The following is a 56,610-nucleotide window of genomic DNA, read 5'->3' on the forward strand; positions in this document are numbered from 1 at the left end:
GCGATAAAACGCAAAGCCGCAATTGGGCCAAGTTTCATATTTCGCTGTTTGAGTTGTTGCGCCAAGGATGACCAAGCCGATTTGGCGACATGATCAGGCAAGCTACGCATCTGCTCGTATTGAGCAAGGAACACGGATGATTCCACCCCGTCATCAAGTGATACCTCATCCAACAAGACGTTACTCAGCCGATGCAACAGTACTGTCGAGTTAAGAAGAAACCTTTCCATACCCAATCCTTAAACAATTGCCAGCATTATTCATCTGCCACTGGATTAGCTGGGGGATTCTCACTGTCATTCTTTTTCTTTGATTCATATGGCGCAGCAGCAATACCTGAAACATTCAGAAACCTAAATCCCAATACAGGATTTGAAGAATTTAAAGCCTCTACAGCACTAAACTCAACCTTATCATTAAATCCATCGCCAATAATTTCATCCAACAGAGTAAGAAGGTTTTTTTCCTGTTGAGAGAGCAAATGGTCTGCCGAATTAATGCTACCCAAAGGGAAAATAAATGGATGCACTAATGGACACTTCAGAATAGAGTAGAATATCGGATGAGTGTTACTTATATCCGAGAGATCCCCCATCGATTTCAACTTGATCACTAACTGACCAACTGATGTAATCGGGTTCTGCTTAAAATTCACAGAAATACGCGAAACAGTACTATCGCAAACTCTATGAGATGCATCCTCTTCCACTAAAACAGCATGGAGAAAAGCCAATACATTGAAGCGCATAATTTTTGCAGCATTAGTGTACTTTGCATATTTACCCTCAAACGCCAAGGGATCACTACCCAGCAAAGACTTATGTTTTTCTGCAACGCTTGATAGATTGAAGAATAGCCGAGTCCAAATCTTACCTATGAGCATGGATGATGGTTTTATCTTGGAGGATATTCGTCTAACAAGGCGATTCCATTTTATTAGCTGCACTATGGATTCATTGACATCCTGTTCATCAACAACATCCAGCTCCTCAACCTCTTCGCCAGCTCCTTTTTCAGCATATTTAGACCACAACGGAGCAACACAAGTCGGTTTTGCAAGAACCTTTATAACGGCCTTTCTAAATTGTTCATTTTCAAAAATTATTTTTTTATATATATCAGAGAGCTTTGAAACATCTTCCTCAGCTATTTCAATTTCAGAAACACCTGTGTCGACATCTGCAAGGTCAGCAATTGCACCAATGAGATTAAAGACGGACAGAAAATCAGTCGGAGACGGTGTCAAGGCGGAACTCAAAGATGCTGCAAGTGCAATCTTTGCAAGCCCACTCTCTGCATTAATATCAAGCGCACGGTAGTCTGCTTTTTTTTTCTTACTCATGTGAATCATACCAAGATACACACCGGGAGACGTATTCGGACTTCCATCATCAGAAATAACAGCGCAACTTCTATTAGCCCAATTTGTTACGCTTTCACGCCGCCCAATGGACATATATGATTTGAATTCAATATCCGGAGGTTGTCGATAGCGCCCCCCTTGATTTCCAACTGATTTTTGAACACTATCAAAAAGACTGACACTACCACAACCGACCAACATTAACTGAAGAAGCTGGGAAAGCCCCCCATCACATAGAGCACTCACTTGGGATGCTAGATATACAGAGCAATTTCTAAGAGCTTCATTACTCGATTGAGGGCGAAGATAAAATCCAGTATTAACCTCCTGATCTTGGAGAGAATATCTAAAAACATCATCACATAACGAATCCATCCCAATACGATGCTGCTCATAGTTCAACCCTGCTCGATATATACTACTAAGCATGGCACCATACAACGAATCCCGCAGGAGCATACTTTTAGAAAGCGTTGAAGCTTGCAGCCGAGAATAGTAATCCTGCATAACTTGCATCAACAATCTGACAGGCTGCTTCAAAAGCTCATCAACATACATATCAAGATCGGAGCCAATTCGTATGTTTAGACCATTCGAGACAATATTCTCCAAAGCACTCCGAACCGAATTAACCTTTACCCCATCCTCGTCTTTGCCGTATACAACGCTAATGTTTTCGCAGCCTTTCTCTCGCCCTTTTTCACCAACCAGTTGCAACATAGTTTTGAGCTGTATTCGTTTCTGCACAGGAAAAAGCTTCAACAAATACTGCTGTTCAAGATGCTCCACCATATATCCCCGCTCGGCTAGGCGGGCACTCTCTTTTTCCTGATCGAGCAAGGTTTTACTGTAATTTTCGTATTGCTTACCGCGGATCAACTGGGAATAAAGACGCAAATCGCCAGTCGCCACCACCACCAGCTTCTGACTATTAAAAAACCTGCGAATGGATTCAAGCACATCCCAACCCGAATCAAACTGGGTATCGATATCATCGAACGAGATCAAAATGGCCTTGCAGCCGAGAATCTTACACGCGCATTCAACAAGCCTGTCAAAAATCTCGGCTAAATCCTGACCACCGATGGAGTAGTCAAGCTGGGCATCCAGCTTTAAAGCATCACTGAAATATTCTGGCTTGTATTCCTTGTCGGTCAGCAAATGCAAGCCGCGTTTCAGTTGCCCCAGATAATTCTGCCAACGCTCTTTATGCTCTTTATGGTCATTAGATGACCAACTCTCTTTTAACTTGTCGGATACCATCTTATTCAAGCGGGCTGTCACTGTGACCAGAATGGGCTCATGACGCGGCAGCTTGGTTGGGTCGATGGTCGGCAGACACTTGATACTCACGCTGGCACCACTTGTGTCACCATTTAGGGATTTGACCACGCTATTGATAAAGGTGGTTTTACCTGCACCACGAGTCCCATCCACAAAGAACACATTACGGCCAGACTCATCAATAACCCGTGTTACATCAGTAGGCTTATCAGCATCTGCCGGGGTAACCGAATCTCGAATGCTCTCAACCAACTGATCACGCAACGCTTTCTGAATCAGATCTCCGTCTTTGGTACTGCCAGGAAGATTGGAGGCGAACAAGTCGATGATGATGTCATTATTTTTTTGCTTTTCACTCTGCTTGCTATCAGTCATATCGGTATCGATCCAGTCATTTTGTTTTTTTGGCCAGTCTGTACATCAGAAATGGCGCTTTAAATTTAAACAGCATTGATTTCTGCAATGCTCAAGATGGAAAAATGGGGCACCCACCTTGCTGAGCACCTCGTAGCAACCAACAGACCAGCAACCTGTCACCCCAGTCACAGTCGGGCACGGTATTGGTTCCCCCTGTAAGTCGCCGAGGCGGGTTGAGCTGGTCAGTAGTAATTAACATGGACATCCATCGTTGTTCGGCAATCAAATCGGGAGAGTTACATTTTGATGGGATGTAATGGGCATTAATCGCTTATCAATTCAATTTGATCTGCGTGACAGCCTCCAGCCTGCTGCTTTTAACCTGCGATGTGGCGCTGGCCTGGCTCATGTTGCCAAACGGCTATGTTAGCGAGCAAAGCGGTGGAGGGAAGAGGGAGATGATGGTTTACTGAGCAAGATCAATAAATTAATCGGCTAGGGGAGTACCGGAGTAGAGCAGCAATACCGAAGGGGAAAAATGAAAAATGGGACACCCACCTTTCCGCGTGCTGCATCGCGGCCAATAGAGTGGCAATCACGCAGGGAGTGTACTCCTCGCCACAGGCACGGAGCTTGGCCGAGCGCCGCACAGAATCTAAGTCCCTCCCCTTGTCGCTGACCATAAAAAAATCCGAACCCCGGTAACAGGGTTCGGATTTTTTTCATCTCAAGCGCCGCAGGCTTTTGCAGTGATAACCCGGACTCTGGCGAAGATACCCGGGAGCCATCAGCCCTTTACGACCTCAGCCTCAGCCCGGGTCGCCGGACCCAAGCCATGGCCGAGGGCTTACCCCTTGGCCTTGTCGCGAGCTTTTTTGCTCGGTCGTCTGTTGCTGGGTTTGGCACGGCCGCCCTTGTCGGATTTGCCGTGATCCTTGCCCTCTTTACGTTTTTCGTGACGCTGTGCGCTCTTGGCCTTCTCTTTCTTGATCTCTGCCTGCTTGCGCGCCATCTCTTTGGCGTTCTTGCCGGTGGCCTTGAGGGGCTCTTCGACCATCACGAAGTCGATCTTGCGATCATCCAGATTCACGCCCATTACCTTGACCCGTACCTTGTCACCCAGACGGTAGCGGCGGCGGAAGTTCTCGCCGATCAGCTGCTGGTGCAACGGGTCGAACTGGTAGTAGTCGTTGGTGAGGGTGCTGACGTGCACCAGACCATCGATGTGGATCTCCGCCAGACGCACGAAGAAGCCAAAGCCGGTAACGCTGGCGATGACGCCGTCAAACTCGTCACCCACGTGATCCAGCATGTACTCGCACTTGAGCCAGTCGGCCACGTCGCGAGTGGCGTCATCGGCACGGCGCTCGGTCATGGAGCAGTGCTCGCCCATCGGGTCCACTTCTTCCAGCTGGTAGTGGTAGCCACCGCTCGGAGTCCACTTGTGGCGGAGGTTGGCCTGCTGCTCCTTGGCGGTCTGATACTTGATCGCGCGGTGCAGGATGAGGTCGGGGTAGCGACGGATCGGCGAGGTGAAGTGCGCGTAAGACTTCAAGGCCAGACCGAAGTGACCGATGTTGTCGGCCTGATAGATAGCCTGACGCATGGAGCGCAGCAGCATGGTGGAGAGCAGCTCCGCATCCGGGCGCCCTTCGAACTTGGCGGCCAGGTCGGCGAAATCCTTCGGCTCGGGCTCGAGGCCCCCCTTGAGCTCCAGGCCCAGCTCGGCCAGGAAGTCACGAAAACCGGTCAGACGCTCTTCGCCCGGGCGGTCGTGCACCCGGAACAGGGCCGCGGCCTCGTTCTTCTCGATGTAGCGGGCAGCGGCCACGTTCGCCTGGATCATGCACTCTTCGATGATCTTGTGGGCGTCGTTGCGCACCAGCGGCACGATGCGGTCGATCTTGCGCTGGGCGTTGAAGATGAAGCGGGTCTCTTCGCTCTCGAATTCCACCGCACCGCGCTGATGGCGGGCATGCTTGAGCGCTTTGTAGAGGTTGTTGAGCTCCTCGATGTGACCCACCAGGGGCTCGTACTGCTGACGCAGCTTGGGATCCCCCTCCAGGATCGCCGCCACCTTGGTGTAGGTCATACGGGCATGGGAGTTCATCACCGCTTCGTAGAACTTGTAGCCGGACATGCGGCCGGCGGCGGAGATGGTCATCTCGCACACCATGCAGAGGCGGTCAACCTGCGGGTTGAGCGAGCAGAGGCCGTTGGAGAGCACCTCTGGCAGCATGGGCACCACGAACTCGGGGAAGTAGACCGAGTTGCCGCGCTGATAGGCTTCGGTGTCGAGGGCGGTGCCCGGCTTCACGTAGGCGGAGACGTCGGCAATGGCGACCCACAGACGCCAGCCGCCGCCGCGCTTGGCTTCACAGAAGACGGCGTCATCGAAGTCACGGGCATCTTCCCCGTCGATGGTCACCAGCGGCAGGGCGCGCAGGTCGATACGACCCTCTTTGGCCTTCTCCGGCACCTGCTCGCCCAGACCGGCAACCTCCTTGGTCACCTCTTCAGGCCAGGTGTGCGGAATGCCGTGGGTACGCAGGGCGATTTCAATCTCCATGCCAGGCGCCATGTTTTCGCCCAGCACTTCCAGCACGGTACCGACCGCATTGAAGCGGGCGGTGGCGCGCTGATTGATGCGCACGACTACGACCTGGCTCTGGCGAGCTCCCTTGTTCTCCCCTTCCGGGATGATGATGTCCTGGCCGATGCGGCTGTCATCCGGCACCACGAAGCCGACGCCGTTCTCGACGAAGTAGCGGCCAACGATGTCTGCCTCACGGGATTTGAGCAGACGTACCAGACGCGCCTCCTGGCGCCCCTTGCGGTCGATCTCGGTAGGCTGCACCAGGGCGTAGTCGCCGTGCATCAGGCGCTGCATCTCGCGGTTGTTCAGGAACAGATCCGGGCCACCACCCTCGGGGCGCAGAAAACCGAAGCCATCTTTGTGGCCGAGCACGTAGCCTTTCACCAGATTCAGGCGATCCGGCAGGGCGTAACACTGGTTGCGAGTGAATACCAGCTGACCATCACGCTCCATGGCGCGCAGACGACGGCGCAGGGCTTCCAGCGGCTCTTCTTCGGTCAGCTTGAGGACCTTTGCCAGCTCTTCACGAGACATGGGCTTTTCATGGCCCTTGATGAGGTCGAGGATCATCTCGCGACTGGCGATGGGGTTCTCGTATTTTTCGGCCTCGCGTTCGAGGAAAGGATCTTTTTGAGACATAAGCAGGCCTTAGGGTAGGTGGTAACGGTGCCATTATATCGGAGGGGGGGGCGAATGGCATCCATCGACTGCCTTTTGGCCAATCTCTCTGTCATACTATGCACAGTTTGCAGGCATGATGAGACATGGAACTCATGAGCAAGGACTCGTTCGCCCAATCCGCCGCCTATCTCAAGCAGGCGGTTCCCCTGATGATCAAGTATCAAATCCCCACCACGCCGGATAATTACACCCTTTGGTATAACTACGTGGCGGCCAGCATGCCCGAGCTCAATCAGGCCATCGATCAGGCCATCAAGCTGCAGGGAACCTGTTCTCTCACCACCTGCGAGCGCCTCTATCACCAGCACCTCGCCGCTCAGGATGAGCAGCAGATGGAAACCATGAAACTCAACCTGGCCGCCATGGCCAACGAGCTTGGTCACACCATGCAGGATGCCCTCTCCGACACCGGTATGTTTCAGGACATGCTCGACAAGAGCTTCGACCGACTGAGCCTCATCGACGACGAAGGGCTGAGCCTGGAAGACACCATGGGGATCCTGCGGGATCTGGTGCGCGAGTCACGGGACGTACGCATGTCCACCATGCACTTTCGCAACCAGCTCAGCAGCGCCGAGAAGGAGATCAAGGAGCTGCGCGAGGCGCTCAACGAGACTCGCAAACTGGCCAACGAGGATGCCCTCACCAGCCTGCTCAACCGGCGTGCCTTCGATCTGGAGATAGAGAGCCTGATCCGCAGCAAGCAGCCCTTCTCCCTGATCCTGTCGGACATAGACCGCTTCAAGAGCTTCAACGACGAATATGGCCATCTGCTTGGGGATCAAGTGCTGCGCGCCTTCAGCAAGCGGCTGCGGGAAACCTGCAAGGAGGGCGTCACAGCCTACCGCCTTGGCGGCGAGGAGTTTGCTCTGCTGGTCCCCATGCGCAGTCTGGCGCTGAGCCGTCAGATGGCGGAGAGCCTGCGCCGGGCCATCGAAAAGATGTCGATCCTGGATCGCAAGTCGGGCAGGCGTATCGACCACATCACCGCCTCGTTCGGGGTGGGTGAATACAATGGCCAGGAGACGGGCGACAGCCTGGTCGAACGCACCGACAAGCTGCTCTACAAAGCCAAGGAGCTGGGCCGCAACCGGGTGATGCCGCTGCCATCCTGATTTCGTCAGCACACAAAAAGGCCGGTCAATGACCGGCCTTTTTCATGTTTACTACCCTAGGAATCAGAGGCTTTTCAGCTTCTCTTCCGGCAGGGCCAGCTCGTCATTGCGGTTGACGCCGATGCCGCGCTCCAGCACGTGGCGAGCGATGGCATGGGCCTCTTCCAGCGAGTGCATGCTGTAGGTACCACACTGATACTCGTTCAGCTCGGGGATCTTGCCCTGCTCCTGCACGGTCAGCACGTCGCTCATGGCGGCCTGCCAGGCGGCGCCAACCCGGGCTTCGTCCGGCGCACCGATCAGGCTCATGTAGAAGCCGGTCCGGCAGCCCATGGGGGAGATGTCGATGATCTCCACCCCGTTGCCGTTCAGGTGATCACGCATGAAGCCGGCAAACAGGTGCTCGAGGGTGTGGATGCCGCGCTCGGAGAGGATCTCCTGGTTCGGCACGCAGAAACGCAGGTCGAACACTGTGATGGTGTCCTTGTTCGGGGTCTGCATGGTCTTGGCCACACGCACCGCCGGCGCAGCCATGCGGGTGTGGTCAACGGTAAAACTGTCCAATAACGGCATTTCTGACTCCTGATTTGGTTACCAGAACCAGCCCCCGCTGGAGAGCTGATCCTTGCATTGTCGATACTGGGCGCCGTAGCGCTGGGCACGGGCCTCCACCTTGCGGGATGTCTTCATCAGCCATCCCTTGCTGCGGTAGCTGCCACGCCGATAGCCACCCCACCCTTCGTGATAGTTGAGATACTGGCCATACGCATCCCACTTGGAGGTGCCGTTCAGCCGCTGGGCCTTGTGAGTGTACCAGCCCATGAAGTCGATGGCGTCGGCAAAGTCGTCGCGATCGCTCCAGCCGTTGCCGGTTTCCCGCTGGTAGTCGGCCCAGGTTTCATCTTTGACCTGGGCATAGCCGTAGGCAGAGCTGGCCCGCCCGGTCGGAATGAAGAGGAAATACTGCATCGGCGGCTGGGCATCGTGCACGAAGGAGGACTCCTGATACATCATGGCCATCACCACCTGGATCGGGGTTCCCCACTTCTCGTTCATCTTGAGCGCCGCCTTGTGCCAGTCCGGTTTTTCGCGAAAGATCTGGCACAGGTTTTCCGGCTGGGCTGGCGGCCGGGTACTACAGGCGGTCAGACCGGCCAGCAGGCCGGCCACCGCAACGAGGCGCATCCAGGACATCAGCGGGATCGAGTCTCCATTCGTTGGCTCATCACGAGGCTCTGCCATCTCATCAGATGGCGTCTTCGTTCTCTTCGCCGGTACGGATACGAATGACGCGCTCCACCTCGCAGACGAAGATTTTGCCGTCACCAATCTTGCCGGTGCGGGCGGTGTTCTGGATCGCTTCCAGGCAGGCATCGAGATCCTCGTCCTGCACCACCAGTTCCACCTTCACCTTGGGCAGGAAATCGACCATGTACTCGGCACCGCGATAGAGCTCGGTGTGGCCCTTCTGACGGCCGAAGCCCTTGACCTCGGACACTGTCATGCCGTTGATGCCGATCTCGGCCAGGGCCTCGCGCACATCGTCCAGCTTGAACGGTTTGATGATGGCTTCAATCTTCTTCATGGTGACTCCTTACCAGTTCTGTTTGCCAAACCCGGACGTGATGGGGTAACGGCGATCCTTACCAAAGTTGCGGGCCGTGATGCGGGGCCCGACCGCCGCCTGACGGCGCTTGTATTCGTTGAGATCCACGAGGCGGATCACCTTGCGCACCACCGCCTCCTCGAAGCCTTCCGCCACCATGTCAGCCACGGAGGCATCTTCTTCCACATAGCGCTTGAGGATGGCATCGAGGATGTCGTACGGCGGTAGACTGTCCTGATCCACCTGATCCGGCGCCAATTCTGCCGAAGGGGGACGATCGATGACCCGCTGCGGGATCACATAATCGACGGAATTGCGGTATTCGCACAGCTTGAAGACCAGCGTCTTGGGGACGTCCTTGAGCACGTCGAAACCGCCGGCCATGTCACCGTACAGGGTGGCATAGCCCACCGCCATCTCGCTCTTGTTGCCGGTGGTCAGCACGATGCGGCGACGCTTGTTGGAGAGCGCCATCAACAGCACGCCACGGCAGCGGGCCTGCAGGTTCTCTTCGGTGGTGTCGCGGGCTGTGCCCTCAAACAGCGGCGCCAGCTGGGCCATAAAGCCTTCGAACATAGGTTCAATGGAAATGATGTTGAACTCCACCCCCATCCGCTCGGCCTGCTCCTTGGCATCCTCCACACTCATCTGGGCGGTGTAGCGGAACGGCATCATCACCGCCTGCACCTTGTCGGCGCCGATGGCATCAGCCGCGATGGCCAGGGTCAGTGCCGAGTCGATGCCGCCGGAGAGGCCCAGCACGGCGCCGTGGAACCCGTTCTTGGTGACGTAGTCGCGCACCGCCAGCACCAGCGCCTGATAGGTCTCGGCCAAGGGTTCCAGCGGCGCTGCGGGTTCCCGCTCCTTCACCGGCTGACCATCGGCAAAGCGCACCAGCGCCAGCTCTTCGGCAAAGGGGGCCAGCTTGTGGGTCAGCTCGCCCTGGCTGTTGAACACCTTGGAGCAGCCGTCGAAGATCAGCTCGTCCTGACCACATACCTGATTGAGGTACACCAGCGGCAGACCCGTCTGATCGCAGCGCTCGGCCATCAGCTCGCGGCGGATCCAGGGTTTCTCCTGATCATAGGGTGAGGCATTGATGGTGAGCAGCAGCTCGGCTCCCGCCGCCTTGGCGGCCAGCGCAGGGCCCGGCTGCCAGAGGTCTTCGCAGATGAGCAGCCCCAGCTGATGACCACGGAAGGGGACCACGCAGGTCTCGGTTGCCGCGGTGAAGTAGCGCTTCTCGTCGAATACCCCGTAGTTGGGCAAATCCTGCTTGAAGTAGCGTGCGACCAGCTTGCCTTGCTCGTAGAGGGAGGCGGCGTTGTAGAGTGCCTCCCCGTCACGCCAGGGGTGACCCACCAGAATGGCGCAAGCCCCCTGCCATGCCGCGATGCGGGCCAGCGCGGCCTCCACCCGGATCATCAGGTCGGCGCGCAGCAGCAGATCTTCCGGCGGATAGCCGGTCAGGGCCAGTTCGGAGCAGACCAGCAGATCGGCACCTTGCCGATCGGCCTCGGCGACTGCCGCCAGCACCTTGTCACAGTTATCTTCGATGGCGCCTACCGTCAGATTCAACTGGGCAAGCATCAGAGAGAGGGCTTTTGCCATGGCGATGCATCTTGAATTCGAAAATGATGGGGAATGATAAAGAAAAGGCGCTGGCTGTGCCAGCGCCCAAGGCTCAAGGGGTGCAAGTCAGGCTGGTCGCGTTGGTCACTCCGTTGTCCACCAGCAGGGCACAGGGCCCGGTGATCACTTGACCGCTGGCGGGTGGTGTCATGGCAATGCTGAGAGTGGCAGGCTTCAACAAGTAAGTTTTATTGCCCTGAGCTTTATAGGATAAATTCACAACTAAATTACTGTTTTGTGCTGCAGAACAAACGTATGTAGCAGGCTGGTTATTGGTTTTTGGCGCATCGATACGACAGATAGCTCCCGTAGTTGTCGTATTGACTGCCAGCCCACTAAACGTATTCGCCTTACAGGACACTGGGGTGGCATTTTGTCCATTACCCTGTTCAAGACACTCAATTCGTCCCGATACAGTCAGGGTCGGTACGGTTTGGGTGCTGGTGTCGATGGCCACCGGCATGCTGGCGCTCTTGGCTTCACTCAGATCCACTGGAGAGATGAGAGAGGCGGTGATCCCCGAGTTGCCTTGATAGGCGGTCACCTTGACCGACACGCTCTGCAATACGTTGGAGACATCCTTGGTGCTCTTCTTGGCAGATAGGTAGCCGCGACTGTAGCTGCCGAAGTAGTAGTTGCTGAGATCGACCACCGTCTTGACCGTCTCGTTGGTCACTCCCACATAGTCGGAGACACTGCCAGTAAGCTGGCCACTCAAGGGCACCAGACTCCACTCTGCCAGCATGGTCAGGTTAATATCCTGGAATGGCACCCTGGCCAGCAGCTCCTGCGAGGTCAGGTCGAGTGCGGCCAGATAGGTGGGCGAGAGCACATCCACATAGATACCGCGCGCGATCAGCTGGGCCGTGCCTGTGCTCATGGTGACTTTGGTCGTAGTGTCCCCCCCCGCCACCGCATTGGCAGACAACCAGTCGGCAAACTCGGTGATGGTCGGTGGCGTAGCGGTGGGATTCGCGGCCCAGTTGAGGGTGTTCTTCTGCCAGGTGATGTAGGTGGTGACCACGTACTTGATGTAATTTTGGTAGCTGGTCTGATTGGCCGTCTTGGCGAGGAAGTCGGCGCTAGTAACCACTACCTTGATCAGGTTCCACTCCGGCAGAGGCCGATAATAGCCATCGAGCCGGACGAAACGGCAGGCATCCACATAGTCGCCGCTGTTGACCGAGGTGAGTGAGCTGTTATAGCGCTGCCTGTTGGTATGCAGCGGGGAGTAGTACTGATCAAAGCTGCTGCCACTACCATCGAAGTGGTTTTTGCAGCAACTGGTACAGAGGGTGGGTTGATCCTTGACGCTGGTGTTGAGAATACCGGTCTGCTTGGTGACCTGGGAGCCCACGCTCCAATAGAGCAGATTGCTGTCGGTCAGGATCGCCTGGCCCGGCAGGTAGGCATTGACGCTCGAGCCGTAACTGCAAGAGCAGGAGACCGAGGCCAAATCCTGCAAGACCTGCTGGATGTTGCCGCCGTTGTCGGGCTTGTAGGTGACCGTCTCGAACTGCACCAGCTTGCCGACGGCGCCATCCTTGGAGGTCACAGTCGGCAGCGGTTTGCTGGTCTCCTGCTTGCGCCCTTCCTGATCTATCTGGATGGAGATGACGTCCGGTGCCACCCCCGGGGTATAGACCACCTGGGGTGGCTCGCGACTGGTATCGAGTCCGCCATTTAACTGGTTCTGGGCCAGTGACTCTGCCGGTGACACTGCACCAGACAATAACAATGAGATCGGATTCCCGTCATTGTCGCTCCAGCCGACGGTCACGTTGACGACCTTGCGACCCGGGTAGGACTGCAGGTATCCCGCCGGGGCCGTGGTCTGCCAGGCCGTACCATTCCAGTACTGGTTGTTGACGGTCCAGCTCAGGGTATAGGTCCCGCCGCCGTCGGCGGGGGTGACCGTACTGGTGCCCGCCGCAATGCTGTTATAGGCCGTGAGCGGAGAGACGGCACTCACCACGCCGTTGAAGGTACGAAAATCATCGAGTTTCGACTCGGCCAGCCGCATCGCCACCTCATAGCGCCGCCCGTCCTGGGAGGCCCCGAGGATCCCGCGCGACATGGCCACCAGTCCGGCAACCCCCACCCCAAGCAGAACCAGGGTGATCAAGATCTCCAACAGCCCGAATCCCTTGTGCTGCTTCATGTTTGCTCCTACCAGTCCCGCCAGCTACCGGGCACTAGGTTAATGATCTGAAATGCGGTACCGTTTTCGATATTGCTCAGCACCGCCTGATCGTACTTGGCATCGAAGGTTCCGTTGGCGGTCTTGCCCAATTGGTAGTTGGCGACCACTGCCCCATTGACGATAGCCCCCCCCTTCAAGCTGATATCGGTGGTAGCGGTAGCGGGTGTGGAGGAGTAGGCGAACACCAGCCCATACAGGGTGGAGCTCCCGTTGACCATCAGATCCCCGTTGCGCACGATTAACACCACAGGTGCGGCAACCGAACCGACCGAACCGCCCGGTTTGCAATCCCCATCGACAATGATGAGCCCTCGCGATGCCGTCGACAGCGAATCACAATTGGTCAGCATCTGCACTGCCCGCGACTCCAGATTAGCCCATCCTGTTGCATCGTCATTCTCATTGAACAGATACCAGACCAGATCGCTTGGGAAGTCGGTATCGTTGTCCTTGATATCCGACTGCTTGTCGCCCTTCTGACTTATGTAGGCACTGCACCCACCACTGTAATCCCCTTGATGGCAGGTCTGACCGGAACCATTGGTCAGATCCACATTACCGTTAGTCCAGATGGAAAGCGGTACGCCAGACCCGCCTCCGTTGGGATTGGCCACCACGGTAAAGTTGCCGGAAACGGCCATGCCACCGGCGACCGTCAGAGGGGCGGCCGGGGTGCCTGCCAATACGCTGACCTTGATGGTTTTGATCTCCACATCGGCATTGGCAGTACTATCAACCAAGATAGCCTGGGCCCGTACCCTGACAGGCGTCACGCTCACCCCGCCCACGGTCACGGCTGTTTCATCCAGAGCAAACAGGGTATAGGTACCGGCTGACACATTGACCGATACCCCACTGCTGGCGCTCCGCCAACCCGGGTCTTGCGCCAATCGTCCAACCCCGTCGGATAAACCCAGTTCGGCCAGGGCCAGGGCCTGCCTATACTGCACTTCGTTGAGGCTGACACGGCGGTCTGACACCATCAGCTTGCCCACCAACAGCGAGATGCTCAGCAACATCACAGTAAGCAGTAAGGTAACGGTGAAGGTGGTAAAACCAAGATGACGTTGCATGACATCAGTACCCATCGTTGCGCAGCTTGATATCACGCTGCAGGGTGAGTTTGAGCGCGGTGTTAGCCTTGTACTGGCCCGATATGTTCAGCCGCACCGTCCGTGCCCCTGACGAGACGCTGCCACTCAACAGCGAGAAGGTGAGATCCGTAATCTCGATGGTATTGTCGGTACTCAGCAGGCTGCCGGAACTGCAGCTGGTGCCAAGCTGCACCCCTTTGTCGGCACTGTCGTAGCTGTAGATATAGGTTTCATCAGCCCCAAGAGAGCCGTTGTTATCATCATCGTATTTCAGCCGGATACAGCGATAAATCTTGGAGCCAGTGACTGGCTCATTCATCAGATCGCTGCTGGTATCAAAATAGAAAGGGGATCTGGCTCCCGATGCAGCGCCGAGAAAGGCTGTCGCCCCCTGATCATAACCGGTGCGCTGCACGTCACGGGCAATCATGTCGGTGACGCTCTGCATCTCCTGATTGAGGCGGCTCACCTGCATGGAGGTTTGATTGACCCTGAGGATGGTGGCGAACAAGGATGTCACCGCAGCGACCAGCAGCAGGCCTGCGACCATTGCAACCATCAACTCCACCACGTTGAATCCCCTTGGCGCTCTCAACATGCAGGCACCCCACTGACATTGCTGACACCGCAGGTACGCACACGCCCGACATTATTGGTCTTGACCTGCATGGAGTAGGTACCGGATGAGATGACAATATTCCCCGCCGTCAAGGAGGACCTTCTGGGAGAGATACTCAGGGGCCTGATGTTGCTTGACGATTCACTGTAGCTGGCAACCAGGCTGATACCGGGATATTCACTGGCATCGCCCCCCTTGCGCCCCTCAATACTGGAACAGTGATCGCTGCAACTGTTGCAGCTGCCATCAATAAAAATACGGTAACACCAATTGCTGGTGCCGCTGTTGAAGATGATGAATTGCAGGGTGCGGTTACGCTTAATCGCCTCGGACTTCAGCAACATCACATCCGTGTACACCGCCTGGGTGGCGGCTTTGACCATCTGCTCCTGACGCAGGGATTGATAACTGGGGATGGCCACGGTCAGCAACAGGGCGACCAAGGACAGGGCAACCATCAGCTCTATCAGGGTAAAACCGGCGGATCTGCCCTTTCTGCCTTCCATCAGCTCAAGACTCCTTTCTTTTTGCACGTGCCAGTAGGGTCTACTGTCAGTACTATCCTATAGTATCAACCTGTTTCACGAAGCATGCCGCCCTATGAGAATCAAACAGTCCGGAATCACCTTGCTTGAACTGATCGTCGTGGTCGCCATCGTCGCCATCATAGCGTCTGTCGCCTATCCCAGCTTTACCGATGGTTTGCGCAAATCCCGCCGGGCCGAAGCGCTCAAGGGCTTGCTCAGCATGCAGCTGAAACAGGAAGAGTTCCGGGTTTCCAATACCAGTTACAGCGCCACCCCATCCCAAGTGGGCAACCCCATCAGCAGCTACTATGACTTCTCCATTTCAGGTGCCACCACAACCAGCTATACCCTGATCGCCACCAGCAAGGGAGCACAGGTAGGCGACAAGAGCGGCAGCACCATCTGCAATACCCTGACCCTCAACAAGGCCGATACCAAGACTCCCGCTGCCTGCTGGTGACAAACTACCAGCACTCGGCTGCCGTCATGCTGGCCATCGACACCCCCTGCTGTCCGCCCTGATCAAGGGTCAGCAGGCCGCAAGGATCGCCGTTCATCACCCCGGACGGGATCGCCGTCAGGGTATAGCTGGCGCCGCTGGCGTTGAGCGCCAGATTGTAATAGGCAGTCCCGCCATCCCTGGGCAAGGTAGCCAGCCCGGCGGAGGCCAGGTTGCCACCATCATAGTTGCCGTCGGCGGTAAACTGTCGCTCCATGTATTGCGCCGCCTCCAGCAAGGCGGCCTTGGCTTCGGCCCGCTTGGCAGAGGCCATGTAGCTGTTGTAACTGGGATAGGCGATCACGGTCAGAATGGCCATCACGGCTACCGCAATCATCAGCTCCATCAGGGAAAATCCACGCACCATCTCCACCTCTACTCCAGTTGCAACCAGGACTGGCGACCACCCAGATCACCCGCCCCCTCTTCCAGCGTGACCGAAATGTTGCCGCTGGAGCCACTGATGTACTTGCGCTCCATGTCGGCATCTTCCACCACACTCGGCGTCGTGGTGAGCTCGTCAAACTGCTTGCCGCTGACCGGCACCTTGATGTCGTTGCCACCACTGTCCTTGATCCCCACATAGTCGTCATCGTTGACCGCGCCATCGCCATTGACGTCGAACACCGAGTAGGTCAAACGCGCCCCCGAAACGGGATCCAGCTCCATCAACCAGGAGCGCCCACCGAAGTCACAGGCGTCCGCCGAGGGGATCAGGGTGTTGAAGATCAGCCGCTTGTTGCGATAAAGCATCTCTGACACGGCTCGCTCCCCCACCCCCTTGCTCAACGCAGGGGATTTGAGCACTAGATACCACCCTTTCTGGCTGGTGTAGTTGACCGCCGTGTTGGACACCACCCTCACGTTGAACTTGATGCTGGTGCCATTGGCGGAGTACTCGTGGGTAATGCTCTGCTGCAACAGCTGGCTGCTGAGCACGCTAGCCCCCGTATCCCAGATGCCATAGACGGCTTCCAGCCTGGGGGTCGCCGGCAGCAACTTGTCGTCATTGGTGAAATAGCTGCCCGTCCCCATCAGCACCATGATGCCCCCCTTGGGATGACGGATGGCCAGCGGGCGCATGGTAACGGGTTGGCGCGTGCTGGCGGAGCAGGTTCCGTTACACGCCTGAAACAGCGGTTTTGGCTTGTTGCCGGTCTTGAAGGCACTCCCCCACTGGGCGCTGTTGTTGTCGGTCAGATCGAATTTCCACAGATTGCCCTGCAGATCGCCGGCATAGACATAGTCCGCCACCCGGTCGCCATCCTCGTCTACCGGCAAGGGGGATGAGAGACCATTGGGCTCACTGGCCGAGCCCACCTGGGTATCTATCTCCTTGATCACCGCGCCGGTCGCTAAATCCAGCACGAACAGGCGCGCCGTTTGGCTGGTGCTGTTGTAGCCGTTAGCCACCAGCGCCACCCATTTATTGCCGGACTTGACCCGAACCAGGGTCGGCGCCGCCAGCGCCACTCCCATCTCGGTATTGGTAAACTCCCACAGCATCTTGTCAGCGGTGAAGTGGTCCGGCGCCGTCACGTCGATGGCAAACACGGCCTTGCCGCCGGCACCGGTCGATCCCAGCAGCACGGTTTTCCAGCTGCTGCCAAGATAGGCATCGCCTACCTTGGCCGTGCCATCGACATAGTAACGATGGCTGTAGTCCGGCTTGGTCAGCAAACTCAGATCCCCCAACAGGCTGGCAGGAATGTAGGCCAGGGTCTCCACCCCGTTGGCGACCCTGAAACCATGCAGCATGCCGTCATTGGCCCCCACGTAGAGCATGGGTGTACGGCTGCGAATAGCCGTCGAACCGAGGAAACTCAGATAACCGTCGCGCTCCGCCTGGGTCAGGCCGGTGGCGCTGCCGTAGCCGTAATCCCGGCTGCCGACATAGACGGGATCCGAGTTGATGATGTCCCCCAGCAGATCGCTGCGACTGCGAAACAGACCGCCATTGCTCTGCTCGCGACTGCGATCACCGCGCAAATAGGCAACCCGGTTTTCCCCCTGGCTGTCGCCGGCGAGGTTGAACAGGGCACGGTTGGTGGCATTGAGAGCGGCCCAGGTGAAGGGAATGCCGACCCCGTTTTGTCGAGTAAAGATGCTGCGGGAGGTGTGAGCCGGGATCAGGGTGGCAGCATCCCAGGCCATGTTGCCCAGCGACCCATCGCTGTTGAGGGGAATGGAGATGAGTTGCCCCGACCAGTCGCCGCTGTTGTAGCGGGCCTGGTAGATGTGGGTATTGCTGTCCAGCCGGGTTGCGTTGGCGGTCACCGAGCTGGCGGAGCTGTTGCGAGCCGCGATCTGGGCCAGGGTGCTGCTCAGGGCTGCGGCAAAGATGTCGGGGTCGCCCGCACTGAAAAAGCTGCCCTTGCTGTTGAGTGCCGCGTGCCACAGGTCATCGATCTTGTACTCCGGAATGTAGGTCGCGTTCTTGTACTCCTTGTCATCCGGATCATGGGGATTGGGCCAGCTGTTCGGGATGCCGTTGGCCGGATTGAGCGACCCGTTGACCCCGAGTCCAACGGTAAAATTGACCAGATGCTGCCAGTTGGCGGGATCTGCCGTGCTGGTCGGCACCTTGTCGGCCAGATCGGCACGCAGGTCGGTTTTCCAGTATTTGTAGGCCACGTCGGCCAGGGTATTGCTGTAGCCATCCTTGTCCAGATCCCCTACCGAGGGGGTATCCCCGTTCCAATAGCCATCGGTCATCAGGATGTTGTAGCTCTGCCGGCAGGTGAGGTGGGGCAAGGTGCTACCGGCACTGGCCGCCCAGGGGCCGTTGTTGTCGGTGCGGGAGAAGTACTCCCCCACATCCTTAAGGCTGGTGCGCAGCGGCGTGCCGGCAGCCGGAATATCGCGGCTGTAGAGGTCGCTGAAAAAAGCGCTGCGATCGGTGCCGGAAAAAGGCGCGACGCCACGGATCACGCTGCCGCTGGCGTTGATGGTGGCAAACCCCACCCGCAGGGCCTGCCCCTGGCTTGCAAAAGCACGGCCGACCCCGGCACGAGCAGCCAGGATCCGGGAGCGGTAGTAGGTGTACCAGTTGGCGAAGTTCTGGATCTCCTCGTCATAGGTACAAACGGGGGCGCTCTTGCAATCACTGCGATTGGGGCGCCCGCCATAGGTACTGCCGGACTTTATCTCCACCCGGGTATAGCTACCCGCCTTCTTCACGTCGCCACTGCCCTTGTAGGCAAAGTAGACGGCAGGCCAGAAGGTTTCATCGTCGTTGTAGTCAGTGGAAGAGAACCCGGTGTAGTAACGCAGGGACTTGGAGCGGTTGTTCTTGGTCAGATCACGACAGCCGGCGGCAGTATTGAAGGGGTTATGCGGTGCGCAGCTGATGCTGGCATTCGCCATCAGGGTGCCGTCCGCCTTGGCCCAGGGCCGATAGCTCTGCTGCGGGTTGTAGTAGAGTTTGTTGTTGTTGCTTGAGCGGGTATAGGCGTTGCGGTCGTTGCTGCTGGTGAAGGTCACGGTCCGGTTGTCATAATCCTCGCTGCCATAGACATTGTCGGCTCTGGGATAGACGTAGCGGGCACTGTTCTCGATCAACCCCTCCGGCATCAACTCGAAGTGCATCGAACCTGAGTCATCGAGACTGAACATGATGTTGGGTTCGGCCCGGGTACCCAGATAGAGGGGAACCTGGGCGATGTCGAGGGCTGCCTGCACCTGGGAGCAGAGCAGCAGGGCCGAGAGTCCGTAGCCAGATGCACGCATGGGTTGTTCTCCTAGCGGCTGTAGGTCGATTGCAACAGCACCCGGCTCTCGTCCGAGAGTCCGAATCCCCTTGCCGTGATGCGATAGAGGCGGCGCTCGCTGATGGGCTCGTCAACCGCCAGACTCTCGTTGCTGCCCTGGGTATAGGGCAACCGCTCGATGAAATATTCGGGGGCCCGTCCGGTCAGGCCGCTATTGGCATAGGTGCGCCAGGCCGTGGAAGGAGAGGCGGGATCCACCGCCACGCTGACGAACTCATAGAGGCCGGCACTGTTGTCGTAGGGACCTGAACTGCCCGCCTCCAGATAGCGCTCGGCAGCACGCAGCGCCGCCTCCGCCGCCTGCAGCGCCTGCTGTGACTCCTTCTGGTTGCCCGCCATCTTCTCCTGCAGCAGGGCGCTCTGCATGCTGGCCATCGCCAGCAGGCTCACCACCGCAAGAAAAATCAGGCTGATCACCAACGCCATTCCCTCTTGTCGAGCCATCATGCCTCCCTCCTCATGGCAGCCGGTTACGCAAGGCGACCGTGGTTTCGGCCACCCAGTACCAGTGACTGTCGACTGCCTGGAAGGTGGCGCCGGCAAAGCTGATGGCCTGCGGGTCCGATACCACATTGCCCTGACCGCTGCGCATCAGCAGTTGAACACCGATCCCCAGCACGTTGTCCCAGTTCGGGTTGCTGGCGGCGCTCACATAGCGATCTGCCGCCCGATCCCGGTTCTGATCCTCGCCGAAGGTCAGCTGAACATCGGTGACCCCGTCCACCAGCAGCATGCCCGCAGCCAGACCGCTCTTGCGATACAGGGCATAGGGCGCGTTGGCAGAGGGGCGGGCGACGTAATAGATCCGAGTCTCCATCCGGCTCAATACCGAGCCGGCACCGAACCGCTCCTCGACCGGGCTGCTGGCGCCACCCCAGGAGCTGACGGCATTGCCAGGGGTGTATTTGTTGTCGTTGGAGTGGCCGATATTGACCTCGCTGCCGCCACCCACCACCTGGGTCTGGGTGATCTGGAAGATCCGCGCCTTCTGACAGTCGGACACCATGACGATGTCCCCCTCGCACAAGTCGCTGTAGCCCTGCTTGCCGGTACCGCAGTAGTTGGCCTTGCTGGAGAGTTGCTGCACGAACAGCTGGGCGGCGCTGTTGTTGCGAGTGACCGGCACCCCGGCGCCGGTCGGCCCCTGCACCAGCAGCACGTCGGTTCCCGGTTTGGGTTTGGGCTCGGCAGCGGTAAACAGGGCAGACAACGCCGTGGGCAGCGTCGCAGTGACATTGTCATAGCCGCGCAGATAGACGGTGAAGTTGTAGGGTAGCGCCGTACCACCGTTAAGGGTGTTGGTGATGTTCACGCCCTGCTTGCTGAGGCAACCCTGATAGCCCACCATCCGCAGCTCCTGCTGCAGCAGGTTGACGGCAAACCGGCTGTCCTCCTGAACCCGGGCGATGGCCTCGCCGGTCAGATAGGTTTTGTGGTTGCCAAGCAGCACCTGAATGATGACCCCGACCGTCAGCAGTGACAGCAGCAGGGCGATCATCACCTCCACCAGACCGACACCGGCCTGACGCAACAAGGTGCGCCGCCCGCTCACAGATCCGTCCTCAGGGTCATGCTGCGCAGCGCAGGCTCGGTGGCCAGCCGGCTGGCATTCCACTGGATGGTGATGGTCGCCTGCCCGGCGCTGACGGCAATGGCCCCGTCACCGCCCGGCAGGCCGGTCAGCGCCTGCTTCCAGTACTGCACGTCCTGTATTGCCATCGAACTGCCGGAGACGGCCTCTCCCAGCCCGACATTGTATTGGCCGAGCAGGGCCGCGCTGCGATTGGCTCGCATCATGTCGGTGATCATGTAGGCAAACTGGGTCGCTTCTGTGCGGGTGAGCGCTGATTGATTGCTCTTGAGCGCCTGCAACTGCAGGGTCGCCATGCCGAGAATGCCGATCGACAGCACCAGCACGGCGATCATGATCTCAAGCAGAGATACCCCCTGATGTCGTTTCATATGCAGCTGGTCTCCACGATGGATGGGCGCCCGGCCGGGGTGATCGTGATGTCGCGCGAGGCCTCTTGGGCACACTCCGGCGGCTGCAGAGAGAACACCAGCGCCACCTGCTGACGCCCGTCGAGAAAGCCATTGCCACTGAAGCGTACCAGCGACGTATTGCTGACCAGGGTGCCGGCACCCATGTCGGGAAAGAGCCGCAGCAATTCGCCGTTGTCGAGGGTGCCATTGCCGTTGCGGTCGACCCAGATCTGCCAGCCCGATTCCCAGTGGTTCTGGGTCAGGTTGCTGGCGGTTGCGGAGAGCGTGACCGCGGTATTGCGGCGAATGGCTTCGGAGCGGGCGAGGTTGATGGCGGCCACAAAGTTGTTGGCCTGGCTGGTCAGCGTCATGTTGCGCAATATCGCGCTAAAGGAGGGAACTCCCAACGTCAGCAGGATAGAGATGAGCGCAACGGTGACCATCAGCTCGATGAGGCTAAAACCTGAACGCAAAAACATCCTGTTTCGCTCTGATTTTGTCGGGGAGGCTCGTTCGCATATCCATGTGCCATCAAGCCAGATGAGAAGATCATCAGCAGTCTAGACAGCAGACCTTCGCTTGCAATTCAATCTACTCAGATCTTGGACATACATCATCAAATTTCGCTGCAATCTCGCCACAAACCGGACAACAAGAGTCATAAGAATCGCCCATGAAAAAGCCACCTCACAGGAGGTGGCTCAGGCACTCGTGGCACTATCCCGCACGGGATGGCTGACTCAAAGGATGCGCAGCTCCGGCGGCACCTCAAACACCACGTTCTCTTCACGACCGGGATGCTCGGCCACCACCTTGCCGCCCAGCTCGCGCAAGCGCGTGATGACCGACTGCACCAGCACCTCGGGGGCGGAAGCGCCGGCGGTGACACCGATCGCCTCTACTCCCGCCAGCCAGTCGGGCTCGATCATGGAGGCATCGTCGATGAGATAGGCTTTGGCACCCACCTTCTCGGCCAGCTCCCGCAAGCGGTTGGAGTTGGAGGAGTTGCGCGACCCCACCACCAGCATGGCGTCCACCAGCCCCGCCATCTCCCGCACCGCATCCTGGCGGTTCTGGGTGGCGTAGCAGATGTCGTCCTTGCGCGGCCCCTGGATCTTGGGGAAGTGGACACGCAAGGCATCGATGACGTCCGAGGTCTCGTCCACGCTGAGGGTGGTCTGGGTGACGAAGCAGAGGTCATCCGGGTTCTTCACCTTGAGCTTGGCCACGTCTTCCGGCGTCTCCACCAGATACATGCCCCCCTCGCGATTCTCATACTGACCCATGGTGCCGATCACCTCGGGGTGACCGGCATGGCCGATGAGCACAGCCTCGGAGCCCTTGCGACTGGCGCGATGGACCTCCATGTGCACCTTGGTCACCAGCGGGCAAGTGGCATCGAACACCTTGAGGGCACGGGACTTGGCCATCTCGCGCACCGCTTTGGAGACGCCGTGGGCGGAGAAGATGACGATGCTGTCGTCCGGCACCTCATCCAGCTCTTCGACGAAGACGGCGCCCGCCTCCTTGAGCTTGTTCACCACGTAGCGGTTGTGCACCACCTCGTGACGGACATAGATGGGGGCGCCGAACTTCTCCAGCGCGCTCTCGACGATGCTGATCGCCCGATCGACACCGGCACAGAAACCACGGGGATTGGCCAGAAGAATATTCATCAGTGAACCGCTTCCTCGTCATCAACCCCCAGGATCTCCACCTCGAACGTGACGGTGTGACCGGCCAGGGGATGGTTGAAATCGACCGTCACCGACATCCCTGCCACCGCCCGGATGATACCCGGCAGCTCGCTGCCGTTGGGCTGGTCAAACAGGATGATGGTGCCGACCTTGGGCTCTACATCGGCACCGAACTTGGCGCGGTCCAGATGGTAGATGTTGTCGGGATTGGAGAGGCCGAAGGCCTCTTCCGGTGCCAGCGTAAAGCTCTTGCTCTCCCCTTCGCGCAGCCCCAGCAGGCACTGCTCGAAACTGGAGGTCAGGCTGCCATCGCCCATCCGCAGGCGGGCAGGCTTGCCTTGCAACGCAGTGCTGTCGGCCACCGAGCCATCCTCCAGCTTGATGGCGAAATGAAACAGCACGCTGCTGTCTGCCGCAATCGGCTGGCTCATGGCGTCACGTCCTTCTTCTTCTCACTGCGAAAACCGTCCAGCACTATCATGGCGGCGCCGATGAAGATGAAGCTGTCGGCCAGGTTGAACGCCGGCCAGTGGGCGCGCTGCCAGTAGAAATCGAGGAAGTCGACCACGTGACCCAGCACCAGCCGGTCAAACACGTTGCCGAGCGCCCCGCCGATGATCAGCGAGTAGGCGATGCCGCTCCAGCGCTGAGCGACGGACTGCTTGCGCAGCCAGTGGATCAGCAAGCCACAGATGGCAAACGCCAGCACCGCGAAGAACCAGCGCTGCCAGCCGCCCTGATCGGCCAGGAAGCTGAAAGCAGCCCCCTTGTTGTAGACATGGACCAGGTTGAAGAAGGGGGTGATCTCCACCCCCGGGTAGCCAAATGGCAGCAGCTTGACCACGGCGAGCTTGCTCGCCTGGTCCAGTACAAAGGCCAGCACTGCCAGCCACAGCCAACGCAGGCCGCTTTTATGGTGAGTCATGTTCATCAGGCAAATTGACGTGTTTCGCCGTCACCCTCGACGTTGGTGACGCAGCGGCCACAGATCTCTTCGTGACCCGCGATGGTGCCCACGTCTTCCACATGGTGCCAGCAGCGGTCGCACTTGGCGGCGGTAGACTGGGCCACACTCAGCCACAGGTCATCGCGCTCGGTCGCCACGGCGTCTGCCGGGGCGGCATCGACGCTGACAACCTTGGCCTTGGAGGTGAGCAGCACGAAGCGCAGCTCATCGGCCAGGGCGTTCAGACGCGCAGCCAGTGCCGGCTTGGCGAACAGGGTCAGCTCGGCCTGCAGGGAGCCACCGATGCGTTTCTCGCCACGAGCCACTTCCAGCGCCTTGTTCACTTCACCGCGCACGGTGAGGATCTCGGCCCAGAAATCGTCGTTGAGGGCTTCACCCGCTTCCAGCCCGAACAGGCCGTCGTACCACTCCTCGGTAAAGACGAACTCACCGCGCTCACCCGGCAGCAGCGCCCAGATCTCGTCAGCGGTGAAGCTCATGATCGGCGCCATCCAGCGCACCATAGCCTCGGCGATGTGATAGAGGGCGGTTTGGCAGGAGCGACGGGCCAGGCTGTCAGCCTTGGCGGTGTACTGACGGTCCTTGATGACGTCCAGGTAGAAGGAGCCCATCTCGATGGAGCAGAACTGCATCAGCTTCTGGGTCACACCGTGGAAGTTGTACTCGTCGAACGCCGCCATGATCTCGGCCTGTACCGCTTTGGCACGACCCACGGCCCAGCGATCCACCACCACCATGTCGGCAGGCGCCACCATGTCGGTCGCCGGATTGAAGCCGTTCAGGTTGGCCAGCAGGAAGCGGGCAGTGTTGCGGATACGGCGATAGGCGTCGGCAGAGCGCTTGAGGATCTCGTCGGAGACGGTCATCTCGCCGGTGTAGTCGGTGCTGGCGACCCACAGACGCAGGATGTCGGCACCCAGCTTGTTCATCACGTCCTGCGGGCTCACCACGTTGCCGATGGACTTGGACATCTTGCGACCCTGGCCATCCACGGTGAAGCCGTGAGTCAGCACCTGGTTGTAGGGAGCCTTGTCTTTCATCGCCACGCCGATCATCAGGGAGGACATGAACCAGCCGCGGTGCTGGTCAGAGCCTTCCAGATACATGTCGGCCGGGTTGCCGTTGAACTCGGGACGGGCGTCGACCACGGAGGAGTGGGTCGAACCTGAGTCAAACCAGACGTCCAGGGTATCAGGCACCTTGTCGTACAGGTCGGCATCGCTGCCCAGCAGCTCGGCCTTGTCCAGATCCCACCAGGCCTGGATGCCGGACTGCTCGACCCGCTTGGCCACTTCGTGCATCAGGCGCACGGATTCCGGGTGCAGTTCCTGGGTCTCCTTGTGGACGAACAGGGAGATGGGCACGCCCCAGGTACGCTGACGGGAGATACACCAGTCAGGACGGTTCTCGACCATCGCCTGGATGCGGTTTTTACCCCAGGCCGGCACCCAGCCGCTCTGGCCGTGCTGTTTGATGCCGTCTTGCTCGATGCGCTCGATCTCCTCCAGCGCTCGTTTGCGCAGACCCTTCTGCTCCATGCTGATGAACCACTGCGGGGTGGCACGGAAGATGATCGGGGTCTTGTGACGCCAGCAGTGCGGGTAGGAGTGGTTGAACACCTTGTGGTGCAGCAGGGCGCCGCGCTCGGTCAGCACCTCGACCACGGAGGCGTTGGCCTTGAACACGTGCTGGCCGGCAAACAGTTCGGTATCCGGCAGGTAAACGCCGTTGCTGCCAACCGGGTTGGCCACTTCCAGACCGTACTTCTGACCGACCACGAAGTCTTCCTGACCGTGGCCAGGAGCGGTGTGCACTGCGCCGGTACCGGCATCCAGGGTAACGTGGTCACCCAGCACCACCGGCACGTCGAAGCTGTAGAAGGGGTGGTTGAAGCGCAGCAGCTCGAGCGCGGCGCCCTTGGCGTAACCCAGGTTGTGGAACTGCTCGATACCGGCGCGGTCCATCACGTCCTTGACCAGCTCGGCAGCCAGGATCAGACGCTCGGGATGCTCCCCTTCCACCTGCACCAGCGCATAGTCCAGATCGGCGTGCATGGCGATGCCGCGGTTGGCGGGCAGGGTCCAGGGGGTGGTGGTCCAGATCACGGCAGAGATCGGGCCCTTGCCGGTGTGGCCTTCGGCGCAGTCAAACTTGGCGGCAACACCGGCCTCGTCGACGGCCTTGAAGCGCACGTCGATGGAGGGGGAGTTCTTGTCGTAGTATTCCACTTCGGCTTCGGCCAGGGCGGAGCCACAGTCGGTACACCAGTGCACCGGCTTGGAACCTTTGTGCAGGTGGCCGTTTTCAACGATCTTGGCCATGGAGCGGATGATGTTGGCTTCGGTGCCAAAATCCATGGTCAGGTAGGGGTGTTCCCAGTCACCCAGCACGCCCAGCCGGATGAAGTCGGTCTTCTGCGCTTCGATCTGGGTCTTGGCGTATTTGCGGCACTCGGCGCGGAACTCGGCGGCGGAGACCTTCTCGCCCGGCTTGCCGACCATGCCTTCTACTTTCAGTTCGATGGGCAGACCGTGGCAATCCCAGCCCGGCACATAGGGGGAATCGAAACCGGAGAGGCCCTTGGACTTGATGATGATGTCTTTGAGGATCTTGTTGACCGAGTGACCGATGTGAATGCTGCCGTTCGCATAGGGGGGGCCATCGTGCAGAATGAACGAAGGTTTGCCCGCTTTGGCGCGGCGAATGGCGCCGTAAAGATCCTGATCGTACCAACGTTTCAGCATGTTGGGTTCGCGCTTGGCCAGATCGCCACGCATCGGAAACTCGGTTTCCGGAAGATTCAGGGTGTGTTTATAGTCGCTCATCAGTCCTGGGTTCCCTTCTTTTCTAAAAGAGTGCTGGGTAAATGGAGTAGTGGCAGCCCGAACCAGGCTCGGGCCGCCAGGGCATCTCGTTCGATCTGCTCTTTCAAGGCGGTGAAAGAGGCAAACTTCTGCTCTTCGCGCAGCTTGTGGCGAAGCAGCACCTTGACCTGTTGACCATATAGGTCGCCAGAAAAATCAAATAGATGTACTTCCAATCTGGCTTGTGTACCGCTCAAGGTCGGCCGTACACCCACATTGGCGACACCGGGGAAGGTCTTGCCGGAACATAACACTTCCACCGCGAACACGCCACCGACCGGGATCACCTGGCGCTTGAGGGCCAGATTGGCGGTGGGAAAACCGATGGTGCGGCCCAGCTTGTCGCCGTGAGCCACCCGGCCGCTGATGGTATAAGGGCGGCCGAGCATCAGCTCCACCTCCGCCATGCGGCCGGCCGCGAGGGCCTCGCGCACCAGCGTGCTGCTGACCCGCTGACGGGACAGCTGGAAGCTCTGGGTGCTTATCACCTCGAAACCAAAGCGCCGGCCGGCCTCTTCCAGCAGGTGGAAGTCCCCTTCCCGCCCCTTGCCGAAACGAAAATCGTCGCCCACCACCAGATAGTGCACGCCGAGTTTCTCCACCAGCAGTTGCTCGATGAAAGTGGTGGCGGACTGCTCGGCGAAGCGATGGTTGAAGCGCACGCAGAGCATGCGATCGATCTGCATCCCCTTGAGCGCTTCATACTTCTCCCGCAGGCGGCTGAGGCGGGCCGGCGCCGCAGCCCCGGCAAACAGCTCCAGCGGCTGCGGTTCAAACAGCATGACGCAGGCCGGCAGGCCCAGTTGGGCAGCTTTTTCCTGCAGGCGAGACAGCACGGCATGATGACCCTGATGAACCCCATCAAAGTTGCCAATGGTCAATACACACCCCCGGTGACGGGGCTTGATATTGTGAATACCGCGGATAAGCTCCATCAATGCCTTGTGCGTCGCTGCTATGAAAATCGCCGGATTATATATCAGGCGGCACTCTGGGTCAGCCCTGTTGCTGACCCGATTTCAGCCATCCCGCTCTGATTGCAGGCTCAGGCGGGACTTCCGCCATGGCGCGCCGACTCAGTCATCCCGCCCTGCTCTCAGATCTTTTGGCCGAATGCCCAGCGCCAGCAGGACACCGGCATAGATGGCGCCCCCCAGCACCAACAGCATGGTCAGCTGCATGCTCGCCTTGCTCATGTGCCAGGCGCCCCATTGGGCCAGATCCGGCGAGAGGTAGAGGAGCACGCCCCCCATCAGCAGACTTGCGGTCAGCAGCTTGAGGCAGAATACCCCGGTGTGGCGGGAGGGCCGGTAGACGTTCTGCTGATGGAGCCCCTTGAACAGCAGGGCCGCGTTCAGCGTGCCCGAGCAGGCAGTCGACAGCGCCAGTCCCACGTAACCGAGCGGATAGATGAAGATGAGGTTGCAGGCCATGTTGGCCGCCATCGACATCATCCCGATCCGTACCGGGGTGCGGGTATCCTGGCGGGCATAGTAGCCAGGGGCCAGCACCTTGATCAGCATCAGCGACAGCAGGCCCGTGGTGGATGCTAGCAGGCTCGCGCTGGACATGCTCACCTCGTGCAAGCCGAACTCACCGCGCATGAACAACACTCGCAGAATGGGCTCGCGCAGCACGGCGATGCCCACCATGGCCGGCAGGCCGAGCAGCATCACCATCCGTACCCCCCAGTCCATGGTGCGGGAGAAGTCGGCCGGATCGGCATCCACGTGTTTTTTGGCCAACGCCGGCAAGATGACGGTACTGATGGCGACACCGAACATGCCGAGCGGGAACTCCAGCAGTCGATCCGAGTAGTAGAGATAGCTGATGGCGCCGGTCGCGAGGAACGAGGCGAGCATGGTGTTGACCAGCAGGTTGATCTGGCTGACCGACACCCCGAACAGCGCCGGGATCATCAGGGTGCGGATCTTCACCACCCCTGGATGGTGCCAACCCCACTTGGGCCACACCAGCATGTTGATCTGGCGCAGGAATGGGAACTGGAACAGGAACTGCACCAGACCGCCGAGGAAGACACCGATGGCCAGCGCCAGCTCAGGGTCGTCCAGCCAGGGCGAGATCCACCAAGCGGCGGCGATCATGGTGATGTTGAGAAAGATCGGCGTGAAGGAGGAGACCCCGAAGCGGCCGAAGGTATTGAGGATGGCCCCCGCCATGGCGGTAAAGGTGATGAACCAGAGATAGGGGAAGGTGATCTTGAGCATCAGGCTCGCCATCTCGAACTTCTCGGCCGCCGGCCCGCCGTGCAACCAGTCCCAGAACCAGCCCCAGCCGAACAGGGCGGTCAGCACCCCGGAGCCCAGCACCCCGAGCAGGGTGACCACGGTGACGATCCCCCCGAGGGTGCCCGCCACTGCGGCCAGCAACTCGCGCACCTCGCTCTCGTCGCCCTTTTTCTTGTACTCCGTCATCACGGGAACAAAGGCCTGATTGAAGGCACCTTCGGCGAACAGACGACGCAGAAAGTTGGGAATGCGGTTGGCAAAGAAGAAGACGTCTGCGGCCACCCCGGCACCGAGCAGATTTGCGATGACCACATCGCGCACCAAGCCCATCACGCGGGACGCCAACGTCATTCCGGACACTATCATGCCGGATTTGATCAATTTCTTACTCAAGACGAGGCCTCTGGAACTGTCGGAAAGAAAAGAATGCTGTTAGAATCGGCCGACAGTTTAACCGTCTCCCATCTGACACACCACCGGGGGGCGGTGTTTATTTGCACAAATCATTTGACAATATGTGGTTGAGAAGGCATATTTCCGGGCCTTTTCAATACACTCGCTAAGACAGTTTTAGGAGTTTTACCTTGGCTAACATCAAATCTGCTAAGAAGCGCGCTCTTCAGTCAGAGAAACGTCGTCAGCACAACGCCAGCCGTCGTTCCATGACCCGTACCTACCTGAAGAAAGTCATCGCTGCCATCGCCTCCGGCGACAAGGCTGCCGCGACTGCCGCTTTCGCTGTTGCTCAGCCGATCATGGATCGTATGGCGACCAAAGGCCTGATCCACAAGAACAAAGCTGCTCGTCACAAGAGCCGCCTGTCTGCCCAGATCAAAGCTATGGCTTAATTCAGCATCCGCTGAACAAAGCTAAAAAAACCGGCCTTCGTGCCGGTTTTTTATTTCTGTTCGCTGCAGTACAACTTGTGCAGCAATCCTATCATCTCGCGCACCTCGTGGCTGCGCAGCGAATAGTAGACCGTCTGGGCCTCCTTGCGCGTCTCCACCAGTTCATCCCGCCGCAACACAGCCAGATGCTGTGACAACGCCGACTGGCTCAAACCCAGCCGCTCGTTTAGCTCGCCCACCGACAGCTCCCGCTCCAGCAGCTGACACAGGATAAACAAGCGCCGCTCGTTGGCCAGCGCCTTGAGCAGAGCGACCGCCCGGCTTGCATTTGCCTCCATCTCTTCCAGTTGCATCTCATTCCCTCTCGTTCGAGGCAAGAATCATACTCTGTGGCCCGTCGATTTAAAATGACAGGGTTGCCGGTTGAATCGTGGTGAAATCCTCCTGACCGGCAAACAGAAAGGAGAAATCGCTCTCGCATACCCGTTTTACCGCCGGATGCTGGATCATCCGTTCGGCGAAGATGACGTAGTACTCCTCCATCAGATCCTGGGTCTCCCCCAGCAGCATCACCTCCTCCCCCTCCAGGATCTCCTCCCGATAGATGGTGGGAGCCATGAAGATGCCCTGGTTGAAGAAGCCGAACGCCTTCATCAGGGCCGCATCATCAAACTCGCCGAGGATGCTGGGCGATACCCCCTGCTGTTCGAACCACTGGGTCAGCTGGCGACCCATGGCGGTGCGCCGGCCCGGGATCAGCAGCTTGCGCTCCTCCAGACAGGCGGGAAAAGGGAGCGATGGCAGTGGCGCCTTGCAGAAGAAGCTGACCCCGCAGCCACCGAGTCGCTTGGAGAGCAGGCCGGCGTGCTGGCTGGAGTCCACCGGGCAGTCGGAGAGGATCATGTCGAGCTTGTGCTCGCTCAGCTGTTCCAGCAGCAGCTCGTGGGTCGATTCGAAGCAACGCAGGTGGATGGAACCGTCGTTGGGGATGACGGAGAGCAGTACCCGGCTGGCAAGGCGTTTGGAGAGCGCATCGGCGATGCCGACGTCGAACAGGATCTGGCTCTCCTTGCGGTAGTTGACGATATCCAGCATCTCGTAGGAGAGGCTGAACATCTTGTCGGCATAGCGAAACACCAGCTGACCCAGCTCGGTCGCCTCGAGGGAACGCCCTTTTCGCATCAACAGTTTGCCGCCCAGACGCTGCTCCAGCAGCTTGATCTGGCCGGTGACGGTTTGCGGGGTCAAGAAGAGGGCTTCCGCCGCTTGCGTGACGGAGCCCTTCTTCTGAGTCATCCAAAAATAGTAGAGATGGTTGTAGTTAAGGTGTGACATCCGATGGGGTTCCCGCGCTGCGCGGACTCCGGTAGCAACTGAGTTCAGCCGCCAGAATGTCATACATGTCGCTGATCGAGTCAACCTTGTTCGCGTCGAACTGTGCCTGCAGATGGGCCTTGAGACGGGCCGGATCCGGCATCCGCTCCCCGCAATAACGCTTGTTGGACTGTTTGACCCGCTCGCCGGCCCGGCTGCTCAGCGCCCGCTCGGCGAAGGTCTCGCCAAACTGGGCCTTGGCCTGCTTGTCCCCCAGCATCAGGGCGCTGTCGACCACCCCGTTGAGGTAGGCCGAGCAGCCGGCCGAGGCCGCATCCTGCTGGCAATCCTGCAGACTGCCGGCCCAGGCCGTCTGGCTCAGCGCCAGCAAGGCCAGCCATCCTAGTCTTTTCATAACCCCTCCGTGCTTTGGTCGGCCTCCCGGTTCGGGAGCGCCATGCGCAGGGCGAGATAACCGACGATCGCCGCCAGGGTCGATCCCACCAGGATCCCGAGGCGCGAATAGCTGCCGTAATCCAATCCGCCGTGCTCGAAGGCCAGCGAGGCGATGAACATCGACATGGTAAAGCCGATGCCGCACAGGATGCTGACCGCGAAGATCTGTTTGAAATTGACCCCGTTGGGCAATTGGGCAATGCCGAGCTTCACCGCCAGCCAGCTGATGGTGAACACCCCGAGCGGCTTGCCGATGAACAGCCCCAGCATGATGCCGAGCGGCACCGGGCTCAGCAGGGCGGAGAGACCGATCCCCTCCAGCGACACCCCGGCATTGGCAAAGGCAAACAGCGGCAGGATCAGGTAGGCACTCCAGGGGTGCAGGGCATGCTCCAGCTGCTTGAGCGGCGATGCATAGCGCTTGCCGTTGAGCGGGATCATGAAGCCCACGATGACCCCGGCCAGGGTCGCATGGACGCCAGATTTCAGCACCGCTACCCAGAGCACCAGCCCGACCAGCATGTAGAGGCTGATCCGATCCTCGCCACGACGGTTCATCCACAGCAGGGTCAGGGTCGCCAGGATGCCGATCGCCAGCGCCGTCAGCGACAGCTGCTGGGTGTAGAACAGCGCGATGATGATGATGACGCCCAGGTCATCCATGATGGCCAACGCCAGCAGGAACACCTTGAGGCTGACCGGCACCCGCTTGCCCAGCAGCGCCATCACCCCGAGGGCGAAGGCGATGTCGGTGGCGGCGGGAATAGCCCAGCCGGCACGCGCCACTTCATCCGAGTAGTTGAAGAAGGCATAGATGAGCGCGGGCGCCAGCATGCCACCCACCGCGGCGATGGCCGGGAAGGTAGCCTGCACCCGGGAAGAGAGGGCCCCTTCCAGCATCTCGCGCTTCACCTCGAGGCCGACCAGCAGGAAGAAGACGGCCATGAAGCCATCGTTGATCCAGAGCAGCAGCGGCTTGTTGATGTCAAGGGCAGCGATACGCACCTGCACCTGGGTATCGAGGAAGGCCTGATAGCTGCCGGCCAGGCCGCTGTTGGCCAGGATCATCGCCAGCATGGCCGCCATGATCAGAATTATTCCGGAGGCAGCCTCCAGCTTGAGGAACTTTTTGATTACGTCGCTCATGGTTAAATTATCCACAGTATTACTTTGTTTTGAGTCTATATCCCATAACAATTAATGGAAAATCGTTTCTTACTGCGAAATACAACGAGAAAACCGAAGGCAAAATCAAACATGTCTGCTATAAGCAGGTTTTCTCTCACCCGGATGTCACTCGAAGCCCAGTCACCAGAGTGAATATCCTGTGGTTTTTATGCATAAAAAAGGCGCCTCATGGGCGCCTTTCACATCAGATGGCGACGGGCGCCTTGATGCCGGGATGGGGGTCGTAACCCTCTATTTCGAAATCCTCGAACTTGTAATCGAAGATGGAGTCCGGCTTGCGTTTGATCACCAGAGTCGGCAGCGGGCGCGGCTCGCGGGAGAGCTGCAGCGCGGTCTGCTCCATGTGGTTGGAGTAGAGGTGCACATCACCACCGGTCCAGACGAAGTCGCCCACTTCCAGGTCACACTGCTGGGCCATCATGTGGGTCAGCAGGGCGTAGCTGGCGATGTTGAACGGCAGGCCGAGGAACACGTCACAGCTGCGCTGGTAGAGCTGGCAGGAGAGCTTGCCGTCGGCCACGTAGAACTGGAAGAAGGCGTGACAGGGAGCCAGCGCCATCTTGTCCAGTTCGCCCACGTTCCAGGCGGAGACGATGATGCGGCGCGAATCCGGATTGTGCTTGATGTCGTCCACCGCCTTCTGGATCTGATCGATGACAGACCCGTCAGCCGCCGGCCAGGAACGCCACTGGGCGCCATACACCGGCCCCAGATCGCCGTTCTCGTCGGCCCACTCGTCCCAGATGCTGACGCCGTGCTCTTTCAGGTAGGCAGTGTTGGTATCGCCATTGAGGAACCACAGCAGCTCGTGAATGATGGAGCGCAGGTGGCACTTCTTGGTGGTGACCAGCGGAAAGCCTTCCGCCAGATTGAAGCGCATCTGATGACCGAACAGGGAGACGGTGCCGGTACCGGTACGGTCGGATTTGACGGTCCCTTCATCGAGGATCTTCTGCATCAGGTCGAGATAGGCTCTCATTGCTTTGCCTCCTTGGCGCTGTTACCGAACAGCTGCGGGCGCTTGTAGGCAACCCAGATCATCAGGGCACCGATGATGATCATCGGGGTGGAGAGGATCTGGCCCATGCTGATCTCCTGGAAGTAGAGACCGAGCTGGCTGTCCGGCTGGCGCACGAACTCCACCAGGAAGCGGAACAGGCCGTAGAACAGCAGGAACATGCCGGAGATGGCGCCACGGGGCGGGTTCTTGCGCCAGAACAGGTTGAGGATGATGAACAGCACCACTCCTTCCAGCGCGAACTGATAGAGCTGGGACGGGTGACGTGGCTCGGGGCCCGCCTCCGGGAAGATGATGGCCCAGGGCACATCGGTGACCCGGCCCCACAGCTCGCCGTTGAGGAAGTTGCCGATGCGACCGACACCGAGGCCGAACGGAATGAGCGGTGCCACAAAGTCAGCCACGGTGAAGAAGTGGCGATTGGTCTTGTGGGCAAACCAGACCATGGCGGTAATGACCCCGATCAGGCCACCGTGGAACGACATGCCACCGGTCCAGATCTTGAACAGGTAAAGAGGATCGGCCAGGAACATGTCGAAGTTGTAGAACAGCACGTAACCGACCCGGCCACCCAGGATCACCCCGAGGAAGCCGTAAAACAGCAGGTCCGAGACCTCGTTGCGGGTCCAGCCACTGTTCGGCGCATCCGCGCGGCGCCCCGCCAGCCACATGGCAAAGGCGAAGCCAAACAGATACATGAGACCATACCAGCGTACCGATAGTGGTCCCAAACTGAATGCTACGGGATCAATCTGCGAGAAAACCCAATATCCATCGTGCTGCATATGCGGCCCCAGTCATAAGAAAAGCCGCATTTTCCGATCATTCGTCAGCAGGGACAAGGCATGATTATCAATCAGTCTGTTTCGTTTTGTGACCGGCGCGCAGCAAACCGCCCAGGCCGTGCTCTTCCAGATAGCGTGCAAACAGGCCGCGCAGCACGTGCGGGTTGTCGTGCTTGAGGCCATCCGTCAGCAGCACCGTCAGTTCGCTCAGAGTGGACTGACGCAGCACGTACTTGATGCGGGCGATGTTGTGGGTGTTCATGCTGAAGCGGCGATAGCCCATGGCCAGCAGCAGCAGCACCCCGACCGGATCACCGGCCAGCTCGCCACACACCGACACCGGCTTCTGGTAACGATGGGAGGCATCGACCAGCAGTTGCAGGGCGCGGATCACCGCCGGATGGAAGGCATCGTAGATGTTGGCGACCCTGGCGTTGTTGCGATCCACCGCCAGCAGGTACTGGGTCAGATCATTGCTGCCCACCGACCAGAAATCGATGAGCGGTGCCATTTCGGGCAGGATGTAGAGGGCGGAAGGCACCTCGATCATCACCCCCAGGCTCGGGTAGCGGATCACCGCCTCCCGGCTGGCCGCCTCTTCCGACACCTCCCGCCACGCCTGATCCAGCAGGCGGCGGGAAGCCTTGATTTCACTGACGCTGCTGATCATCGGCAGCATGATGGCCAGATTATCCAGCCCTTCGCTGGCCCGCAGCATCGCCTTGAGCTGCACCAGGAACAGTTCGGGGTGATCCAGGGTGAGCCGGATCCCCCGCCAGCCAAGGAAGGGATTTTCCTCGACGATGGGGAAATAGGGCAGCTGCTTGTCGCCGCCCACATCCAGAGTCCGCATGCAGACCGGCCGGTTGCGGTAGGTCTCCAGGATGCCGCGATAACGGGCGGTCTGCTCCCACTCGGAGGGGAAGCTGTCCTGCAGCATGAAGGGGATTTCGGTGCGATAGAGGCCGACCCCGTCCGCCAGCTGATTGAGGGATATTTCGGTGTCGGCACTGAGCCCGGCGTTGAGCAGCAGGGAGACAGGCACGCCATCGGCCGTCTCGGAGGGCTGGTTGTCGACGCTGCGCACCAGGGTATCGAGCGCCCGCTCCTCGCTCAGCAGCTGGCGGTACTCGGTCAGGATCACCTGATTGGGCTCGATGAAGAGATCGCCGCTGTAACCATCCACCACCAGCATGCGACCGCCGATGTCGCCGAGCGGCAGATCCACCCCCATGATAGCCGCCACTCCCATGGCGCGAGCCAGAATGGCGGCGTGGGAGTTGGTGCCCCCCTTGAGCGACACTACCCCGGTCAGAAACTCGCGGGGGACTTCAGCCAGGATGGTGGCCGTCACCTCGTCGGCGACCAGCACCACCGGCTCGCCGATGGCGATATGCTCGGGCTCGTTTTGCACCAGCCGGCTGATGAGCCGCTGGGCGATGTCCTTCACATCGGTGGAGCGTTCCTGCAGGTAGGGATCCTTCATCCCCTTGAACTGATCGATCAACCGGTCACTGATGAGCTTGACCGCCGAGACCGCCGTCCAGTGCTCCTTGCTCACCTTGTTGCGAATGGGCTTGATGTAGCCCGGATCGTTCAGCAGATGCAGGTAAATGTCGAAGATGGCGACCGAGTCCTGGCTGTAGCTCTCGCGAAACCGCAGTGCCAGGCTCTCCAGATCATGGCGCACCTCCTCCACCGCCACATTCAGCCGCTCCAGCTGTCTGGCGTGATCCTCATCCTTGCGCGGGGTGATGGAGTTGAGCTCCTTGCGCGGCCGCCACACCCAGGCCTTGGCCATGGCGATGCCGCTGGCACCGGCGATGCCGCGCAGCGGCTTGCTCCAGTCGGTCTTCTGCAGCCAGCCCTTGGCCTGCGCCTGCGCGATCCGGGCCGCCAGCTGGGCCGCCAGGGTCACCATGAAGGACTCTTCCCCCTCATCGAAGAGGCGGCTCTCCTTCTGCTGCACCACCAGAATGCCCACCACCTGACGCTGATGCATGATGGGAGCGCCGAGGAAGGAGCGAAACGCCTCTTCGGCCACATCGGGCAGGAACTTGAAGCTGGGATGGGAGGGGGCATCGGCCAGGTTGATCAGCTCTTCCCGCTGACCCACCAGACCGACAATGCCCTGCTCGAACGGCAGGGTGGCCTTGCCCACCGCCGACTCGGCCAGACCATCGGTCGCGGCCAGTCGGTAGCGGCGCATCTCGGGTTCTGAGACATAAACGGAACAGCAGTCCACCATCATGGCCAGCCGGGTCTGGCTGACCAGTGCCTGCAAGGCCAGCTCGAGGGTATTGGCCTCGGCCATGCTTTCGACGATGCGTCTGAGTTCCGTTAACAACTAATCTGTGCTCCTTAACGGGGGCGATTGCGCCGCCCATCCTTCTTGTTGACCTGAATAGCCGGCACCGGCATCGCCAGCGGGGCAAACTCCTTCATTACCCGTCGATAGACTTCCCGCTTGAAGGAGACGACCTGACGGACCGGATACCAGAAGCTGACCCAACGCCAGTCATCAAACTCGGGATGACCATGACAGCCGAACTGGATCCTGGACTCCCTGCCCGGATCCAGCTGCAGCAAGAACCATTTTTGTTTTTGGCCAATACAGACCGGTGAACTGTCCCAACGAACGAGGCGTTTGGGCAAGCGGTACTTCAGCCAGTTGCGACTGGTGGCCATGATGGTCACATCTTCGGGCTTGAGGCCTATCTCCTCATACAGCTCACGATACATGGCCTGCTCCGGCGTCTCACCATCATCAACCCCTCCCTGCGGAAACTGCCAGGAGTGCTGCCCATAGCGCTTAGCCCACAATACTTGTCCGTCACGGTTACAGATCACGATTCCGACATTGGGACGAAACCCGTCGCCATCTATCACGTGATCACCTTATAAAGGCTGAATCTATAAGGGGATTGTTCCACATTCACCTCGTGGCAGCAAACAGGGACTGCGATCCCCCATTCATGAATAACTTTCAATTTCAAGCCGACTTATAAACAAATCTAAGGATCAACTGGACCAAGTTGCCCACCCAGACTGTGTATAAGCCTGTGAGCAAGCGGGTATATACAGTAGTTTCATTTATCTGATCCAAACCAGGCGACAGCATACCCCATGTTGATAAAAACAGAATATGTATTTAAATACATAGTGTTAAACAATCAATGCTGGATCAAGATCCATGTCTTTCACGGCTGGCGATCCGGGATCTCGATTGTGAACAAGTTCGACTGTTCAAAGATCCACCACGGCTATTTTATCCACAGGAGTGGCACACTATCTGCTCTGGAATCGCCGTTGAAATCGGTGCTGTTTCACATTTTTTTGTAACAATGAGCCAACTATTAGCACTTGCCGGCAGTTATCCAAGATTTCTGTGGATAACTGTGTGCAACAGCGCGAGCAAACCCTTGGACAACTATTTTGAGCCTGGATCCTGCTGGTCAATGACCGAGGATATAGAGACAAATTTGTTTAAAATCATTATGATAAGTACTTACTCACAAAACAGCCCCCCCTGTGCATACCCCTGCCAGGATCGGTTATAAAAACAGCGATCCTCAGCGAGGATCAGAGTTGCTAGAATAATTCCCCTTTGCAGGAGTGACCCATGCCCACCAGCCCCCAGTCAGAGCAGGAATTGCTGGCCCGCGCCTATGCCATGGCGGGCTTCACGCTGGCCCAGCTGGCCGCCACGGCCGGTATCGCCGTGCCGGCGGATCTGCGTCGTGACAAGGGCTGGGTTGGTCAGCTGATCGAGTGGCAGCTGGGGGCCAGCGCCGGCAGCAAGCCCGAACAGGACTTCCCGGATCTCGGCATCGAACTCAAGACGATCCCCATCGATCCTCAGGGCAAACCGCTGGAGACGACCTTCGTCTGCGTGGCACCGCTGATCGGTGTCAGCGGCCAGCAGTGGGAACAATCCAATGTGCGCAACAAGCTCTCTCGCGTGCTCTGGATCCCGGTGGAGGGCAGCCGCGAGATCCCCATCGGTGAGCGCCGGATTGGCATGCCGCTGTTGTGGAGCCCGAATGAAGAGGAAGAGCGGCTGCTGCGCCAGGACTGGGAAGAGCTGATGGACATGATAGTGCTGGGAGAGGTGGAGCAGATCAGCGCCCGCCACGGCCAGGTGCTGCAACTGCGTCCCAAGGCGGCCAACAACAAGGCTCTGACCCGGGCCATCGGCCGCAATGGCCAGCCGATCATGACCCTGCCGCGCGGCTTTTACCTCAAGATAGGCTTTACCCACGGGCTGCTGCAGCGCCACTTTGCCCTGCCCGCTTGATCTCGGTTATCAACATCCTTGTCATAAAGTGATATAAAAATAGCCAGCAGCTATTTCTTCGCAATCAGGACAAGGAGGCGTCATGCCGATCAACAAGCAATTTCTCAAGTCCCGCCCCGAGGTCAAGGTGACCTTTGCCGTGGAAAAAGAGGCAGCAGGAGAGGCCGAGCAGGTGCTGTTGCTGGGGGAGTTCAGCCAGTGGCAACCCATCGAGCTCAAGCGGATGAAGAGCGGTGAGTTCAGGACCACCCTCAATCTGCCGACCGACGGTCCCGCTCATTTCGAGTATTGCTACCAGCTGGTGCAACCCAACGGGGAGACCCACTACGACAATGACTGGGCGGCGGATGACTACGTGCCCGGTCCCTTCGGACGGGACAACTCGGTGGTACGGGTCAGCCAGCCAGGTTGAGCCGACACACCCGAAAGCGGATACAAAAAAGGCTCGCCATTGGCGAGCCTTTTCACTACCTGTCGAGCTTTTCGCCGACATACCGACACCAATTCGAATCGAATTAGTTGAGCTTCTCTTTGATACGAGCAGCTTTGCCGGACAGGTTGCGCAGGTAGTACAGTTTGGCGCGGCGAACATCACCACGACGCTTCAGTTCTACACTGTGGATCAGCGGAGAGTGAGTCTGGAATACACGCTCAACACCTTCGCCGTTGGAGATCTTGCGAACGGTGAAAGCAGAGTGCAGACCGCGGTTACGCTTGGCAATAACGATGCCTTCGAAAGCCTGCAGACGCTCTTTACCACCTTCTTTAACACGAACTTGAACACGTACGGTGTCGCCCTGGGCAAAAGCCGGGATGTCGGTACGCAGTTGCTCTTGTTCAAGCTGCTGAATAATCTTGCTCATTGTCTTTCCTTACCTAGGATAAACTGAAAACTCTACTTAACGCTGTCACGCACTTCGCGGACATACTCGGCAAGAAGTGATTCTTGCTCGTCAGTCAGAGCTAGGTTGTTAATAAGTTCCGGCCTTCTTTGCCAGGTTCGTCCGAGCGATTGCTTGAGCCGCCAGCGCCGAATCACTTCGTGATTGCCGCTTGTCAGCGCCTCTGGCACCGCCAATCCATCCAACAACTCCGGCCGAGTGTAGTGGGGATGATCCAGCAAGCCATCCGTGAAGGAGTCCTGCTCGGCACTGGCCTGATCGCCCAAAACCCCAGGGACCAGACGCGAAACCGCATCGATCAGGGTCATGGCAGGCAACTCGCCACCACTTAACACGTAATCCCCGATAGACCACTCTTCGTCGACTTCGGTTTGTATCACGCGTTCATCGATACCTTCGTATCGACCGGCGACCAGAATCAGTTTCTGATTCGTCGCCAACTCGGTCACGCCCGCTTGAGTCAGCTTGCGTCCCTGAGGAGAGAGATAGATGACTTTCGCCCCGTCTCCCGCCGCTTGCTTGGCTGCATGAATCGCGTCACGCAGCGGCTGAACCATCATTAACATGCCGGGCCCACCACCATAAGGACGATCATCGACCGTACGGTGTTTATCGTGGGTAAAGTCCCGGGGGTTCCAGCACTCAATCTGCAGCAGGCCACTCTTGACGGCCCGACCCGTTACCCCGTGCTCGGTAATGGCTCGGAACATCTCAGGGAAGAGGCTAATCACCCCAATCCACATAAGAAACCTCCGGCACCCGTGTTAGCGCGGGAAACTAGAAACCAGGATCCCAATCAACTTCGATTGTTCGAGCAGTCAGATCAATGTTCTTGATCACCTGCTCTTCCAGGAACGGAATCAACCGCTCCTTCGCACCAAAGGCATCTTTTACATTGGCCTCAACCACCAACACATCGTTGGAGCCGGTTTCCATCAATTCGGTCACCTTGCCCAGGTCGTATCCCTTGGTGGTCACTACCGAGCAACCAATCAGGTCACGCCAGTAGAACTCGCCCTCAGGCAACGCAGGCAACAGATCGGCGGCTACGCCAATCTCGACATTGGTCAATGCCAGGGCATCCTCGCGCACGTCGATACCATCGAGTTTGCAGATCAGACCCTTGTTGTGACGCTTCCAGGATGAAACCTGAATTTCACGCCACGCCCCGTTCTGATTGATCAGCCAGGGGTTGTAATCGAAAATCGCTTCGGCAACATCGGTGAAGGAGTTCACTTTAAGCCAGCCCTTGATGCCGTAAACGGTACCTAGGGTGCCCAGAACTACAGGTTTTTCCACCTTAACTCCTTACCGTTTGGCTGATTAAGCAGCTTTGGCAGCGTCTTTGATCAGCTTGGCAACGCGGTCAGAAACAGCGGCACCAGTACCAACCCAATGCTCGATGCGAGCCAGGTCCAGGTTCAGCTTTTCAGCGTTACCAGAAGCAACCGGGTTGAAGAAACCAACGCGCTCGATGAAACGACCGTCACGGGCGTTACGGCTGTCAGCAACTACTACCTGGTAGAACGGACGCTTTTTCGCGCCACCACGTTGTAAACGAATGGTTACCATATCGTCCTCATTAACATCTAATGAACAAGGCCCGCAAACACGCGGACCCTAGCTTAAAATAAGCCGCGTAATTCTACTTGGATTCGTAATAATTGCAACCAAGCCAGCCATTTTTTGCACAAGCGGCCCCATGAAAAGGGCCCACCCATGGTGAGCCCCTGACGTGTGCATGACGACCCGGCAATCAGAAGGGGCCGCGGCCACCACCGAATCCCGGCGGCAGCATGTTCTTCATCTGCCCCATCATCTTGCGCATGCCACCCTTGCCGGACATCTTCTTCATCATCCGCTGCATCTCGGTGAACTGCTTGAGCAGCTTGTTCACGTCCTGCACCTGCATACCCGAGCCCGCGGCGATGCGACGCTTGCGGGAGCCCTTGATGAGGTCGGGATGGGCACGCTCCTTGGGCGTCATGGAGCTGATGATGGCCTCCATCCGCACGGTGAGCTTGTCATCCATCTGATCCTTGATGTTGTCCGGCAGGCCGGACATGCCCGGCAGCTTGTCGAGCATGCCCATCATGCCGCCCATGTTTCGCATCTGGGCCAGCTGCTCGCGGAAATCTTCCAGATCGAAGCCCTTGCCGCTCTTGACCTTGCTGGCCAGCTTGGCCGCCTTCTCTTTATCGACGTTACGCTCCACCTCTTCGATGAGGGAGAGCACGTCGCCCATGCCGAGGATGCGGGAGGCCAGACGATCCGGGTGGAACGGCTCCAGCGCATCGGTCTTCTCGCCCATACCGATGAACTTGACCGGTTTGCCGGTGATGTGGCGCACCGAGAGGGCGGCACCACCGCGGGCATCGCCGTCCGCCTTGGTGAGGATCACGCCGGTGAGCGGCAGCGCCTCGTTGAAGGCCTTGGCGGTATTGGCGGCATCCTGACCGGTCATGGCATCCACCACGAACAGGGTTTCGACCGGCTTGATGGTGGCGTGGAGATGCTTGATCTCGTCCATCATGTCGCTGTCGACGTGCAGGCGGCCGGCGGTATCGACGATCACCACGTCATAGAACTTCTTGCGTGCCTGATCGATGGCCGCATTGGCGATGTCGACCGGCTTCTGGCTGGCATCGCTCGGGAAGAAGTCCACACCGATGTCATTGGCCAGGGTTTCCAGCTGTTTGATCGCCGCCGGACGATAGACGTCGGCACTGACTACCAGCACCTTTTTCTTGCTGCGCTCTTTGAGCAGCTTGGCCAGCTTGCCAACCGTGGTGGTTTTACCGGCACCCTGCAGACCCGCCATCAGGATGATGGCCGGTGGCTGGGCTGCCAGGTTGAGCTGTTCGTTGGCCTCCCCCATCACCGAGACCAGTTCGCCATGCACAATCTTGATGAAGGCCTGGCCCGGGCTCAGGGACTTGGCCACTTCCTGGCCAACCGCTCGCTCCTTGACGCGAGCCACGAAGTCACGCACCACCGGCAGGGCGACGTCCGCCTCGAGCAGCGCCATGCGAACTTCGCGCAAGGTCTCTTTGATGTTCTCTTCGGTCAGACGACCACGGCCGCTGACATTGCGCAGGGTGCGCGAGAGTCGTTCAGTCAAATTCTCAAACATGACGCATTCCGGTTCTTGGCGTAACAAATGGGGGCATTATACCTCAGCCGGCGCAATGAGGACGATTATTCGCCGCACACACGGTGGCCTGCCCTCAAAAAGGGCTGGCGGCAGGTATTTCGGCCGGTGCCGGCGCACCTTCTGGTGCGCGCCGCTGTGGCAGACTGCTGCCTATATATGGGCGGATCGGCGGCAGCACAACTGGCGAGCACATCTTGTGCAAGGTATACTGCCCTTCCTATTCCCAATCGCTTGCTCGACAACGACCCGGTTATGATCGTGATCTCTGTTCTGGCCCTGGCGTTCTATCTGCTGGCCATCATCGCCTCTCTGCACCTGCTGCTCAGTGCCAAACCAGTGGGACAAGCCCCCCTGTTTGCCTGCATCGGACTGGCCCTGATCGCCCATGGCACCGCCGTGGCTGGCGAAGTGCTGGTGACTCACTCCGGCCAGAATCTGAGCATGCTCAACGTGGCATCGCTGGTCAGTCTCATCATCAGCTGCTTCATGACCTGCGTCACCCGACGCTTCAACGGCTGGATCCTGCTGCCGGTGGTCTACAGCTTCTCGGCCCTGCTGCTGGCGGCCAGCGCCCTCATTCCCGGTCGCTACATCACCCATCTGGAGGCCCATCCCCAGCTGCTGCTGCACATAGGTCTGGCGCTGATGGCCTACTCGGTATTGATGATCGCCTGCCTGTTTGCGCTGCAGCTCGCCTGTCTGGACCGACAGCTGAAGTCGCGCAAGATCAGCCAGCTGCCCGCCATGCCCCCCCTGATGACGGTGGAGAAGCGGCTATTCCAGCTCATCTCGGCGGGTCTGTTCCTGCTGACCCTCTCCATTGCCTCCGGCCTGTTCTTCCTCGAAGACATGTTCGCCCAAGGCAAATCCCACAAGGCTATCCTCTCGATCCTGGCCTGGTGCGTCTACGTGCTGCTGCTGTGGGGCCACCATACCCGTGGCTGGCGCGGTCGCAAGGTCATCACCCTGAGTATGATCGGCAGCTTCATCCTGACTCTGGCCTATTTTGGCAGCCGCTTCGTCAAAGAAGTCTTGTTGAGCTGACCGCCACCCTTTTTATCACCCACTCCCACAGGAGCCCTTCTTGGACAGTATCTCAACGAGTACATTGCTGATTGTTCTCGTTATCTTGATCCTCTTGTCTGCTTTTTTCTCCAGTTCCGAAACCGGCATGATGTCCCTCAACCGCTACAAGTTGCGGCATCTGGCCCAGACCAAACACAAGGCCGCCCGCCGGGTAGAAAAGCTGCTCTCTCGCCCGGATCGCCTGCTGGGGCTGATCCTGATCGGCAACAACCTGGTCAACATCCTCGCCTCGGCCATCGCCACCATCGTCTGTATCCGCGTCTTCGGCGATCTCGGGGTGGCCATCGCCACCTTCGGCCTGACCCTGATCGTGCTGGTGTTTGGTGAAGTGACCCCCAAGACCCTGGCAGCCATGTTCCCGGAGAAGATTGCCTACCCGGCCTCCTGGGTGCTCAAGGGGCTGATGGTGCCGCTCTCGCCGCTGGTCTGGCTGATCAACGGCATCACCAGCGGCCTGCTCAAGCTGCTGCGGCTCAACCCCAGCAAGGATGACGCCCTCAATACCGAGGAGCTACGCACCATCGTCAACGAGGCCGGCAGCCTAATCCCCCAGCGTCATCAGGAGATGCTGCTCAGCATTCTGGATCTGGACAAGATGACGGTGGAGCACATCATGGTGCCGCGCAGCGAGATCTACGCCATCGACATCAACGATGACTGGAAAACCATACTGCGCCAGCTGGCCCACTGCGCCCACACCAAGATCCTGCTTTATCGCGACAACATAGACGACGTGGTGGGCTTTCTGCACGCCCGCGACGCACTGCGGCTGATGGCCAGGGATCAGTTCAACAAGTCGAGCCTGCTGCGGGAAGTGGACGAGATCTACTTCATCCCGGAGGGAACGCCGCTCAACGTGCAACTGGCCAAGTTCCAGCGCAACAAGGAGCGGATCGGCCTCATTGTTGACGAGTACGGCGACATTCAGGGACTGATCACCCTGGACGACATTCTGGAAGAGATAGTGGGCGACTTCACCACCTCCATGACCCCCGCTCCCAGCGACGAGATCCACCCCCAGCCGGATGGCTCCTTCCTGGTGGAGGGCTCGGCCAGCATCCGTGAGCTGAACAAGGAGATGAGCTGGCAACTGCCCATCGACGGGCCCAGAACGCTCAATGGCGCCATCCTGGAATACCTGGAGGAGATCCCCCAGCCCAACATCAGCCTGCGGCTGGCCGGCTACCCCATCGAGATCCTGGAAGTGGAGAACAACATGGTGAAGATGGCGCGGATAATGCCTGATTTATACCGTAACGAGTCTGGTTTTGAAGATTGAAAAAAGGCTGCCACTGGCAGCCTTTTTTCTTGCTCACTCGCTCTCTTCATCCGGCTCCAGCACCAGAGTCGGAATCAATTCGCCGAACACCTTCTGCAGCTCGTCGCGATTGGCCAGCAGGTCTTGCAGGGTATAGCTGTCCATCACCGCCAGAAAGGCGTTCATCGCCTCCTTCAGGGCATTCTTCAGCAGACAGACCGAGACGATGTGGCAGGCCGGCGAGCCGCAATCTATCCCGTCCAGATTCCCTTCCAGCGCCCGGATCACCTGACCGATGTTGACGGTCTCAGGCGCACAAGCCATGCGGATCCCACCATTCTTGCCGCGCTGGGACTGCAGATAGCCCAATTTCACCAGCTGGTTCACCACCTTCACCATGTGATTGCGGGAGACGTCATACAAGGCGGAGACCTTGGCCACGCTTGACAATTCGCCCTCCGGCAGAGTCGCCAGATAGAGCAGGGCTCTCAATCCAAAATCGGTATAGCTAGTTAGTCTCATAGTGCCTGTGGCGCATCGCGCGGAAATTGATTATTGATTCAGATCAAATAAACATCTAGGATGCAGCTTATTAAGTGACATTTTAGATGTTCAATTAGCAAGGACCCCCTATGTTAGACCAAGCCACCATCGCCGTCATCAAAAGCACCATCCCTTTGCTCGAATCGGCGGGCCCCGCGCTCACCCAGCACTTCTACCAGCGCATGTTCAGCCATAACCCGGAACTGAAGGACATTTTCAACCTGGCGCACCAGCGCAGCGGCGGTCAGCCGCTGGCGTTGTTCAATGCGGTGGCGGCCTATGCCAAGAACATCGACAACCTGGGGGCACTGGCCGGGGCCGTGGAGCGTATCGCCCACAAGCACACGGGTTTCCTGATCCAGCCAGAACAATATCACATTGTAGGTAGTCATCTCTTGGCCACGCTCAAAGAATTGGGTGGAAGTGCGGTCACCGACGAGGTGCTGGATGCCTGGGGCAAGGCGTATGGCGTGCTCGCCAGCATCTTCATCGGCCGCGAGAGCGAGATTTATCAGGAGAAGGCGAGCCAGGCAGGTGGCTGGCAGGGTTCCCGCCCCTTCCTGATCAAGGAGAAGCGGGTCGAGAGCGAACTCATCACCTCCTTCCTGCTGGCGCCGGTGGATGGCAAGCCGGTACTGGACTTCAAGCCGGGCCAGTACCTCAGCATCAAGCTGATCCACCCCGAGCTGGAATATCAGGAGATCCGCCAGTACTCCCTCTCCGATGCGCCCAATGGCCAACACTACCGCATCAGCGTCAAGCGCGAGCCGCAGGGCCAGGTTTCCAACCTGCTGCACGATCATCTGCAAGCGGGTGACAAGATTGAGGTGATGCCCCCCACCGGCGATTTCTACCTGAAAGCCGATGGCCATACCCCGGTGGTGCTGCTCTCGGCCGGTGTGGGTATCACGCCGATGATGAGCATGCTCAACCAGCTGCTGGCGAACGGCCATCAGGCCGACATCACCTGGCTGCACGCCTGTGAACAGGGTGCCGTACATGCCTTCAGGGAGGATATTCAGCAAAAGTCCCGCCAAAACGCCAACCTGCTGAGCCGGGTCTGGTATCGGGAGCCGCAGGCCAGTGATGTGCAGGGCGAAGAGTACGACTTTGCCGGCACCATGGATCTGACTGCAGTGAAGGAGCGCATCACGCCGCAGGCCCACTACTACTTCTGTGGTCCCGTCGGCTTCATGCAGGCAGTCAAGCAGCAGCTGATCGCGGCGGGCATTCCGGCCGGCCAGCTCCATTACGAAGTTTTTGGTCCCCACCAAGATCTGTAAAGCGGGCTAATCACTATAACCAGCTGAGGGGCCAGCCTGTCACGGCACGGCGGCCGGCACCTCCCGGCCCACGGATGCAGATCCGTGGGTCATTTTTTTAGATCAGTGCATCGCCTTGGCACGGGCGATGGCGTTGGCCGGCATCCGGTTGCCCAGCCGGCTCAACAAGCTGGTCGCCTTCTGATGCAGCGCCTTGTCGCCGATCACCGTGCTGTGCAACCAGTGGTAGGCCTCTTCATAGTCGAGCGGGCTGCCCATTCCCTGCAGCAGCATCTCCACCCATTCGATCTGTGCCCGCTGGAAGCCCAGGCTGGCTGCCTCCCGCATCAGGGTCTCGGCCTTGAGCAGATCCTTTTGCACCAGCGTGCCTTTCCAGTAGTAACGGCCCAGTTGTTCCAGCGCCGGCGCCAACCCCTGATTGGCCGCCTCCCACATGAATTTGACCCCCAGCTCCGCGTTGGGCTTGATGCAGACCCCCCAGGCCAGCATGTCCCCCCACAAAAACTGATAGGCAGGCACCTTCATCACCTCGGCCCGCACCTCGATATCCTGGGTAAGCTGGCACCTGTCCTGCTTTACCTGCTGCAGGTGACGCCCCTGCTCAATCCAGTTGAGCAGCTCGTCCTGGCGATAGAGCGGCACCGCCTGCAGCGTGCCGCTGTCCACATTCAGCCCACTGCTGCTGCTCGGGGTACTGGTCATGGGGCGGCTATTGGGTGAGCGCCCGCTATCCGTGGCGACAGGAGCGGGAATGGGGGCCGCTGCCGGTGCATCAGCCGTCGCCGGGCTGGCCGATGGCGGAGCCGTGGTATCCGCAGCCGCCGGTACAGCGGTCGCAGCAGATGGGACCGCCGCCTCCGGCTGCGCCGGCGTACTGGCCGATGCGGAGGCGGCCACGGCCCCGCTCGTCGCGGCGGCGGCAGAGGCGGAAGGCTCGGCCCCCTGCGCTTGGCTCGTCAGCAATGGGGGCGTCAGCAAACAGAGAAGGCCGACAAGGGTAATGGGTTTCATCATAAGGATCTCCTGCAGCACCCTGTTATCGGCAGCCGGTGGCATCCCCTTAGGCCGGCGCCGCCTGCATCCGTCACCATAACGACAAAGGGGAGCCGAAGCTCCCCTTGCTGTCCATCCGGACGCCTTACTTGACGAACTCGACACCCAGCTGGATATCGGCTTTCAGAGTGGCCAGCATGCCATCCATCGCCTCTTGTTCGAAGGCGCTCAGCTTGCCGTAGTCCAGCACGGTTTCGACACCGTTCTTGCCAAGCAGGATGGGCTGCGCGAAGAAGGTGGCGTGTTTGCCGTCGCCTTCCACGTAGGCGCACTCGATGACGTTGGCTTCACCCTGCAGACCCTTGATGAGCGACAGACCGAAACGGCAGGCAGCCTGGCCCATGGAGAGGGTAGCGGAACCGCCACCGGCCTTGGCTTCCACCACTTCGGTACCGGCGTTCTGGATACGCTTGGTCATGGCGGCCACTTCGTCAGCGGTGAAGCTGGCACCTTCGATCTGGGAGAGCAGCGGCAGAATGGTCACGCCACTGTGGCCACCGATCACGTTGACGCGCACCTTGTCGACGTTCAAACCCTTGGCGTCGGCCACGAAGGTCTCGGCACGGATCACGTCCAGGGTGGTGACGCCGAACAGGCGACGCTTGTCATAGACACCGGCTTTCTTCAGCACTTCGGCGGCGATGGCGACCGTGGTGTTGACCGGGTTGGTGATGATGCCGATCAGCGCTTTCGGGCAGGAGGCGGCGCACTTTTCCACCAGATTCTTGACGATGCCGGCGTTGATGTTGAACAGGTCGGAACGATCCATGCCGGGCTTGCGAGCCACGCCGGCGGAGATCAGCACGACATCGGCGCCGACCAGAGCCGGGCTCGGATCTTCACCGCAGAAACCTTTTACTTTCACGTCAGTCGGGATATGGCTCAGATCGACCGCCACGCCCGGGGTCACCGGAGCGATGTCATACAGGCTCAATTCGGAACCCGCAGGCAGACGGTTTTTCAACAGCAGAGCGAGGGCTTGGCCGATGCCACCGGCGGCACCCAGAACGGCAACTTTCATGATCAACTCCATGTTTAAGCGTAGGTTTAAGGTTGTTTCTTGTTGTGCGCCCAACCTTAAAGGATCCCCCCCTAAAAAACAATCTGATAACAGTTGTAATCACAGGTTCTGTGAGCCAATAAACAGGCGGCGAATAAAAATGGGGGAAAATGCAAAAAATTGGAGGGGAAGCACAGATTTCCTGCACTTCCCCTCACCATTAATAGGTAGATCTACCGACTTCAGCCCTGAAAGGCCAACGCCCTGCGTTCACACCAACGAAAACCAATTGTTAACAATCCGTTCATGGTCAGGTAGAGGGCACCGGCCACGGTGAACACCGCCAGGGTGTCATAGGTCTGGGCATTGAGGCGCTGGGCCAGCCCCATCACATCCATGATGGTGATGGTACTGGCGAGCGAACTCCCCTTGAGCACCAGGATCACCTCGTTGGAGTAGGCGGGCACCAGCCGCCGGGCGGCGTGACGCACCTTCATCCACAAAGTCTGGCTGGCGGAGAAACCGAGCGCGCGGCAGGCCTCTACCTCACCGGCCGGGATGGCATCGAGCGCCCCCTTGAACAGCCGGGTGGAGTAGGCGGCGGTATTGAAGCCGAGCGCCAGCACGGCGCAGAACCAAGGCTGCTTGAGCAGCGGCCAGAGCGGCCCCTCTTTGAGCCAGGCAAACTGGCCCGGCCCGTAGTAGATGAGGAAGATCTGGATCAGCAGCGGCGTGCCGGTGAAGATCAGCACCCACAGCTGCACCAGCTGGGTCGCCACCGGAATGCGGCGCTCCAGCACCCAGGTCATGGCAGCCGCCATCAGTACGCCGAGCAGCAGGCTGAATGCCGTGAGTTGCAGGGTAATCGCCAGGCCACCCAGCAAGGTCATCAGGTAATCCTGCATGATCAGCCTCCGTAACGGCGGGTGTAACGGGACGCCTGCTTCAAGCCAAACTCACTCACCAGGCTGATGGCCAGGTAGATGAGGGCCGCCGCGGCATACCAGGTGAAGGGTTGATAGGTGCTGGCCGAGGCCATCTGAGCCTGGCGCATCATCTCGTTCACCCCGATGAGGGAGACCAGTGCGGTGTCCTTGAGCAGCACCAACCACTGATTGCCGAGCCCCGGCAGGGCGTGCCGCCACGCCTGGGGCAGCACGATGCGAAAGAAGATGTGACGCTTGTCAAGGCCGAGCGCCAGTGCCGCCAGCCGCTGCCCGGCGGGCACCGCATTGAGGGCGGCCCGCAGGGTCTGGGTGGCGTAGCTGGCGAACAGCAGGGAGAGCGCCAGCACACCGCAGGCGAACGGGCTGAACTCCACGTACTCGCCGGTGATGAGGAACAGCACCTGGGTCGAGCCGAAGTAGATGAACAGCACCACCAGCAGCTCGGGCAAGCCGCGGATCAGCGTGGTCAGGGTGGCCACCGGCCACACCAGAGCACGCTGCTTGCTCAGTTCGGCGGCGCTGAACGCCAGCGCCAGCACCATGCCCCCGACCAGGGATGCCAGGGCCAGCCCGAGGGTCATCCAGGCTGCATCCAACAACAGGCTCAACATGGCTTAGTGCGCGAAATATTTGTCGTAGATCTTCTGATAGGTGCCGTTGGCCTTGATGTCGGCCAGCCCCTTGTTCAGCTGAGTCAGCAGCTCCTGATTGCCCTTGGCCACCGCGATGCCAAAACCGGTACCGAAGTACTTGGCGTCAGTCACCGGCGTGCCGATCACGGCATACTCCTTGTGCTGCTTGAGCCAGTCGGCGGCGACCGCGGTATCGGCAAACACGCCGTCGGTGCGGCCGTTCATCATGTCGAGGAAGGCGCTCTGGTAGCTGGCGTAGGGCACGGTCAGCAGACCCTTGCTCACCCAGTTGTCCACCAGATAGGACTGATGGGAAGTGCCGTTCTGCACGCCGACGGTCTTGTCCACCAGCTCTTCCGGCCCCTTGAAGGCGCCCTTCTTGGTCACGAACACGGCGGAGTTCTGGTAATAGATGTCGGAGAAATCGACCTGGGCGGCCCGCTCCGGGGTCACGTCCATGGCGGCGATGGCGGCGTCATAGCGACGGAATTTCAGGCTGGGGATCAGGCTGTCGAAAGCCTGGTTGTGGAAGCTGCACTCCAGCTTGGCCTGTTCACAGATGGCGCGGGCCAGATCGATGTCAAAACCCTGGAACTCGTTCTTGTCGTCCAGGTATTCGAACGGCGCGTAGGTGGCCTCGGTGGCGAACTTGATCTCCTTGGCCAGCACCGAGGTGCTCAGCAGGCCCATGGCGGCGACCAGCAACAGACTCTTTTTCATGACAGCTTCCTTATCGATTTGAATATCAATGCATCAAGAATTCGGCAAACCGGCTGGTTTGCGGGGCTTGGAAAATGGCGGCGGAACCGGCTTCGATGATCCGCCCCTTCTCCAGATAGATCACCTGGCTGGCTACCTTGCGGGCAAACTCCACCTCGTGGGTCACCACCACCTGGGTGATGCCGGTCTGGCCCAGGTTGCGGATGATCTCCGCCACTTCCTTGGTGATCTCGGGGTCGAGAGCAGCGGTCGGCTCGTCAAACAGCAGCACCTGGGGGTCCATCATCAGGGTACGGGCGATGGCCACCCGCTGCTGCTGACCGCCGGACAGCCGCGCCGGCCAGGCGTCGCGCTTGTCCGCCAGTTGCAGCTGGGCCAGCAGATAGCCCCCCTTCTCCATGGCCGCCGCCTTGCTCATGCCGAGCAGCTTGACCGGCGCCTCGATGAGGTTCTCCATCACGGTGAGATGGGGCCACAGATTGTACTGCTGGAACACCATGCCCACCTTGCGCCGCAGCGCCTGGGTCTGGCGGTTGAACTCGGCGGTGGAGAGGCTGGACGGGAAAGAAAATTCACTTTCACCGATGCGCAGAATACCGGCATCCGGGGTGTCCAGCAGGTTCATCATGCGCAGCAGAGAACTCTTGCCGGCACCGCTCGGACCCAGCAGCACCAAGGTCTCACCGGGAGCGGTCCGAAAGCTGACCTGTTGCAGTACCGGCACCTTGTGCCAGGATTTTTCGATACCGATTAATTCAATACCCATACAGCCCAATTGAATAAGTTTTCAAAATTTCGTCCTGATTCTAACGCTGGCATGGGTGGATGCAAGCTATATTTGAATCAATATGCAGAACAAGCGCCGCTTCCTTGCAAAAATAGGCATATGAATGCAAAATGGGCACGCTGTTCATATCTGCCGCCTGAGCGTGACAGGCAGCCAAACCTCCTCATTCGTGAGTCCAAGATGAAGCATAACGACAAGCAAGAAAAACTGGCCAAGGCCTTTAAAGCCTTGCTGAAAGAAGAACGATTTGGCTCCCAGGCAGAGATAGTGACTGCCCTGCAAGAGATGGGCTTCGAAAACATCAACCAGTCCAAGGTATCGCGCATGCTGAGCCGCTTCGGCGCTGTTCGCACCCGCAATGCCAAGATGGAGATGGTCTACTGCCTGCCGGTGGAACTGGGCGTGCCCACCACCTCCAGCCCGCTCAAGAATCTGGTGCTGGATGTCGACCACAACGGTGCCCTGGTGGTGATCCACACCAGCCCGGGTGCGGCCCAGCTGATCGCCCGCCTGCTAGACTCCCTCGGCAAGGCCGAAGGGATCCTCGGCACCATCGCCGGTGACGACACCATCTTCATCACCCCGACCAGCGACACCGACATCGAAGAGCTCTACCTCTCCGCCCTCGAGCTGTTCGAACAGACGCCGTAATGGTTGCCGCCGCCTCATCGCGGTGCCGCCATAACGCAAAATCCCGGCCAAGGCCGGGATTTTTGTTATCTGCGGGTGGGAGAGCCTTATTTGCCCTGCGCCACCAGAAAATCTTCTGAAGGGGCGAAGAAGGCTGCGCCAGTCACCGCTTTGGTGAAGCGCAGCAGGTGATCGAAGTGACTGCCCTCCCCCTTGTACATGCTGGCCAGCATGGCGTTGAAATGCTGCGGGGTGCGGCAGCAGGAGATGAAGTAGAGCCCCTGCTCGGTCATGGTGCCCCAGGGCATGCTCTGGCGCAGGATCTCCATGGATTCCCCCTTCGGCGTCTTGAGGTTGACCCGCTTGATGTGGGCGGTCAGCGGCTTGTCGGCCGACTCGTACTCGATGTTGTCGACCTTGGTGCGACCGATAATGTCTTCCTGCTCCTTCAGTGCCAGCTTCTCCCAGTCGCTCATGGCGTGGACCCAGCGCTGCACGTGGATGTAGGAGCCACCGGCAAACTCGCCGCCGTCCAGCAGCGCCACTTCGGCGCGGTGCTCATCCTGCGGGTTCTCGGTGCCGTCGACGAAACCGGTCAGATCGCGGCAGTCGAGGTTGCGAAAACCGCGCACCTCTTCCGCCAGCTCCACCAGCCCGGCCAGCAGAGCCATCACGCGCTGACCGGCGTGATGCAGCACATCGACCCGATCGGCGCGCAGTTGCACGAACAGATCGAACGGAGTGTTGGGAGCCTCCTGGCCGTTGGCGGATTGCGCCATGAAGCCGCGGAACTGGGGCGGACGGGCAGCAGGATAGAGGCCATCCCAGGCATCGGCACCGACGGCGACCAGACCGCTGAAGCCGGCAGCGGGGAAATCGGCGGCCACCGCCTCCCACAGGGCCGGCAACCTGGCCAGACGGGCCACCAGCTCGGCGGCGTCACCGGTGCGGTTGAACATCAGATAGAGGGCGTGCAGATTGGGCTCGGCACAGATCCCGGCTTGGGCTTTCATATATCTCTCCCCTGAACAGACATTGGCGATATGGGCGGTTAGCGTTGCGCGATTATAAACCAGCGCGGTTCCAGTTCATTGATTTCACGACGATATCACGCGTTCAGGGTAAAGGGTCAAACAACACCAGCGCGTGAGACGTCACCCTGACCCGCGCCCGCGTGCCCTCCAGCGGCTCGCCGATGCTCGCCTCCAGCCGCAGCTCGCCGCTCTCGAACAGCACCCGGCAGTGGTGGCCGAGGAACTGCTGCTCCACCACCTTGAGCTCGCCATCTGCGGCACTCTCCAGCAGCAGTTGCTGGGGTCTGAGCATCAGCTGCAACTGCTCGCCCACCGCCCGGCCATGGGGCTCGCTGCCACAGATAACCCCGAGCGCCGTCTGCACGCAGTGGCAGTCCACCACCTCGGCGGCCAGATAGTTGACCCCGCCGAGAAACTCCGCCACGAAGCGGTTTTGCGGGCGGCGATAGAGCTGCTCCGGCTGGCCCACCTGCTCGATGTGACCGGCGCGAAACAGCGCCAGCCGGTCGGCGAAGGCGAACGCCTCCTCCTTGCTGTGGCTGACGAAGATGGCGCCGATCCCCTGCTGCTTGAGCAGGGCGCGGATCTCGAGGATCAGCTTCATCCGCACCTGGGTATCGATGTTGGAGAAGGGCTCATCCAGCAGCATCAGCCGCGGCTTGCACACCAGCGCCCGGGCGATGGCCACCCGCTGCTGCTGGCCACCGGAGAGCTGGTGCGGATAGCGATCCCCCAGCCCCTGCAGATTGACCAGCGCCAGCGCCTCGTCCACCTGCTGCTGGCGGGCACGACGCTCGAGTTTGGTCAGACCGAAGCCGACGTTGTCGGCCACCGTCAGGTGGGGAAAGAGGGCGTAATCCTGAAAGATCATCCCGATATTGCGCGCCTCGGGCGGCACGCTGGCACCCGGCCCGTCGAGCATGGTATCGCCGAGGCGGATCGTCCCCTCTGCCAGCGGCAGCAGGCCAGCGATGGCCTTGAGCAGCGTGGTTTTGCCGCAGCCACTCGCTCCCAGCAGGCAGACGATCTCGTTGTCTGCCACAGTCAGAGACAATTGTTCCAGCACATTGCGGCCGTTGTAACGGCAGCTGACATTTTCAACCTGCAAACAGGACAAGGCTGACTTCCTCTCGTTTCTGGCGGCGCACTGCCTTTTTCAGCACACCACATGCAATTTCATTGGTCGACGTGGCGACTCAGTGGCCCGGACTGTCCAGAGTGCGGTTGACCCAGATCAGCGGCAACAGCCCCACCAGCACGATGACGATGGCACCCAGCGCGCCGCGCTCCAGCATCTCGTCCGAGACGAACTGGTAGACGTGGGTCGCCAGGGTATCGAAGTTGAACGGCCGCAGCAGCAGAGCGGCGGGCAGCTCCTTCATGGATTCGATGAACACCAGCATGGCGCCGGCAAACAGACCGCGGCGCACCAGCGGCAGATGGACCCGCCGCAGCATGGCCCCATCTCCCTGCCCCAAAGAGCGGGCCGCCATATCGAGGCTAGGGGAGATCTTGCCCATGCTGCTCTCCACCGAGCCGATGGCGATGGCCACGAAGCGCACCAGATAGCCGAACACGATCGCAGTGATGGTGCCGGTCAGCAGTAGCCCCGGCCCCTGACGCCCCAACCACTCGGCGAGATCATTGATGGCAAAATCGAGGGCGGTGAGCGGCACCAGCACCCCGATGGCGAGCACGGTACCCGGCATGGCGTAGCCCATGGCGGCAATACGCAACGACAGCAGACTCTTGAAACCGCCATCAAGGCGGCGGCAGAAGCCGAGCAGCAGGGCAATCCCCATCGCCAGCAGGGCGGTCAGCGCCGAGATGAGCAAACTGTTACCGGCAAAGCGAACGAACTCCGGTGTCCACGACAACTCGAAGTAGCGCACCCCGTAATCGAGCAGGATGACGAACGGCAGGCCGAAACCGGCCAGCACCAGCCCCCAGCACCAGAGACCGGCCAGCCAACGACTCATCCCCTTGAGCGGATAGCGCAGCGGCTGCTCATGGCCCATCGACTTCTGGAACACCTGCTGCCGACTGCGCGAGCGGCGCTCCAGCGCGATCAGCAGTACCACAGCCAGCAGCATCAGGCAGGAGAGTTTGGCCGCAGTGGCCAGACTGCCGTAGCCGAGCCAGGTGTCGTAGACCGCCGTGGTCAGGGTGTTGATGGCAAAGAAGTGGACAGTGGCAAAATCGGCCAACGTCTCCATGGCCACCAGCGACACCGCCACCATGATGGCGGGGCGCGCCAGCGGCAGACTGAGGCGACGAAAGCTCTGCCACGGGGTACAGCCGAGCAGGCGGCTGGAGTGAATGAGGCTGACTGACTGCTCCAGAAAGGAGGCGCGGGTCAGCAGATAGACATAGGGGAACAGCACCAGTGCCAGCACCCAGGCAGCGCCGCCAAGGGAGCGAATGGCCGGAAACCAGTAATCGGCCGGACTGTTCCAGCCAAAGAGGGCGCGCAACCCGGCCTGTAGCGGGCCCGAGTAGTCGAGCAGGTCGGTATAGACGTAGGCGACGATATAGGAGGGCATCGCCATCGGCAGCATCAAGGCCCACT

General features: G+C 59.3%; 56 protein-coding genes (2 of these 56 cut by a window edge). 10 read left to right on the forward strand and 46 right to left on the reverse strand.

Annotation, left to right across the window (positions count from 1 at the left end; genetic code table 11):
• From OKB87_RS05105 to rnr, 3 genes are all read right to left on the reverse strand, one after another.
• Positions 1-230 carry the beginning of a hypothetical protein gene (locus tag OKB87_RS05105; protein ID WP_270826685.1) on the reverse strand. 2,170 nt of this gene lie to the left of the window's left edge, so 230 of the gene's 2,400 nt are visible here — the first part of the coding sequence; it begins with the start codon at positions 228-230; its stop codon lies beyond the left edge, outside the window.
• A 26-nt stretch (positions 231-256) separates the two neighbouring features.
• Positions 257-3,022 (reverse strand): hypothetical protein, encoded by a 2,766-nt coding sequence (locus OKB87_RS05110; RefSeq protein WP_270826686.1) that lies wholly within the window; start codon positions 3,020-3,022, stop codon positions 257-259.
• Positions 3,023-3,851: 829 nt separating this feature from the next.
• The gene (rnr, locus tag OKB87_RS05115; RefSeq protein ID WP_029301973.1) at positions 3,852-6,239 is read right to left on the reverse strand and encodes a ribonuclease R; all 2,388 of its coding nucleotides are present in this window, start codon (positions 6,237-6,239) and stop codon (positions 3,852-3,854) included.
• Positions 6,240-6,373: 134 nt separating this feature from the next.
• Here rnr and OKB87_RS05120 point away from each other — a divergent pair, with 134 nt between their 5' ends.
• On the forward strand, positions 6,374-7,396 hold the full coding sequence (locus OKB87_RS05120) for a GGDEF domain-containing protein (protein ID WP_043127928.1): 1,023 nt from the start codon (positions 6,374-6,376) through the stop codon (positions 7,394-7,396).
• Positions 7,397-7,459: 63 nt separating this feature from the next.
• Here the strand turns inward: OKB87_RS05120 and luxS are convergent, their stop codons facing one another.
• The 8 genes from luxS to OKB87_RS05160 form a co-directional block, all read right to left on the reverse strand.
• Positions 7,460-7,969 (reverse strand): S-ribosylhomocysteine lyase, encoded by a 510-nt coding sequence (luxS, locus tag OKB87_RS05125; RefSeq protein ID WP_011704660.1) that lies wholly within the window; start codon positions 7,967-7,969, stop codon positions 7,460-7,462.
• A gap of 18 nt (positions 7,970-7,987) precedes the next feature.
• Positions 7,988-8,581 (reverse strand): transglycosylase SLT domain-containing protein, encoded by a 594-nt coding sequence (locus tag OKB87_RS05130; protein WP_274382240.1) that lies wholly within the window; start codon positions 8,579-8,581, stop codon positions 7,988-7,990.
• A 61-nt stretch (positions 8,582-8,642) separates the two neighbouring features.
• Positions 8,643-8,981, reverse strand: a complete 339-nt coding sequence (gene glnB, locus OKB87_RS05135; RefSeq protein ID WP_005308848.1) for a nitrogen regulatory protein P-II — start codon at positions 8,979-8,981, stop codon at positions 8,643-8,645.
• A gap of 9 nt (positions 8,982-8,990) precedes the next feature.
• Positions 8,991-10,613, reverse strand: a complete 1,623-nt coding sequence (locus OKB87_RS05140) for an NAD+ synthase (protein ID WP_270826687.1) — start codon at positions 10,611-10,613, stop codon at positions 8,991-8,993.
• A gap of 73 nt (positions 10,614-10,686) precedes the next feature.
• On the reverse strand, positions 10,687-12,795 hold the full coding sequence (locus tag OKB87_RS05145) for a type IV pilus modification PilV family protein (protein WP_270826688.1): 2,109 nt from the start codon (positions 12,793-12,795) through the stop codon (positions 10,687-10,689).
• 8 nt (positions 12,796-12,803) lie between these two features.
• A complete protein-coding gene (locus tag OKB87_RS05150; protein WP_270826689.1) occupies positions 12,804-13,910 on the reverse strand; it encodes a hypothetical protein in 1,107 nt (368 codons plus the stop codon).
• Positions 13,911-13,914: 4 nt separating this feature from the next.
• Entirely contained in the window at positions 13,915-14,502 is a 588-nt protein-coding gene (locus OKB87_RS05155; protein ID WP_270826690.1) for a PilW family protein, read from the reverse strand.
• Positions 14,503-14,522: 20 nt separating this feature from the next.
• On the reverse strand, positions 14,523-15,056 hold the full coding sequence (locus OKB87_RS05160; protein ID WP_270826691.1) for a GspH/FimT family pseudopilin: 534 nt from the start codon (positions 15,054-15,056) through the stop codon (positions 14,523-14,525).
• 94 nt (positions 15,057-15,150) lie between these two features.
• On the opposite strand from OKB87_RS05160, the gene OKB87_RS05165 reads away from it, so the two are divergent.
• Positions 15,151-15,537, forward strand: a complete 387-nt coding sequence (locus OKB87_RS05165; RefSeq protein WP_270826692.1) for a type IV pilin protein — start codon at positions 15,151-15,153, stop codon at positions 15,535-15,537.
• A 4-nt stretch (positions 15,538-15,541) separates the two neighbouring features.
• On the opposite strand, the gene tppA is transcribed toward OKB87_RS05165, so the two are convergent.
• The 11 genes from tppA to ribF all read right to left on the reverse strand — a co-directional run bounded on the left by tppA (position 15,542) and on the right by ribF (position 27,792).
• Entirely contained in the window at positions 15,542-15,943 is a 402-nt protein-coding gene (tppA, locus tag OKB87_RS05170; RefSeq protein ID WP_270826693.1) for a type IVa pilus pseudopilin TppA, read from the reverse strand.
• Positions 15,944-15,951: 8 nt separating this feature from the next.
• Positions 15,952-19,305: a pilus assembly protein gene (locus OKB87_RS05175; protein ID WP_270826694.1), complete on the reverse strand. Its 3,354-nt coding sequence runs from the start codon at positions 19,303-19,305 to the stop codon at positions 15,952-15,954.
• A gap of 11 nt (positions 19,306-19,316) precedes the next feature.
• Positions 19,317-19,793: a pilus assembly PilX family protein gene (locus tag OKB87_RS05180; RefSeq protein ID WP_075384410.1), complete on the reverse strand. Its 477-nt coding sequence runs from the start codon at positions 19,791-19,793 to the stop codon at positions 19,317-19,319.
• A gap of 10 nt (positions 19,794-19,803) precedes the next feature.
• Positions 19,804-20,898 carry a PilW family protein gene (locus OKB87_RS05185; RefSeq protein ID WP_270826696.1) on the reverse strand — a complete coding sequence of 365 codons (1,095 nt, stop codon included), beginning with the start codon at positions 20,896-20,898 and terminating at the stop codon, positions 19,804-19,806.
• Complete coding sequence (gene tppB / locus OKB87_RS05190; protein ID WP_270826697.1) at positions 20,895-21,308, reverse strand: type IVa pilus pseudopilin TppB; 414 nt, start codon at positions 21,306-21,308, stop codon at positions 20,895-20,897. Before tppB ends, OKB87_RS05185 begins: the two co-directional genes overlap by 4 nt.
• A complete protein-coding gene (tppE, locus tag OKB87_RS05195; RefSeq protein WP_011704647.1) occupies positions 21,305-21,808 on the reverse strand; it encodes a type IVa pilus pseudopilin TppE in 504 nt (167 codons plus the stop codon). Before tppE ends, tppB begins: the two co-directional genes overlap by 4 nt.
• A 261-nt stretch (positions 21,809-22,069) precedes the next feature.
• On the reverse strand, positions 22,070-23,005 hold the full coding sequence (ispH, locus tag OKB87_RS05200) for a 4-hydroxy-3-methylbut-2-enyl diphosphate reductase (protein ID WP_017409030.1): 936 nt from the start codon (positions 23,003-23,005) through the stop codon (positions 22,070-22,072).
• Entirely contained in the window at positions 23,005-23,457 is a 453-nt protein-coding gene (gene fkpB, locus OKB87_RS05205; RefSeq protein WP_011704645.1) for an FKBP-type peptidyl-prolyl cis-trans isomerase, read from the reverse strand. Before fkpB ends, ispH begins: the two co-directional genes overlap by 1 nt.
• Positions 23,454-23,957 carry a signal peptidase II gene (lspA, locus tag OKB87_RS05210; RefSeq protein WP_011704644.1) on the reverse strand — a complete coding sequence of 168 codons (504 nt, stop codon included), beginning with the start codon at positions 23,955-23,957 and terminating at the stop codon, positions 23,454-23,456. The genes fkpB and lspA overlap by 4 nt, the downstream gene beginning before the upstream one ends.
• Entirely contained in the window at positions 23,957-26,818 is a 2,862-nt protein-coding gene (gene ileS / locus OKB87_RS05215; protein ID WP_270826699.1) for an isoleucine--tRNA ligase, read from the reverse strand. Before ileS ends, lspA begins: the two co-directional genes overlap by 1 nt.
• Positions 26,818-27,792: a bifunctional riboflavin kinase/FAD synthetase gene (ribF, locus tag OKB87_RS05220; RefSeq protein WP_017409028.1), complete on the reverse strand. Its 975-nt coding sequence runs from the start codon at positions 27,790-27,792 to the stop codon at positions 26,818-26,820. The genes ileS and ribF overlap by 1 nt, the downstream gene beginning before the upstream one ends.
• On the opposite strand from ribF, the gene OKB87_RS05225 reads away from it, so the two are divergent.
• Entirely contained in the window at positions 27,697-27,894 is a 198-nt protein-coding gene (locus OKB87_RS05225; protein ID WP_181014800.1) for a hypothetical protein, read from the forward strand. The genes ribF and OKB87_RS05225 overlap by 96 nt on opposite strands.
• Positions 27,895-27,933: 39 nt before the next feature.
• Here the strand turns inward: OKB87_RS05225 and murJ are convergent, their stop codons facing one another.
• Positions 27,934-29,499, reverse strand: coding sequence for a murein biosynthesis integral membrane protein MurJ (gene murJ, locus OKB87_RS05230; RefSeq protein ID WP_016349424.1), 1,566 nt, complete (start codon positions 29,497-29,499; stop codon positions 27,934-27,936).
• Between the two features lie 191 nt (positions 29,500-29,690).
• Here murJ and rpsT point away from each other — a divergent pair, with 191 nt between their 5' ends.
• Positions 29,691-29,954: a 30S ribosomal protein S20 gene (rpsT, locus tag OKB87_RS05235; RefSeq protein ID WP_005308808.1), complete on the forward strand. Its 264-nt coding sequence runs from the start codon at positions 29,691-29,693 to the stop codon at positions 29,952-29,954.
• A gap of 50 nt (positions 29,955-30,004) precedes the next feature.
• On the opposite strand, the gene OKB87_RS05240 is transcribed toward rpsT, so the two are convergent.
• The 8 genes from OKB87_RS05240 to rppH all read right to left on the reverse strand — a co-directional run bounded on the left by OKB87_RS05240 (position 30,005) and on the right by rppH (position 37,604).
• Positions 30,005-30,307, reverse strand: coding sequence for an ArsR/SmtB family transcription factor (locus tag OKB87_RS05240; RefSeq protein ID WP_016349423.1), 303 nt, complete (start codon positions 30,305-30,307; stop codon positions 30,005-30,007).
• Positions 30,308-30,356: 49 nt separating this feature from the next.
• Positions 30,357-31,289 carry a transcriptional activator NhaR gene (gene nhaR / locus OKB87_RS05245; protein WP_017409027.1) on the reverse strand — a complete coding sequence of 311 codons (933 nt, stop codon included), beginning with the start codon at positions 31,287-31,289 and terminating at the stop codon, positions 30,357-30,359.
• On the reverse strand, positions 31,276-31,683 hold the full coding sequence (locus OKB87_RS05250; RefSeq protein ID WP_026080223.1) for a hypothetical protein: 408 nt from the start codon (positions 31,681-31,683) through the stop codon (positions 31,276-31,278). The genes nhaR and OKB87_RS05250 overlap by 14 nt, the downstream gene beginning before the upstream one ends.
• The gene (nhaA, locus tag OKB87_RS05255; RefSeq protein ID WP_024944573.1) at positions 31,680-32,870 is read right to left on the reverse strand and encodes a Na+/H+ antiporter NhaA; all 1,191 of its coding nucleotides are present in this window, start codon (positions 32,868-32,870) and stop codon (positions 31,680-31,682) included. Before nhaA ends, OKB87_RS05250 begins: the two co-directional genes overlap by 4 nt.
• A gap of 226 nt (positions 32,871-33,096) precedes the next feature.
• Positions 33,097-33,891, reverse strand: a complete 795-nt coding sequence (gene thyA / locus OKB87_RS05260; protein WP_118881930.1) for a thymidylate synthase — start codon at positions 33,889-33,891, stop codon at positions 33,097-33,099.
• The gene (gene lgt / locus OKB87_RS05265; RefSeq protein WP_270826702.1) at positions 33,888-34,715 is read right to left on the reverse strand and encodes a prolipoprotein diacylglyceryl transferase; all 828 of its coding nucleotides are present in this window, start codon (positions 34,713-34,715) and stop codon (positions 33,888-33,890) included. Before lgt ends, thyA begins: the two co-directional genes overlap by 4 nt.
• 67 nt (positions 34,716-34,782) lie before the next feature.
• Positions 34,783-37,062, reverse strand: coding sequence for a phosphoenolpyruvate--protein phosphotransferase (ptsP, locus tag OKB87_RS05270; protein WP_024944576.1), 2,280 nt, complete (start codon positions 37,060-37,062; stop codon positions 34,783-34,785).
• A 14-nt stretch (positions 37,063-37,076) separates the two neighbouring features.
• Positions 37,077-37,604, reverse strand: coding sequence for an RNA pyrophosphohydrolase (gene rppH, locus OKB87_RS05275; protein WP_024944577.1), 528 nt, complete (start codon positions 37,602-37,604; stop codon positions 37,077-37,079).
• A gap of 733 nt (positions 37,605-38,337) precedes the next feature.
• Here rppH and mutH point away from each other — a divergent pair.
• On the forward strand, positions 38,338-39,012 hold the full coding sequence (mutH, locus tag OKB87_RS05280; protein WP_270826703.1) for a DNA mismatch repair endonuclease MutH: 675 nt from the start codon (positions 38,338-38,340) through the stop codon (positions 39,010-39,012).
• A gap of 82 nt (positions 39,013-39,094) precedes the next feature.
• Positions 39,095-39,424, forward strand: coding sequence for an isoamylase early set domain-containing protein (locus OKB87_RS05285; protein ID WP_270826704.1), 330 nt, complete (start codon positions 39,095-39,097; stop codon positions 39,422-39,424).
• Positions 39,425-39,527: 103 nt separating this feature from the next.
• Here OKB87_RS05285 and rplS read toward each other — a convergent pair whose 3' ends face one another.
• The 5 genes from rplS to ffh form a co-directional block, all read right to left on the reverse strand.
• Positions 39,528-39,875 (reverse strand): 50S ribosomal protein L19, encoded by a 348-nt coding sequence (gene rplS / locus OKB87_RS05290; protein ID WP_005313505.1) that lies wholly within the window; start codon positions 39,873-39,875, stop codon positions 39,528-39,530.
• A gap of 32 nt (positions 39,876-39,907) precedes the next feature.
• Positions 39,908-40,657 carry a tRNA (guanosine(37)-N1)-methyltransferase TrmD gene (trmD, locus tag OKB87_RS05295; protein WP_011704631.1) on the reverse strand — a complete coding sequence of 250 codons (750 nt, stop codon included), beginning with the start codon at positions 40,655-40,657 and terminating at the stop codon, positions 39,908-39,910.
• A gap of 34 nt (positions 40,658-40,691) precedes the next feature.
• Complete coding sequence (rimM, locus tag OKB87_RS05300; protein ID WP_270826705.1) at positions 40,692-41,213, reverse strand: ribosome maturation factor RimM; 522 nt, start codon at positions 41,211-41,213, stop codon at positions 40,692-40,694.
• A 24-nt stretch (positions 41,214-41,237) separates the two neighbouring features.
• Positions 41,238-41,486: a 30S ribosomal protein S16 gene (gene rpsP, locus OKB87_RS05305; RefSeq protein WP_005341383.1), complete on the reverse strand. Its 249-nt coding sequence runs from the start codon at positions 41,484-41,486 to the stop codon at positions 41,238-41,240.
• 184 nt (positions 41,487-41,670) lie between these two features.
• Positions 41,671-43,047 (reverse strand): signal recognition particle protein, encoded by a 1,377-nt coding sequence (gene ffh, locus OKB87_RS05310; protein ID WP_011704629.1) that lies wholly within the window; start codon positions 43,045-43,047, stop codon positions 41,671-41,673.
• A 273-nt stretch (positions 43,048-43,320) separates the two neighbouring features.
• Here ffh and OKB87_RS05315 point away from each other — a divergent pair, with 273 nt between their 5' ends.
• Positions 43,321-44,112 (forward strand): cytochrome C assembly family protein, encoded by a 792-nt coding sequence (locus OKB87_RS05315; protein WP_270826707.1) that lies wholly within the window; start codon positions 43,321-43,323, stop codon positions 44,110-44,112.
• Positions 44,113-44,152: 40 nt separating this feature from the next.
• Entirely contained in the window at positions 44,153-45,433 is a 1,281-nt protein-coding gene (locus OKB87_RS05320; protein ID WP_011704627.1) for an HlyC/CorC family transporter, read from the forward strand.
• Between the two features lie 33 nt (positions 45,434-45,466).
• On the opposite strand, the gene OKB87_RS05325 is transcribed toward OKB87_RS05320, so the two are convergent.
• On the reverse strand, positions 45,467-45,934 hold the full coding sequence (locus OKB87_RS05325; protein WP_011704626.1) for an Rrf2 family transcriptional regulator: 468 nt from the start codon (positions 45,932-45,934) through the stop codon (positions 45,467-45,469).
• A 110-nt stretch (positions 45,935-46,044) separates the two neighbouring features.
• Between OKB87_RS05325 and hmpA the strand changes: the two genes are divergently transcribed.
• Positions 46,045-47,238: an NO-inducible flavohemoprotein gene (gene hmpA / locus OKB87_RS05330; RefSeq protein WP_270826708.1), complete on the forward strand. Its 1,194-nt coding sequence runs from the start codon at positions 46,045-46,047 to the stop codon at positions 47,236-47,238.
• 102 nt (positions 47,239-47,340) lie between these two features.
• Here the strand turns inward: hmpA and OKB87_RS05335 are convergent, their stop codons facing one another.
• The 6 genes from OKB87_RS05335 to OKB87_RS05360 all read right to left on the reverse strand — a co-directional run bounded on the left by OKB87_RS05335 (position 47,341) and on the right by OKB87_RS05360 (position 52,356).
• On the reverse strand, positions 47,341-47,940 hold the full coding sequence (locus tag OKB87_RS05335) for a tetratricopeptide repeat protein (RefSeq protein WP_016349413.1): 600 nt from the start codon (positions 47,938-47,940) through the stop codon (positions 47,341-47,343).
• Positions 47,941-48,376: 436 nt separating this feature from the next.
• Positions 48,377-49,312: a malate dehydrogenase gene (gene mdh / locus OKB87_RS05340; protein WP_043166264.1), complete on the reverse strand. Its 936-nt coding sequence runs from the start codon at positions 49,310-49,312 to the stop codon at positions 48,377-48,379.
• Positions 49,313-49,533: 221 nt separating this feature from the next.
• On the reverse strand, positions 49,534-50,196 hold the full coding sequence (gene artM, locus OKB87_RS05345) for an arginine ABC transporter permease ArtM (RefSeq protein WP_039214261.1): 663 nt from the start codon (positions 50,194-50,196) through the stop codon (positions 49,534-49,536).
• 2 nt (positions 50,197-50,198) lie between these two features.
• The gene (gene artQ / locus OKB87_RS05350; protein WP_270826709.1) at positions 50,199-50,849 is read right to left on the reverse strand and encodes an arginine ABC transporter permease ArtQ; all 651 of its coding nucleotides are present in this window, start codon (positions 50,847-50,849) and stop codon (positions 50,199-50,201) included.
• A gap of 3 nt (positions 50,850-50,852) precedes the next feature.
• The gene (locus OKB87_RS05355) at positions 50,853-51,590 is read right to left on the reverse strand and encodes a transporter substrate-binding domain-containing protein (RefSeq protein WP_011704620.1); all 738 of its coding nucleotides are present in this window, start codon (positions 51,588-51,590) and stop codon (positions 50,853-50,855) included.
• 25 nt (positions 51,591-51,615) lie between these two features.
• Positions 51,616-52,356 (reverse strand): ATP-binding cassette domain-containing protein, encoded by a 741-nt coding sequence (locus tag OKB87_RS05360; protein ID WP_077095888.1) that lies wholly within the window; start codon positions 52,354-52,356, stop codon positions 51,616-51,618.
• A 201-nt stretch (positions 52,357-52,557) separates the two neighbouring features.
• Here OKB87_RS05360 and argR point away from each other — a divergent pair, with 201 nt between their 5' ends.
• Positions 52,558-53,028 (forward strand): transcriptional regulator ArgR, encoded by a 471-nt coding sequence (gene argR / locus OKB87_RS05365; RefSeq protein WP_005308670.1) that lies wholly within the window; start codon positions 52,558-52,560, stop codon positions 53,026-53,028.
• A gap of 86 nt (positions 53,029-53,114) precedes the next feature.
• On the opposite strand, the gene OKB87_RS05370 is transcribed toward argR, so the two are convergent.
• The 3 genes from OKB87_RS05370 to OKB87_RS05380 all read right to left on the reverse strand — a co-directional run.
• A complete protein-coding gene (locus tag OKB87_RS05370; protein ID WP_060390416.1) occupies positions 53,115-54,020 on the reverse strand; it encodes a Dyp-type peroxidase in 906 nt (301 codons plus the stop codon).
• Between the two features lie 103 nt (positions 54,021-54,123).
• Positions 54,124-55,158, reverse strand: a complete 1,035-nt coding sequence (locus OKB87_RS05375) for an ABC transporter ATP-binding protein (protein WP_270826713.1) — start codon at positions 55,156-55,158, stop codon at positions 54,124-54,126.
• Between the two features lie 79 nt (positions 55,159-55,237).
• Positions 55,238-56,610 carry the 3' portion of an ABC transporter permease gene (locus OKB87_RS05380; RefSeq protein ID WP_270826715.1) on the reverse strand. 253 nt of this gene lie beyond the right edge of the window, so the window shows 1,373 of its 1,626 coding nt (coding positions 254-1,626); its start codon lies off the right edge, out of view — the gene reads right to left on this strand; its stop codon occupies positions 55,238-55,240.

This window comes from Aeromonas sp. Y318-1, from assembly GCF_027706125.1.
Classification (GTDB): Bacteria; Pseudomonadota; Gammaproteobacteria; order Enterobacterales; family Aeromonadaceae; genus Aeromonas; species Aeromonas hydrophila.

What these genes read in the sequence shown, in the direction of transcription:
- OKB87_RS05360 (WP_077095888.1), bottom strand. Translation starts at nt 52,356, where the DNA reads ATGGGTATTGAATTAATCGGTATCGAAAAATCCTGGCACAAGGTGCCG.
- glnB (WP_005308848.1), bottom strand. Translation starts at nt 8,981, where the DNA reads ATGAAGAAGATTGAAGCCATCATCAAACCGTTCAAGCTGGACGATGTG.
- mdh (WP_043166264.1), bottom strand. Translation starts at nt 49,312, where the DNA reads ATGAAAGTTGCCGTTCTGGGTGCCGCCGGTGGCATCGGCCAAGCCCTC.
- trmD (WP_011704631.1), bottom strand. Translation starts at nt 40,657, where the DNA reads ATGTGGATTGGGGTGATTAGCCTCTTCCCTGAGATGTTCCGAGCCATT.
- OKB87_RS05160 (WP_270826691.1), bottom strand. Translation starts at nt 15,056, where the DNA reads ATGGAAGGCAGAAAGGGCAGATCCGCCGGTTTTACCCTGATAGAGCTG.
- OKB87_RS05175 (WP_270826694.1), bottom strand. Translation starts at nt 19,305, where the DNA reads ATGCGTGCATCTGGCTACGGACTCTCGGCCCTGCTGCTCTGCTCCCAG.
- OKB87_RS05315 (WP_270826707.1), top strand. Translation starts at nt 43,321, where the DNA reads ATGATCGTGATCTCTGTTCTGGCCCTGGCGTTCTATCTGCTGGCCATC.
- OKB87_RS05140 (WP_270826687.1), bottom strand. Translation starts at nt 10,613, where the DNA reads ATGGCAAAAGCCCTCTCTCTGATGCTTGCCCAGTTGAATCTGACGGTA.
- luxS (WP_011704660.1), bottom strand. Translation starts at nt 7,969, where the DNA reads ATGCCGTTATTGGACAGTTTTACCGTTGACCACACCCGCATGGCTGCG.
- rpsP (WP_005341383.1), bottom strand. Translation starts at nt 41,486, where the DNA reads ATGGTAACCATTCGTTTACAACGTGGTGGCGCGAAAAAGCGTCCGTTC.
- lgt (WP_270826702.1), bottom strand. Translation starts at nt 34,715, where the DNA reads ATGCAGCACGATGGATATTGGGTTTTCTCGCAGATTGATCCCGTAGCA.
- ffh (WP_011704629.1), bottom strand. Translation starts at nt 43,047, where the DNA reads ATGTTTGAGAATTTGACTGAACGACTCTCGCGCACCCTGCGCAATGTC.
- ribF (WP_017409028.1), bottom strand. Translation starts at nt 27,792, where the DNA reads ATGGAGCTTATCCGCGGTATTCACAATATCAAGCCCCGTCACCGGGGG.
- OKB87_RS05120 (WP_043127928.1), top strand. Translation starts at nt 6,374, where the DNA reads ATGAGCAAGGACTCGTTCGCCCAATCCGCCGCCTATCTCAAGCAGGCG.
- artQ (WP_270826709.1), bottom strand. Translation starts at nt 50,849, where the DNA reads ATGTTGAGCCTGTTGTTGGATGCAGCCTGGATGACCCTCGGGCTGGCC.
- OKB87_RS05250 (WP_026080223.1), bottom strand. Translation starts at nt 31,683, where the DNA reads ATGAAAAGACTAGGATGGCTGGCCTTGCTGGCGCTGAGCCAGACGGCC.
- hmpA (WP_270826708.1), top strand. Translation starts at nt 46,045, where the DNA reads ATGTTAGACCAAGCCACCATCGCCGTCATCAAAAGCACCATCCCTTTG.
- OKB87_RS05355 (WP_011704620.1), bottom strand. Translation starts at nt 51,590, where the DNA reads ATGAAAAAGAGTCTGTTGCTGGTCGCCGCCATGGGCCTGCTGAGCACC.
- lspA (WP_011704644.1), bottom strand. Translation starts at nt 23,957, where the DNA reads ATGAACATGACTCACCATAAAAGCGGCCTGCGTTGGCTGTGGCTGGCA.
- OKB87_RS05130 (WP_274382240.1), bottom strand. Translation starts at nt 8,581, where the DNA reads ATGCGCCTCGTTGCGGTGGCCGGCCTGCTGGCCGGTCTGACCGCCTGT.
- nhaA (WP_024944573.1), bottom strand. Translation starts at nt 32,870, where the DNA reads ATGAGCGACGTAATCAAAAAGTTCCTCAAGCTGGAGGCTGCCTCCGGA.
- artM (WP_039214261.1), bottom strand. Translation starts at nt 50,196, where the DNA reads ATGCAGGATTACCTGATGACCTTGCTGGGTGGCCTGGCGATTACCCTG.
- OKB87_RS05240 (WP_016349423.1), bottom strand. Translation starts at nt 30,307, where the DNA reads ATGCAACTGGAAGAGATGGAGGCAAATGCAAGCCGGGCGGTCGCTCTG.
- ispH (WP_017409030.1), bottom strand. Translation starts at nt 23,005, where the DNA reads ATGAATATTCTTCTGGCCAATCCCCGTGGTTTCTGTGCCGGTGTCGAT.
- thyA (WP_118881930.1), bottom strand. Translation starts at nt 33,891, where the DNA reads ATGAGAGCCTATCTCGACCTGATGCAGAAGATCCTCGATGAAGGGACC.
- OKB87_RS05335 (WP_016349413.1), bottom strand. Translation starts at nt 47,940, where the DNA reads ATGACCAGTACCCCGAGCAGCAGCAGTGGGCTGAATGTGGACAGCGGC.
- OKB87_RS05165 (WP_270826692.1), top strand. Translation starts at nt 15,151, where the DNA reads ATGAGAATCAAACAGTCCGGAATCACCTTGCTTGAACTGATCGTCGTG.
- OKB87_RS05180 (WP_075384410.1), bottom strand. Translation starts at nt 19,793, where the DNA reads ATGATGGCTCGACAAGAGGGAATGGCGTTGGTGATCAGCCTGATTTTT.
- nhaR (WP_017409027.1), bottom strand. Translation starts at nt 31,289, where the DNA reads ATGTCACACCTTAACTACAACCATCTCTACTATTTTTGGATGACTCAG.
- OKB87_RS05110 (WP_270826686.1), bottom strand. Translation starts at nt 3,022, where the DNA reads ATGACTGATAGCAAGCAGAGTGAAAAGCAAAAAAATAATGACATCATC.
- OKB87_RS05145 (WP_270826688.1), bottom strand. Translation starts at nt 12,795, where the DNA reads ATGAAGCAGCACAAGGGATTCGGGCTGTTGGAGATCTTGATCACCCTG.
- OKB87_RS05285 (WP_270826704.1), top strand. Translation starts at nt 39,095, where the DNA reads ATGCCGATCAACAAGCAATTTCTCAAGTCCCGCCCCGAGGTCAAGGTG.
- OKB87_RS05370 (WP_060390416.1), bottom strand. Translation starts at nt 54,020, where the DNA reads ATGAAAGCCCAAGCCGGGATCTGTGCCGAGCCCAATCTGCACGCCCTC.
- tppE (WP_011704647.1), bottom strand. Translation starts at nt 21,808, where the DNA reads ATGTTTTTGCGTTCAGGTTTTAGCCTCATCGAGCTGATGGTCACCGTT.
- OKB87_RS05150 (WP_270826689.1), bottom strand. Translation starts at nt 13,910, where the DNA reads ATGCAACGTCATCTTGGTTTTACCACCTTCACCGTTACCTTACTGCTT.
- tppB (WP_270826697.1), bottom strand. Translation starts at nt 21,308, where the DNA reads ATGAAACGACATCAGGGGGTATCTCTGCTTGAGATCATGATCGCCGTG.
- OKB87_RS05325 (WP_011704626.1), bottom strand. Translation starts at nt 45,934, where the DNA reads ATGAGACTAACTAGCTATACCGATTTTGGATTGAGAGCCCTGCTCTAT.
- ileS (WP_270826699.1), bottom strand. Translation starts at nt 26,818, where the DNA reads ATGAGCGACTATAAACACACCCTGAATCTTCCGGAAACCGAGTTTCCG.
- rnr (WP_029301973.1), bottom strand. Translation starts at nt 6,239, where the DNA reads ATGTCTCAAAAAGATCCTTTCCTCGAACGCGAGGCCGAAAAATACGAG.
- rplS (WP_005313505.1), bottom strand. Translation starts at nt 39,875, where the DNA reads ATGAGCAAGATTATTCAGCAGCTTGAACAAGAGCAACTGCGTACCGAC.
- tppA (WP_270826693.1), bottom strand. Translation starts at nt 15,943, where the DNA reads ATGGTGCGTGGATTTTCCCTGATGGAGCTGATGATTGCGGTAGCCGTG.
- fkpB (WP_011704645.1), bottom strand. Translation starts at nt 23,457, where the DNA reads ATGAGCCAGCCGATTGCGGCAGACAGCAGCGTGCTGTTTCATTTCGCC.
- mutH (WP_270826703.1), top strand. Translation starts at nt 38,338, where the DNA reads ATGCCCACCAGCCCCCAGTCAGAGCAGGAATTGCTGGCCCGCGCCTAT.
- argR (WP_005308670.1), top strand. Translation starts at nt 52,558, where the DNA reads ATGAAGCATAACGACAAGCAAGAAAAACTGGCCAAGGCCTTTAAAGCC.
- OKB87_RS05225 (WP_181014800.1), top strand. Translation starts at nt 27,697, where the DNA reads ATGATGACCCTGATGAACCCCATCAAAGTTGCCAATGGTCAATACACA.